This window comes from Nocardioides aquiterrae, from assembly GCF_039526625.1.
GTDB lineage: Bacteria > Actinomycetota > Actinomycetes > Propionibacteriales > Nocardioidaceae > Nocardioides > Nocardioides aquiterrae.
Genome location: NZ_BAAAJE010000002.1, coordinates 544,243 through 599,214, shown reverse-complemented (window position 1 = coordinate 599,214; position 54,972 = coordinate 544,243). Strand labels below are relative to the sequence as shown.

The 54,972-nt window shown below is 72.9% G+C and carries 56 protein-coding genes and 4 tRNA genes (2 of these 60 cut by a window edge); 32 read left to right on the top strand and 28 right to left on the bottom strand.

The window, feature by feature from the left end; translation table 11 throughout:
• The 5 genes in view from ABD086_RS05485 to rdgB are tightly spaced (at most 20 nt apart) and all read left to right on the top strand, a layout consistent with a single transcriptional unit that may run on beyond the window.
• A protein-coding gene (locus ABD086_RS05485; RefSeq protein ID WP_343906361.1) for an ABC transporter ATP-binding protein crosses the window boundary here: on the top strand, positions 1-803 show its 3' portion. It extends 106 nt beyond the left edge of the window; 803 of the gene's 909 nt are visible here — the last part of the coding sequence; its start codon lies off the left edge, out of view; its stop codon occupies positions 801-803.
• A complete protein-coding gene (locus ABD086_RS05480; RefSeq protein ID WP_343906359.1) occupies positions 800-1,609 on the top strand; it encodes an ABC-2 transporter permease in 810 nt (269 codons plus the stop codon). Before ABD086_RS05485 ends, ABD086_RS05480 begins: the two co-directional genes overlap by 4 nt.
• A complete protein-coding gene (locus ABD086_RS05475; RefSeq protein ID WP_343906357.1) occupies positions 1,609-2,391 on the top strand; it encodes an ABC transporter permease in 783 nt (260 codons plus the stop codon). The genes ABD086_RS05480 and ABD086_RS05475 overlap by 1 nt, the downstream gene beginning before the upstream one ends.
• A gap of 20 nt (positions 2,392-2,411) precedes the next feature.
• A complete protein-coding gene (rph, locus tag ABD086_RS05470) occupies positions 2,412-3,149 on the top strand; it encodes a ribonuclease PH (protein WP_343906355.1) in 738 nt (245 codons plus the stop codon).
• A gap of 10 nt (positions 3,150-3,159) precedes the next feature.
• Entirely contained in the window at positions 3,160-3,774 is a 615-nt protein-coding gene (rdgB, locus tag ABD086_RS05465; RefSeq protein ID WP_343906353.1) for an RdgB/HAM1 family non-canonical purine NTP pyrophosphatase, read from the top strand.
• A gap of 1 nt (position 3,775) precedes the next feature.
• Here rdgB and ABD086_RS05460 read toward each other — a convergent pair.
• Together ABD086_RS05460 and bcp are read right to left on the bottom strand one after the other, a co-directional pair.
• Positions 3,776-3,849: transfer RNA gene (locus ABD086_RS05460), tRNA-Leu, on the bottom strand.
• Between the two features lie 52 nt (positions 3,850-3,901).
• Entirely contained in the window at positions 3,902-4,405 is a 504-nt protein-coding gene (gene bcp / locus ABD086_RS05455) for a thioredoxin-dependent thiol peroxidase (RefSeq protein WP_343906351.1), read from the bottom strand.
• Between the two features lie 95 nt (positions 4,406-4,500).
• On the opposite strand from bcp, the gene ABD086_RS05450 reads away from it, so the two are divergent.
• Genes ABD086_RS05450 through ABD086_RS05420 form a run of 7 tightly spaced genes read left to right on the top strand, consistent with a single transcriptional unit; the run spans position 4,501 to position 9,903 of the window.
• A complete protein-coding gene (locus ABD086_RS05450) occupies positions 4,501-5,190 on the top strand; it encodes an energy-coupling factor ABC transporter permease (RefSeq protein ID WP_343906349.1) in 690 nt (229 codons plus the stop codon).
• Complete coding sequence (locus ABD086_RS05445; RefSeq protein ID WP_343906347.1) at positions 5,187-5,435, top strand: PDGLE domain-containing protein; 249 nt, start codon at positions 5,187-5,189, stop codon at positions 5,433-5,435. The genes ABD086_RS05450 and ABD086_RS05445 overlap by 4 nt, the downstream gene beginning before the upstream one ends.
• Positions 5,435-6,103 (top strand): cobalt ECF transporter T component CbiQ, encoded by a 669-nt coding sequence (gene cbiQ, locus ABD086_RS05440; protein WP_343906346.1) that lies wholly within the window; start codon positions 5,435-5,437, stop codon positions 6,101-6,103. The genes ABD086_RS05445 and cbiQ overlap by 1 nt, the downstream gene beginning before the upstream one ends.
• Positions 6,100-6,852 (top strand): energy-coupling factor ABC transporter ATP-binding protein, encoded by a 753-nt coding sequence (locus ABD086_RS05435; protein ID WP_343906344.1) that lies wholly within the window; start codon positions 6,100-6,102, stop codon positions 6,850-6,852. Before cbiQ ends, ABD086_RS05435 begins: the two co-directional genes overlap by 4 nt.
• Before the next feature lie 37 nt (positions 6,853-6,889).
• Entirely contained in the window at positions 6,890-7,144 is a 255-nt protein-coding gene (locus ABD086_RS05430) for a DUF3618 domain-containing protein (RefSeq protein ID WP_343906343.1), read from the top strand.
• 26 nt (positions 7,145-7,170) lie between these two features.
• Positions 7,171-7,470: a GroES family chaperonin gene (locus ABD086_RS05425; protein WP_343906454.1), complete on the top strand. Its 300-nt coding sequence runs from the start codon at positions 7,171-7,173 to the stop codon at positions 7,468-7,470.
• Between the two features lie 42 nt (positions 7,471-7,512).
• Positions 7,513-9,903: a penicillin acylase family protein gene (locus tag ABD086_RS05420; protein WP_343906342.1), complete on the top strand. Its 2,391-nt coding sequence runs from the start codon at positions 7,513-7,515 to the stop codon at positions 9,901-9,903.
• Between the two features lie 73 nt (positions 9,904-9,976).
• Here ABD086_RS05420 and ABD086_RS05415 read toward each other — a convergent pair whose 3' ends face one another.
• From ABD086_RS05415 to ABD086_RS05375, 9 genes are all read right to left on the bottom strand, one after another.
• On the bottom strand, positions 9,977-11,563 hold the full coding sequence (locus ABD086_RS05415) for a hypothetical protein (protein ID WP_343906340.1): 1,587 nt from the start codon (positions 11,561-11,563) through the stop codon (positions 9,977-9,979).
• 149 nt (positions 11,564-11,712) lie between these two features.
• A complete protein-coding gene (locus ABD086_RS05410) occupies positions 11,713-12,564 on the bottom strand; it encodes a hypothetical protein (protein ID WP_343906338.1) in 852 nt (283 codons plus the stop codon).
• Positions 12,565-12,599: 35 nt separating this feature from the next.
• Entirely contained in the window at positions 12,600-13,019 is a 420-nt protein-coding gene (locus ABD086_RS05405) for a PPOX class F420-dependent oxidoreductase (RefSeq protein WP_343906337.1), read from the bottom strand.
• Between the two features lie 18 nt (positions 13,020-13,037).
• Entirely contained in the window at positions 13,038-14,432 is a 1,395-nt protein-coding gene (locus ABD086_RS05400; RefSeq protein ID WP_343906335.1) for an FAD-dependent oxidoreductase, read from the bottom strand.
• Positions 14,433-14,435: 3 nt separating this feature from the next.
• On the bottom strand, positions 14,436-15,476 hold the full coding sequence (locus ABD086_RS05395) for a YihY/virulence factor BrkB family protein (RefSeq protein WP_343906334.1): 1,041 nt from the start codon (positions 15,474-15,476) through the stop codon (positions 14,436-14,438).
• A 192-nt stretch (positions 15,477-15,668) separates the two neighbouring features.
• Positions 15,669-16,244 carry a helix-turn-helix transcriptional regulator gene (locus tag ABD086_RS05390; RefSeq protein WP_343906333.1) on the bottom strand — a complete coding sequence of 192 codons (576 nt, stop codon included), beginning with the start codon at positions 16,242-16,244 and terminating at the stop codon, positions 15,669-15,671.
• A 72-nt stretch (positions 16,245-16,316) separates the two neighbouring features.
• Complete coding sequence (locus ABD086_RS05385) at positions 16,317-21,542, bottom strand: DUF7507 domain-containing protein (protein WP_343906332.1); 5,226 nt, start codon at positions 21,540-21,542, stop codon at positions 16,317-16,319.
• Positions 21,543-21,700: 158 nt separating this feature from the next.
• A tRNA-Lys gene (locus tag ABD086_RS05380) sits at positions 21,701-21,776 on the bottom strand.
• A 63-nt stretch (positions 21,777-21,839) separates the two neighbouring features.
• Entirely contained in the window at positions 21,840-22,703 is an 864-nt protein-coding gene (locus ABD086_RS05375) for an FAD-dependent oxidoreductase (RefSeq protein WP_343906331.1), read from the bottom strand.
• 99 nt (positions 22,704-22,802) lie between these two features.
• Here ABD086_RS05375 and ABD086_RS05370 point away from each other — a divergent pair, with 99 nt between their 5' ends.
• A complete protein-coding gene (locus ABD086_RS05370) occupies positions 22,803-24,803 on the top strand; it encodes an ATP-binding protein (RefSeq protein ID WP_343906329.1) in 2,001 nt (666 codons plus the stop codon).
• A gap of 52 nt (positions 24,804-24,855) precedes the next feature.
• Positions 24,856-26,655: a penicillin acylase family protein gene (locus ABD086_RS05365; RefSeq protein WP_343906328.1), complete on the top strand. Its 1,800-nt coding sequence runs from the start codon at positions 24,856-24,858 to the stop codon at positions 26,653-26,655.
• Here the strand turns inward: ABD086_RS05365 and ABD086_RS05360 are convergent.
• Positions 26,592-27,479 (bottom strand): GNAT family N-acetyltransferase, encoded by an 888-nt coding sequence (locus tag ABD086_RS05360; protein WP_343906326.1) that lies wholly within the window; start codon positions 27,477-27,479, stop codon positions 26,592-26,594. The genes ABD086_RS05365 and ABD086_RS05360 overlap by 64 nt on opposite strands.
• 66 nt (positions 27,480-27,545) lie before the next feature.
• Between ABD086_RS05360 and ABD086_RS05355 the strand changes: the two genes are divergently transcribed.
• The 3 genes from ABD086_RS05355 (at position 27,546) to ABD086_RS05345 (ending at position 29,748) form a co-directional block, all read left to right on the top strand.
• Positions 27,546-27,977 (top strand): hypothetical protein, encoded by a 432-nt coding sequence (locus ABD086_RS05355; RefSeq protein ID WP_343906325.1) that lies wholly within the window; start codon positions 27,546-27,548, stop codon positions 27,975-27,977.
• A gap of 260 nt (positions 27,978-28,237) precedes the next feature.
• Positions 28,238-29,104, top strand: a complete 867-nt coding sequence (locus ABD086_RS05350; RefSeq protein WP_425571539.1) for a DsbA family protein — start codon at positions 28,238-28,240, stop codon at positions 29,102-29,104.
• On the top strand, positions 29,101-29,748 hold the full coding sequence (locus ABD086_RS05345; RefSeq protein ID WP_343906323.1) for a vitamin K epoxide reductase family protein: 648 nt from the start codon (positions 29,101-29,103) through the stop codon (positions 29,746-29,748). The genes ABD086_RS05350 and ABD086_RS05345 overlap by 4 nt, the downstream gene beginning before the upstream one ends.
• A 62-nt stretch (positions 29,749-29,810) precedes the next feature.
• On the opposite strand, the gene ABD086_RS05340 is transcribed toward ABD086_RS05345, so the two are convergent.
• Positions 29,811-29,886 (bottom strand) — tRNA-His (locus ABD086_RS05340).
• Between the two features lie 43 nt (positions 29,887-29,929).
• A complete protein-coding gene (gene orn, locus ABD086_RS05335; protein ID WP_343906322.1) occupies positions 29,930-30,589 on the bottom strand; it encodes an oligoribonuclease in 660 nt (219 codons plus the stop codon).
• Positions 30,590-30,665: 76 nt separating this feature from the next.
• Here orn and ABD086_RS05330 point away from each other — a divergent pair, with 76 nt between their 5' ends.
• The 5 genes from ABD086_RS05330 to ABD086_RS05310 all read left to right on the top strand — a co-directional run bounded on the left by ABD086_RS05330 (position 30,666) and on the right by ABD086_RS05310 (position 33,995).
• The gene (locus ABD086_RS05330) at positions 30,666-31,139 is read left to right on the top strand and encodes a MauE/DoxX family redox-associated membrane protein (RefSeq protein WP_343906321.1); all 474 of its coding nucleotides are present in this window, start codon (positions 30,666-30,668) and stop codon (positions 31,137-31,139) included.
• Entirely contained in the window at positions 31,139-31,879 is a 741-nt protein-coding gene (locus ABD086_RS05325) for a DsbA family protein (RefSeq protein WP_343906320.1), read from the top strand. The genes ABD086_RS05330 and ABD086_RS05325 overlap by 1 nt, the downstream gene beginning before the upstream one ends.
• Before the next feature lie 28 nt (positions 31,880-31,907).
• The gene (locus tag ABD086_RS05320; RefSeq protein WP_343906319.1) at positions 31,908-32,936 is read left to right on the top strand and encodes an adenosine deaminase; all 1,029 of its coding nucleotides are present in this window, start codon (positions 31,908-31,910) and stop codon (positions 32,934-32,936) included.
• Between the two features lie 124 nt (positions 32,937-33,060).
• Positions 33,061-33,717, top strand: a complete 657-nt coding sequence (locus ABD086_RS05315) for a response regulator transcription factor (RefSeq protein ID WP_343906318.1) — start codon at positions 33,061-33,063, stop codon at positions 33,715-33,717.
• A 38-nt stretch (positions 33,718-33,755) separates the two neighbouring features.
• Positions 33,756-33,995 carry a hypothetical protein gene (locus ABD086_RS05310; RefSeq protein ID WP_343906317.1) on the top strand — a complete coding sequence of 80 codons (240 nt, stop codon included), beginning with the start codon at positions 33,756-33,758 and terminating at the stop codon, positions 33,993-33,995.
• Positions 33,996-34,004: 9 nt separating this feature from the next.
• Here ABD086_RS05310 and ABD086_RS05305 read toward each other — a convergent pair.
• The 3 genes from ABD086_RS05305 to ABD086_RS05295 form a co-directional block, all read right to left on the bottom strand.
• Positions 34,005-34,078: transfer RNA gene (locus ABD086_RS05305), tRNA-Arg, on the bottom strand.
• A 90-nt stretch (positions 34,079-34,168) separates the two neighbouring features.
• Positions 34,169-35,815, bottom strand: coding sequence for a hypothetical protein (locus ABD086_RS05300; protein WP_343906316.1), 1,647 nt, complete (start codon positions 35,813-35,815; stop codon positions 34,169-34,171).
• Positions 35,816-35,819: 4 nt separating this feature from the next.
• Positions 35,820-36,362, bottom strand: coding sequence for a hypothetical protein (locus tag ABD086_RS05295; RefSeq protein ID WP_343906315.1), 543 nt, complete (start codon positions 36,360-36,362; stop codon positions 35,820-35,822).
• A 270-nt stretch (positions 36,363-36,632) separates the two neighbouring features.
• Between ABD086_RS05295 and ABD086_RS05290 the strand changes: the two genes are divergently transcribed.
• Both ABD086_RS05290 and ABD086_RS05285 read left to right on the top strand, forming a co-directional pair.
• The gene (locus ABD086_RS05290) at positions 36,633-36,872 is read left to right on the top strand and encodes a hypothetical protein (RefSeq protein ID WP_343906313.1); all 240 of its coding nucleotides are present in this window, start codon (positions 36,633-36,635) and stop codon (positions 36,870-36,872) included.
• A 176-nt stretch (positions 36,873-37,048) separates the two neighbouring features.
• Positions 37,049-37,609, top strand: coding sequence for an NYN domain-containing protein (locus tag ABD086_RS05285; RefSeq protein WP_343906311.1), 561 nt, complete (start codon positions 37,049-37,051; stop codon positions 37,607-37,609).
• Between the two features lie 18 nt (positions 37,610-37,627).
• On the opposite strand, the gene ABD086_RS05280 is transcribed toward ABD086_RS05285, so the two are convergent.
• Positions 37,628-38,692, bottom strand: a complete 1,065-nt coding sequence (locus tag ABD086_RS05280) for a metallophosphoesterase family protein (protein WP_343906309.1) — start codon at positions 38,690-38,692, stop codon at positions 37,628-37,630.
• Between the two features lie 262 nt (positions 38,693-38,954).
• Entirely contained in the window at positions 38,955-40,328 is a 1,374-nt protein-coding gene (locus ABD086_RS05275) for an aminopeptidase P family protein (RefSeq protein ID WP_343906307.1), read from the bottom strand.
• 58 nt (positions 40,329-40,386) lie between these two features.
• On the opposite strand from ABD086_RS05275, the gene ABD086_RS05270 reads away from it, so the two are divergent.
• The 4 genes from ABD086_RS05270 (at position 40,387) to ABD086_RS05255 (ending at position 45,454) form a co-directional block, all read left to right on the top strand.
• Positions 40,387-41,508: a PrsW family intramembrane metalloprotease gene (locus ABD086_RS05270; protein ID WP_343906306.1), complete on the top strand. Its 1,122-nt coding sequence runs from the start codon at positions 40,387-40,389 to the stop codon at positions 41,506-41,508.
• Positions 41,505-43,238: a dynamin family protein gene (locus ABD086_RS05265; RefSeq protein WP_343906304.1), complete on the top strand. Its 1,734-nt coding sequence runs from the start codon at positions 41,505-41,507 to the stop codon at positions 43,236-43,238. Before ABD086_RS05270 ends, ABD086_RS05265 begins: the two co-directional genes overlap by 4 nt.
• Positions 43,239-43,270: 32 nt before the next feature.
• A complete protein-coding gene (locus ABD086_RS05260) occupies positions 43,271-44,926 on the top strand; it encodes a GTPase (protein ID WP_343906303.1) in 1,656 nt (551 codons plus the stop codon).
• A gap of 123 nt (positions 44,927-45,049) precedes the next feature.
• On the top strand, positions 45,050-45,454 hold the full coding sequence (locus ABD086_RS05255) for a single-stranded DNA-binding protein (protein WP_343906301.1): 405 nt from the start codon (positions 45,050-45,052) through the stop codon (positions 45,452-45,454).
• A gap of 3 nt (positions 45,455-45,457) precedes the next feature.
• Here the strand turns inward: ABD086_RS05255 and ABD086_RS05250 are convergent, their stop codons facing one another.
• Positions 45,458-46,213, bottom strand: a complete 756-nt coding sequence (locus ABD086_RS05250) for a hypothetical protein (RefSeq protein WP_343906300.1) — start codon at positions 46,211-46,213, stop codon at positions 45,458-45,460.
• Positions 46,210-46,731: a SigE family RNA polymerase sigma factor gene (locus ABD086_RS05245; protein WP_343906298.1), complete on the bottom strand. Its 522-nt coding sequence runs from the start codon at positions 46,729-46,731 to the stop codon at positions 46,210-46,212. The genes ABD086_RS05250 and ABD086_RS05245 overlap by 4 nt, the downstream gene beginning before the upstream one ends.
• Positions 46,732-46,839: 108 nt before the next feature.
• Here ABD086_RS05245 and ettA point away from each other — a divergent pair, with 108 nt between their 5' ends.
• Entirely contained in the window at positions 46,840-48,522 is a 1,683-nt protein-coding gene (ettA, locus tag ABD086_RS05240) for an energy-dependent translational throttle protein EttA (protein ID WP_343906296.1), read from the top strand.
• A 118-nt stretch (positions 48,523-48,640) separates the two neighbouring features.
• On the opposite strand, the gene ABD086_RS05235 is transcribed toward ettA, so the two are convergent.
• The 3 genes from ABD086_RS05235 to ABD086_RS05225 form a co-directional block, all read right to left on the bottom strand.
• Entirely contained in the window at positions 48,641-49,180 is a 540-nt protein-coding gene (locus ABD086_RS05235) for a MarR family winged helix-turn-helix transcriptional regulator (protein WP_343906294.1), read from the bottom strand.
• Positions 49,181-49,205: 25 nt separating this feature from the next.
• Positions 49,206-50,420, bottom strand: a complete 1,215-nt coding sequence (locus tag ABD086_RS05230; RefSeq protein WP_343906292.1) for an acetyl-CoA C-acetyltransferase — start codon at positions 50,418-50,420, stop codon at positions 49,206-49,208.
• Positions 50,421-50,496: 76 nt separating this feature from the next.
• The gene (locus tag ABD086_RS05225; protein ID WP_343906290.1) at positions 50,497-51,072 is read right to left on the bottom strand and encodes a TetR/AcrR family transcriptional regulator; all 576 of its coding nucleotides are present in this window, start codon (positions 51,070-51,072) and stop codon (positions 50,497-50,499) included.
• A gap of 119 nt (positions 51,073-51,191) precedes the next feature.
• Here ABD086_RS05225 and ABD086_RS05220 point away from each other — a divergent pair, with 119 nt between their 5' ends.
• Both ABD086_RS05220 and ABD086_RS05215 read left to right on the top strand, forming a co-directional pair.
• Positions 51,192-51,368 (top strand): hypothetical protein, encoded by a 177-nt coding sequence (locus ABD086_RS05220; RefSeq protein WP_343906288.1) that lies wholly within the window; start codon positions 51,192-51,194, stop codon positions 51,366-51,368.
• Between the two features lie 35 nt (positions 51,369-51,403).
• Positions 51,404-52,255 (top strand): acyl-CoA thioesterase, encoded by an 852-nt coding sequence (locus ABD086_RS05215; protein ID WP_343906286.1) that lies wholly within the window; start codon positions 51,404-51,406, stop codon positions 52,253-52,255.
• A 145-nt stretch (positions 52,256-52,400) separates the two neighbouring features.
• On the opposite strand, the gene ABD086_RS05210 is transcribed toward ABD086_RS05215, so the two are convergent.
• The 3 genes from ABD086_RS05210 to ABD086_RS05200 form a co-directional block, all read right to left on the bottom strand.
• Complete coding sequence (locus ABD086_RS05210) at positions 52,401-52,958, bottom strand: RNA polymerase sigma factor (protein ID WP_343906284.1); 558 nt, start codon at positions 52,956-52,958, stop codon at positions 52,401-52,403.
• On the bottom strand, positions 52,955-53,710 hold the full coding sequence (locus ABD086_RS05205; protein ID WP_343906282.1) for a hypothetical protein: 756 nt from the start codon (positions 53,708-53,710) through the stop codon (positions 52,955-52,957). Before ABD086_RS05205 ends, ABD086_RS05210 begins: the two co-directional genes overlap by 4 nt.
• 254 nt (positions 53,711-53,964) lie before the next feature.
• On the bottom strand, positions 53,965-54,339 hold the full coding sequence (locus ABD086_RS05200) for a globin (protein WP_343906280.1): 375 nt from the start codon (positions 54,337-54,339) through the stop codon (positions 53,965-53,967).
• A 97-nt stretch (positions 54,340-54,436) separates the two neighbouring features.
• Between ABD086_RS05200 and ABD086_RS05195 the strand changes: the two genes are divergently transcribed.
• The gene (locus ABD086_RS05195) at positions 54,437-54,862 is read left to right on the top strand and encodes an OsmC family peroxiredoxin (RefSeq protein WP_343906278.1); all 426 of its coding nucleotides are present in this window, start codon (positions 54,437-54,439) and stop codon (positions 54,860-54,862) included.
• A 95-nt stretch (positions 54,863-54,957) separates the two neighbouring features.
• Here ABD086_RS05195 and ABD086_RS05190 read toward each other — a convergent pair whose 3' ends face one another.
• Positions 54,958-54,972: the 3' end of a mechanosensitive ion channel family protein gene (locus ABD086_RS05190; protein WP_343906277.1), read on the bottom strand. The gene runs 1,008 nt beyond the window's last position; the window shows 15 of its 1,023 coding nt (coding positions 1,009-1,023); its start codon lies beyond the right edge, outside the window; the stop codon is at positions 54,958-54,960.

The window sequence follows — 54,972 nt, the reverse complement described above, 5'->3', positions numbered from 1 at the left end:
ACGGGGCCGGCAAGACCACCACCATGCGCGTCATGGTCGGCCTCACCCCGGCCACCGCGGGACGGGTCACCATCGGGGGCCACCTCTACCGGGACATCCCCAACCCCGGCCGCCACGTCGGCGTCCTCCTCGACGCCTCCGCGCAGCACGCCGGCCGCACCGGCCGGGAGATCCTCGAGCTCGGCGCCCGCACCATGGGCCTGCCGGGGTCGCGGGTCGACGAGATGATCGAGCTGGTCTCGCTGACGCCGCAGGAGGCGAAGCGCCGGCTGCGCAACTACTCCCTCGGCATGAAGCAGCGGCTCGGCATCGCGCACGCGCTGCTCGGGGACCCGTCGGTGCTGATCCTCGACGAGCCGGCGAACGGGCTCGACCCCGCGGGCATCCGCTGGATGCGCGGTCTGCTGCGGGGGTACGCCGAGCGCGGCGGCACCGTGCTGCTCAGCAGCCACCTGCTGCACGAGGTGGAGCAGATCGCCGACGAGATGATCCTGATCGGCAACGGGCGGATCGTCGCCCAGGGCGACAAGAAGACGCTGCTGGCCGGGGCGGCCAAGGGTGCGGGCGCGACGACGTTCGTGACCGCGCTGGACAACCATGCGCTCGCCGAGGCGCTGCGGGCGAAGGGCGTCACCGTCGCCAGCGCCGGCGAGGGGCTGCGCGTCGAGGCCGAGCCGGTCGAGGTCGGCCGCACCGCGCTCGAGGCCCAGGCGGTGCTCACCGACCTGCGCGGCGCCGAGGGCGGCCTCGAGGAGCTGTTCCTCGAGCTCACCGCCGAGACGCAGCGGGAGCACGTGGCATGAGCGCCTCCACGCCCGCCCTGGGCCACGCCATCGACATCTCGTCGACCACGCCGACGCCGTTCCTCCGCCTGGTCCGGGTCGAGATGCGCAAGGCCTGGGACACCCGGGCCGGCCTCTGGCTGCTGCTCTCGACCGCGCTGCTCTGCGCGGCCGTCATGGTGATCCAGCTCGCCGTCGGCATCACCCAGGCCGACGTGTTCCTCACCTACAACAGCTTCCTGACGTCCACGAACTTCTCGATCGGCGTCCTGCTGCCGGTCATCGGCATCATGCTGCTCACCAGCGAGTGGAGCCAGCGCACCGCGATGGTCTCCTTCTCCCTCGAGCCGCGCCGGCCCCGGGTGGTCCTCGCCAAGCTGGTCGTCGGCCTGGTCCTCGCGGTCGCCGCGGTCGCGATCGCGCTGATCCTGGCGACGCTGTGCAACGCCGTGTACGGCGTGCTGTCCGACGACCCGACCGTGTGGAACGCCAGCGTCGCGCACACCTCGGGGTTCGTGCTGCTCCAGGTGATCGGGATGCTCACCGGCTTCGCGTTCGCGGCGCTGCTGCTCAACACCCCGGCCGCGATCGTGATCTACATGGTCTACTCGTTCGTCCTGCCGGGGCTGTTCGAGATCGGTGCGCAGCTGATGGACTGGTTCGACTCGATCCGCCCGTGGATCGACTTCAACAACGCCCAGAACCCGCTCGTGGACGCGACCATGACCGGCAAGGACTGGGCGTACTTCGCGACCTCCGGGTTGATCTGGCTGGTGGTCCCGCTGGCGATCGGGTTCTGGCGGGTCCTCCGGGCGGAGGTGAAGTGATGACGGCGGTGCTCGACCTCTCGCGCACGCCGCGCACGCCGTTCCACCGGCTGGTGCTGGTCGAGCTGCGCAAGTCGTACGACACCCGGGCCGGCTTCTGGCTGCTCGCGGTGATCGGCCTGCTCGTGCTGGCCGCCGAGGTCGTCGTGCTCGCCGTGGTCACCACCCAGGACGAGTCCGCGTCGTTCGGCGACTTCATCAACACGGCGGCACTCCTGACGTCGTTCCTGCTGCCCGTGCTCGGCATCATGGTGCTCACCGCCGAGTGGAGCCAGCGGACCGCCATGGTCACGTTCGCGCTCGAGCCGCGCCGCCCGCTGGTGATCGCGGCGAAGGCGCTCGTCGGGGTGGTCCTCACCCTCCTGACGGTGGCCGTGTCGATCGCGATCGGGCTGGTGTGCACGCTGCTCTACGGCCTGATCGAGGGGCACGCGGACTGGACCTTCGGGTGGTCCGAGTTCTTCGCGTTCCTCATCACCCAGAACCTCGCGATGCTCGGCGGCTTCGCGCTGGCCGCGCTGTTCCTGAACACGCCCGCCGCGATCGTGGTGTTCTTCGTCTACAAGTGGGTGCTGCCCGGCCTGTTCGAGATCGGCGCCGCGCTGATCGGGTGGTTCTCCGACATCCGGATGTGGCTGGACTTCCAGACGGCGCAGACGGTGATCTGGGACATGTCCGGCTCGGCGGAGGAGTGGGCGCAGCTGGTGGTCTCGGGGCTGATCTGGCTCGGCCTGCCGCTGGCGCTCGGCGTCGCGAGGGTCCTCCGGGCCGAGGTGAAGTGACCCCGCACTAGGGTCGGAGCATGACCACTCCCCGTGAGGACGGCCGCGCCGACGACGAGCTCCGCCCGATCAAGATCACCCGCGGCTGGCTCGACCACGCCGCCGGCTCGGTGCTCATCGAGTTCGGCCGCACGCGGGTGCTCTGCGCCGCGTCGGCGTCCGAGGGCGTCCCGCGGTGGCGCAAGGGGTCGGGCCTGGGCTGGGTGACCGCGGAGTACGCCATGCTCCCGGCCGCCACCAACACGCGCTCCGACCGCGAGTCGGTGAAGGGCCGGATCGGCGGCCGCACCCACGAGATCAGCCGGCTGATCGGCCGCTCGCTGCGCGCGGTCATCGACTACCAGGCGCTCGGCGAGAACACCATCCAGCTGGACTGCGACGTGCTCCAGGCCGACGGCGGCACCCGCACCGCGGCGATCACCGGCGCGTACGTCGCCCTCGCGGACGCCGTCGCGCACCTCCGCTCGACCGGCGCGCTGCCCGCCAAGGATGCGGCAAGCCCGCTCACCGGCTCCGTGGCCGCGGTCAGCGTCGGCATCATCGACGGCGTACCCCGCCTGGACCTGCCGTACGTCGAGGACGTCCGCGCGGAGACCGACATGAACATCGTGATGACCGGCGACGGCAAGTTCGTCGAGGTGCAGGGCACCGCCGAGGGCGCGGCCTTCGACCGCGCCGAGCTCGACGCGCTGCTCGCGCTCGGCGAGAAGGGCTGCGCCGACCTGACCCGTCTGCAGCAGGAGGCGCTCGGCCGATGAGGGGGCAGCGGTGAAGGTCTTCCTCGCTTCGCGGAACGCCAAGAAGATCGAGGAGATGGAGCGGATCCTCCGCGAGCACCTCCCCGACATCGAGGTCCTCGGGCTCGACGACGTGGCGCACTACGAGGAGCCGGTCGAGGACCAGCCGACCTTCGAGGGCAACGCGCTGCTCAAGGCCCGCGCCGGCCTCGCCGCCACCGGGCTGCCGTCGCTCGCCGACGACAGCGGGCTGTGCGTCGACGCCCTCAACGGCATGCCGGGCGTGCTCTCCGCACGGTGGTCGGGCCAGCCGAAGGACGACGCCCGCAACAACCGCCTGCTGCTCGACCAGCTCGCCGACGTGCCCGACGAGCGGCGTACCGCGCACTTCCAGTGCGCGGTCGCGTTCGTCCACCCCACCTGCGAGCAGCTGACCAGCGGCGTCATGCCCGGCCGGGTGGTCCGCGAGGTCCGCGGCACCGGCGGGTTCGGCTACGACGTGCTCTTCGAGGCCGACGACCGGCCCGGCCTCACCACCGCCGAGCTGTCGCGGGAGGACAAGGACGCGATCTCGCACCGCGGCTGGGCGCTGCGCCGGATGGCGCCGATCGTCACGCGGATCCTGGGTGGTCCCGGCCCCGCCTGAGTGCGCCCGGAGAGACTCGAACTCTCACTGGCCAGGACCTAAACCTGGGGCCTCTACCGATTGGGCTACGGGCGCGCTGCTGCAGTCTTCCACGCGTGCGGGGTTCGGCGGTCAGCAGCCGAACCCCTCAGGCGCCGTTGCCCGGCTGCTCGTCGGCCAGGTTGAGCTTCAGGTCCTTGCGCAGCTTGGCGACGTGGCCGGTGGCCTTGACGTTGTACTGCGCGAGGAACACCTTGCCGTCCTCGTCGACGACGACGGTGGAGCGGATGACGCCCTCGACGACCTTGCCGTAGAGCTTCTTCTCGCCGTACGCGCCGTACTCCCGCAGCACGGTCTTGTCCGGGTCCGAGAGCAGGGTGATGGTCAGCCCGTCGCGCTCGCGGAACTTCGCCAGCTTCTCCGGCTTGTCGGGGGAGACGCCGACGACCTCGTAGCCCTCCGCCTGCAGCGAGGACAGCGAGTCGCTGAAGTCGCAGGCCTGCTTGGTGCAGCCGGGGGTCATCGCCGCCGGGTAGAAGTACACGATGACCTTGCGGCCCAGGAAGTCGCTGAGTGCGACGTCCTTCCCGCTGTCGTCGGGCAGCGTGAACTCCGGTGCGGTGTCACCGGGGGAGAGGCGGTCGGTGCTCACGGACGGACTCCTTGTCGCAAATGATGTGCAATAACGTACGCTGGGCACTGATAGGCCGGTAGAGCCAACCTAGCCGCTCGACGCAGGAGGCACGGATGCACGTCCCCGACGGGTTCCTCGACGCCCCGACCTCGGCGGCGACGGGGGCGGTCGCGATCGCGTGCGTCGGCACCGCGCTGGTCCGGGCCCGCAGGGAGCTCGACGACCGGACCGCGCCGATGGCCGGCCTGGTGGCGGCGTTCGTCTTCGCCGTCCAGATGCTCAACTTCCCGGTCGCGTCCGGCACCAGCGGCCACCTGCTGGGGGGCGCGCTCGCCGCGGTCCTGGTGGGGCCGTGGACCGGCGTGCTCTGCACGAGCGTCGTGTTCATCGTGCAGTGCCTGCTGTTCGCCGACGGCGGCATCACCGCGCTCGGCACCAACATCCTCCTGATGGGCGTCACCACCGTGGCCGTCGGCTGGCTGGTCTTCCGCCTGCTCCAGGTGCTGCTGCCCAAGCGGCTCGGGGTCGTCCCGGTCGCGGCCGGCATCGGCGCGTTCCTCTCCGTCCCGGTCGCCGCGGCGCTGTTCGTGCTGCTGTACGCGGTCGGCGGCACCGCGGACATCCCGCTCGACAACCTCACGACCGCGATGGTCGGCGTGCACACGCTGATCGGCATCGGCGAGGGCGTGATCACCTTCCTCGCGGTCGGCGCGATCATCGCCGTCCGGCCCGACCTCGTGTACGGCGCCCGCCGGGTGCTCGCCCGCCGCGAGCTGGAGATCAAGCCGGCGGTCGTCGGATGAGGACGCGCTGGGTGGTCCTGATCGGCGTCGGGGCCGCGCTGGTGCTCGCCGGAGTCCTGAGCGTCTTCGCGTCGTCGTCCCCCGACGGGCTGACCAAGGTCTCGCAGGACCACGGCTTCGCCCACACCGAGCGCCCCCACGACGGCCTGCTCGGCGGGTACGGCCGGGCCACCGGCGCGGTCGGCGTGGTCGTCGTCCTCGCGCTGGCCGGTGGCGTCACCTACGCCGTACGGCGGCGCCGCTGATGGGCGCCGGGCACGGCCACAAGCTGCACTTCCACGGCCACTCCGCGGTGCACCGGGCGCCGGCGCACCTGAAGATCCTCGCGCTGCTGGCGTTCGTGATCACGGTCGTGGCGACGCCGCGGGACTGGTACGCCGCCTACGCGGTCCACCTCGCCGTCCTCGTCGTGGTCATCGGCGTCAGCCGGGTGCCGCCCACCTACGTCCTCAAGCGGACGGTCGTGGAGGTCCCGTTCGTCCTGTTCGCGGTGCTCCTGCCGTTCGTGGCGCAGGGGCCGCGGACCGAGGTCCTCGGCGTGACCGTCAGCCAGCACGGCCTCGAGGCCGGGATCGCGCTGCTGGTCAAGGGCACGCTCGGCGTGCTCGCCAGCCTCACCCTCGCCGCCACCACCGAGCCGCAGGAGCTGCTGGCCGGGCTGGAGCGGCTGCGGCTGCCGAACCAGCTCGTGCAGATCATGTCCTTCATGGTCCGCTACCTCGACGTCGTCACCGGCGAGATGCAGCGGATGCGCGTGGCCCGCGAGGCCCGCGGCTTCAACGCCCGCGACCCGCGGCACTGGCCGGTGCTGGCCCGCTCCGCCGGCGCGCTGTTCATCCGCTCCTACGAGCGTGGTGAGCGGGTCCACCTGGCGATGCTGTCGCGCGGCTACACCGGCAGGATGCCCCGATGACCCCGGTGCTCGACGTCCGCGGCCTGGCCTACGCCTACCCCGACGGCCACCAGGCGCTCTTCGGCGTCGACCTGCACGTCCACCGGGGCGAGCGGGTCGCGCTGCTCGGCCCCAACGGCGCTGGCAAGACCACCCTGGTCCTGCACCTCAACGGGATCCTGGCCGCGGGCGCCGGATCGGTGGCGGTCAGCGGGCTGCCGGTCGAGAAGGCCAACCTCCAGGAGATCCGCCGCCGGGTCGGCGTGGTGTTCCAGGACCCCGACGACCAGCTGTTCATGGGCACGGTCCGCGCCGACGTCGCCTTCGGGCCCGCCAACCTCGGCCTGCGGGGCGCCGAGCTCGACGCCCGGGTGCTGGACGCGCTGGAGAAGGTCGGCATGGCCGAGTACGTCGACCGCCCGCCCCACCACCTCTCCTTCGGCCAGCGCCGCCGGGTCGCGGTCGCCACCGTGCTCGCCATGGAGCCGGAGATCCTGGTCCTCGACGAGCCGTCGTCGAACCTCGACCCCGCCTCCCGCCGCGAGCTGGCCGACATCCTGCGCGCGCTGGACGTCACCGTGCTGATGGTGACCCACGACCTGCCGTACGCCCTCGAGCTCTGCCCGCGCTCGGTCGTGCTCAGCGGCGGCAGCGTGGTCGCCGACGGCTCGACGTACGACGTGCTCACCGACGAGGTGCTGATGAAGGAGCACCGGCTGGAGCTGCCGTTCGGGTTCGACCCGAGGACGGCGCTGCCGCCGGCGCGTTGATAGCCTCCATCCGACGTCGACGCATCGAGGAGCAACCGTGGGCCAGGACCAGCAGCTGTCCGCTCTGGAGCGTGAGATCGAGGAGACCAGGGAGAACCTGGCCCACACGATCGACCAGCTCCTGTACCGGGTGCACCCGAAGACGATCGTCGGCCGCGAGGTCAGCAGCATCAAGGCCCACTACGTCGACGTGCAGACCGGCCAGCCGCGCACGGACAACATCCTCAAGACCGTCGGCATCGTGGTGGGCGTGGTCGGGTTCTTCGTGGTCGTCCGCAAGGTCGTCAGCTGACCGTGGGTGACAAGACACCGATCAAGATGCTCCACGACCGGGTCCTGGTCGAGGTCGACCGGGAGTCCGGCGAACGCCGTTCCTCCGGCGGGATCGTGATCCCGGCGACCGCCGCGATGGGCGCCCGCCGGCTCGCGTGGTCGCGCGTCGTCGCGGTCGGGCCGCACGCGCGCGCCGTCCAGGCCGGCGACCGGGTGCTGTTCGAGCCCGAGGACAAGGCGGAGGTCGAGGTGGCGGGCGAGATCTACGTCGTCATGCGCGAGCGCGACGTCCACGCCGTGGCCGCCGAGCGCGTCGGTGACGCCGCCACCGGCCTCTACCTCTGACCCGGCCTGTAACCCGCGAGTAGCTTCGCCCGTTGAGCGGGCATGCTCCGACGCCTGACCGCCGCGCTCGCCGCCGCAGCCCTCGTCCCGCTCACCGCCGTCGCACTGCCGGTCACGGAGGTCGCGGACGCCGCGGCGCCGCACCACGACCGCTACCGGGCGACGATCGCGATCACCGAGCACGGCATCCCGCACATCACCGCCACGGGCTTCGGGTCGCTCGGCTTCGGCAGCGGGTACGCCGCCACCGAGGACGCGGTCTGCACCCTCGCCGACACGCTGATCACCGCCCGCGGCCAGCGGTCGCTGTGGTTCGGGCCCGACCGCCGCTACAACGACCAGGTCACGCTGGACGCCAAGAACCTCCAGGTCGACGCGTTCGTGACCGACCTGCACCAGCGCCGCGTCGTGGAGAAGCTGCTGCGCGACCCGGTGCGCGGCCCCGGGGCGCAGGCGAAGGCGATGGTGCGCGGCTACGTCGCCGGTGCCAACGAGTGGATCCGGACCAACAAGGTGACCGACCCGGCCTGCGCCGGAGCACCGTACCTGAAGCCGAACGTCAAGCCGATCGACCTCTGGTACGGCGTCTACCTCGCCAACCTGCTCGCGTCCGCGGGCGTCTTCGTCAAGGAGATCGTCGACGCCGCGCCGCCGAGCCCGGACGACCCGGGCCTGCCGGCGCAGCCGGTGCGGGCGTCCCAGGTCGACCGCGACGCGCTGCTGACGGCGCTCGGCCGCGACCCCGAGGCGCCGTTCGGCTCGAACGCCACGGCGGTCGGCGGCGCCGCCACCACCACCGGCCGGGGCATGGTCCTCGGCAACCCGCACTTCCCCTGGCGTGGCCGCTACCACTTCACCCAGCAGCACCTGACGATCCCGGGGAGGTACGACGTCGCGGGCGCCTCGCTGATCGGCTCACCGGTGGTCAACATCGGCTGGAACAAGGACGTGGCGTGGAGCCACACGGTGTCGACGGCGTACCGCTTCACGCCGTACGAGTACAAGACGCCCGCGCCCGGCACGACGTACCTCACCGACGCCGGCCCGCAGGAGCTGATCCACGACACCGTGAAGGTGCGCCTGAAGAACGGCAAGACCGCCTCCGAGGACCTCTACCGCACGCCGGAGGGGTACGTCCTGGACTCGCCCGCGACCCTGATGCCGTGGGGCCCGGAGAGCGTCTGGGCGATCCGGGACGCCAACGCCGAGCACCTGCGCACCATCGACACGTTCCTCCAGATGGGCAAGGCCACCGACGTCCGTGACCTGCTGCGCCGCCAGGACGCCGCGGCCGGCATGCCGTGGGTGAACACCACGGCCGCGGACCGGGACGGCAACGTGCTGTACGCGGACCACTCCGTGGTGCCCAACGTCCCCGACGACCTGGTCCAGCAGTGCCTCACGCCGACCGGGGTCGTGCTCCAGGAGCTCGCCGGGCTACCCGGCCTGGACGGCACCCGCGCCGGCTCCGCCTGCGCCTGGCGCACCGACCAGGACGCCGAGCGGCCGGGCATCTTCGGGCCGGCGAACCTGCCGATGGAGGTCCGCCGCGACTGGGTGATGAACGCCAACGACTCGTACTGGCTGCCGAACCCGAAGCAGCCGCTCGAGGGGTACGCCGGGATCATCGGCTGCGAGCGCTGCGTCCGCACCATGCGCACCCGGATGGTGTCGCACTACGTGCTGGACCGGCTGGCGAAGGGGAAGAAGGAGTCGCCGCGCAGCCTGCGCGGGCACGAGCACGCGAACCGGGTGATGGCCGCCGAGGTGATGCGGCAGGGCGGCGCGCTCGACCAGGTCTGCCAGGCGACGGGTGAGACCGAGGCCTGCCAGGTGCTGCACGACTGGGACGGCCGCTCGAACACCGACTCGGTCGGCACCCACATCTTCGAGGAGTTCGTCACCCGGCTGCCCACGGTGCCGGCGGGCGCGGTCGACCCGGTGTGGCGGACCCAGTTCGACCCGAACGACCCGCTCGACACCCCGCGGGACCTCGACGCCGGCAACCCGCAGGTGATCCAGGCGATGTCGGACGCGATCTCGTCGCTGCGCGACCGCGGCATCCCGTTCGACGCCACGTGGGGCTCGCTCCAGGTCGCCGGCGACCGCGGTGCCCCGCCGATCCCGCTCGGCGGCGGCACGGGCGACGCGGCCGGCAACGCCAACGCGCTCGCCTCGCGGTGGGTGCGCGACAACAAGGACCACTACCGGCCGATCACCTACGGCTCGTCGCACATCCAGGCGATCTCGTTCCTGGACCACGGGCGGGTGGACGCGCGCACGATCCTGACCTACAGCCAGTCCGAGAACCCGCGGTCGCCGTACTCGGCCGACCAGACGCGGATGTTCTCGAAGAAGCGGTGGGTGCGGTTCGCGTGGACGGACGCGCAGATCGCGCACGACCTGGTCCGGCGGTTCACGGTCACGGGGTGATCCGGGACGGACATGGTGCTGCGGCCGGCGTGTCCCCCCGGTCGCGCCGGCCGCAGCCGTTCAGGTGCGCCCGTCAGCGGACCCGCACGGTGAGCGTGCCCGTCCGGTGGCCGGTCGAGATGCCGGAGCCGGCGACCGCGAGACGGAACTGGTAGGTGCCCTTCTTCGTCAGCTTCGGGAACGTCACGCGGGCGGTCCCGGCGGCGTCCGTGGACACCGTCCGCACCGGGGTCCACCCGGAGGCGTCGCGCGTCTCGAGCACCAGGTCCTGATAGCCGGCGCCGGCGACGGCGACGGTGTCGGCCGCGACGGCCATGCCCCGGCCGACGGTCGTGGTGCCGGTGCGGAAGCCCTGGACCGCGGTCGCGGCCTTGGCCACGCCGTCCTCGACGACGCAGGAGACGTCGCCCTGCCAGTGGTAGTTGGTGCCCCCGACCTGGGTCCACACGACGTGGAACGACGTGACGCCCGCCGGCCACTGCGGGTGGCTGAGGTAGTCGAAGACGTGGGTGCCCGACCAGGTGCCGGTGTTGTGGTGGGAGTTCAGCGTGAACTGGCCGACGTTGCTCTCGAACCTGATGTTCGCGTCGTTGGCCTGGGCGTCCGGGATGTTGGCCGGGTAGGCGACGGTCAGCGCGGTGCAGGTCGGGTCGGCGTACGTCCAGTCCCAGGTGAAGGGCGTGTCCTCGTCGACCTCCGGCGCCGGGGCGCAGGAGACGTCGCCGTTCCAGTGGTAGTTGGTGCCCCCGACCTGGACCCACACCACGTGGTACGTCGTGAGCCCGGCCGGCCACTGCGGGTGCGTCGTGAAGTCGAAGACGTGGGTGCCCGACCAGGTGCCGGTGTCGTGGTGGAAGTTGAGCGTGAGGGGACCCTGGGCGGTCTGGAACCGGACGTTGGCGTCGTTGGCCTGGCCGGCCGGGATGTTCGCCGGGTAGTCGACGGTCAGCGCGTCGCACGTGGGGTTCGCGTACTGCCAGTCCCAGCTGAACGGCGGGGTCGGGTCGTCGGTGCCGGGCTCGTCGGTGCCCGGGTCCTCGGTCTCCGGCTCCTCGGTGACCGGGTCCTCGGTGACCGGGTCCTCGGTGACCGGGTCCTCGGTGACCGGGTCCTCGGTGACCGGGTCCTCGGTGACCGGGTCCTCGGTGACCGGGTCCTCGGTGACCGGCGGCGTGGTGACGTCCGCGCGGTCGCACGTGACCCAGAAGGTCTTGGACTTGCTCTCCGAGCCCCGGGTGCCCCTCGCGGTCGTGGTGACCTGGACGTGGTAGCCCTTCCCGGCCTCCGGGTCCGCGCCGGTGAACTTCAGCGTGTAGGTCCGCGCGGTGTTCATGACGCGGCCGGAAGCGGCGGACCCCAGCTCGACGCTGCCGGGGCCGGCGACCTTGGTGATCACCGCGTTCTTGGTGGGCGCCTGGCTCTCGAACTTCACCGTGGCGGTCGACCGCTGGAAGCCGTACCACTGCAGGTCGAACGTGCAGCCGACCTTCGGTTCGTTGCTCTCGTCGGCGGCGCCGCCGACCTGGGAGACCTTGAGCGAGCCCTTGTTGCCGCCCCCGGTGCTGCCGCCACCGGTCGCGTGCGCGGGCTGCGCGCCGAGCACGAGGAAGGCCGGCAGCACGCTGGCGACGGCGGCGGCGACGACGAGCCGAGCTCGCATGGTGGTCTCCTGGGGTTCGGATCCGGTGGGCGCGAACCACTGTTTCAGTCGGAATCCGTCCCCAGAAGGGCTGTGAACCAACCGTGCACGCCGTGTGGAGGAACCTTGAGGCTGCGTTGAGAAAACCGGCCGCGCCGGTCCGAAATGGGTCAGGGGAGCCCGGTGAAGGGCTCCGTGCCGCGCACCAGGCGCAGGCCCGAGAGGCCCGCGTGCGCCCGTGCGAACGCCAGCTCCTTCGCCAGGTCGCCGATGTAGTTCGACGCCGGGAGCGGGGCGAGACCGATCGTGGACAGCACGCCGACGGCCGTGCCGTCGTCGGCCAGGAACCCGGACCCGGAGTCGCCCGGGATGCCCGGGGTGGCCGAGTAGAGCGGGTGCGACCAGCCCCCGTCGGCGGGGTCGTCGCCGAGGCCCACGCCGGTGTGCGGGGACAGCGGCTCGACGCCGCCCCGCAGGCTGGAGTTGCCGTAGGTGTACAGCCGGTCGCCGGCGGCGGTGCCGTCGGTGTCGATGCCGGTCGGGCCGCCCCAGAACGGCACCGAGGGGTTCACCGACGCGACGTCGCGGGCGGCGACCCGCACCAGGGCCAGGTCGTTGTAGGCGCAGGTGATCGCGTCCGTCGTGCCGAGCTCCTGCATGGCCAGCCAGGAGGAGTACACCAGCCTGCCGGTGCCGACCCGGGTGCCCTCGTCGGCCGGGTTGCCGCCCTCACGGAAGCTCACCTTCGTGCCCAGGGGGAGCGACTTCGTGGCGCAGCCGTCGGTGTCGGTGGCGGCGCCCTTCCCGGCGCAGTGGGCCGCGTAGCCGACGTACACGTGCCGGGCCCGGTCGGTGTAGACGAAGTTCGCGGTGCACTGCGCACCCTTCGTGTACATCATCGTGCCGGGGTGGATCGCCGCTCGGTCGGCCGGCGCCCACCGGTCGCCGGCGTGGGCGCCGGGACCGCCCAGGGTCAGGGCGGCGGCGAGGATCACACTGGCGGCGAGAGCGGGGGCACGCATACAGGTCGAACGAGCCCCGCCGCCCCCGGGTTACGTCAGCGCAGGGCGCCGTACGCCCGCGTCGGCCGCAGCCGGACGACGACGCGGCGGTCGCGCACCATCGCCGCCCGGTACTCGTCCCAGTCGTCGTGCTCGCCGGACAGCTGCCGGTACAGCGCGACCAGCTCCTCGACCGTGGCGTCGTGCGGATCGGCGGCGACCTCGGACAGCTCGGCGTCCGCCTCGAGCACGGCGTACGACCAGAAGCTGTCGCCGTTGACGTGGAGCGCCGCCCAGGGGGTGCGCCGGAGGTTGGCGTACTTCGCCCGGTCCGCGGTGGTCGAGATGCGGATGACGCCGTCCTCGCCGACGCCGTGCAGCACGTTGGACAGCTGCGGTCGCCCGTCCCGCCGGAGCGTGGTGAGCACCGACTGGTGGGTGGCTCGCGCGGCCTCGAGGGCCCGGTTCGTCTCCATGCCCGGGTCAGCGCCCGGTCACGCGGTCTTGTTCCTGAGCGGGCAGGTGGCAGGCCCCTCGAGCACGGCGCCGTCGGGTGCGAACCGCGACCCGTGCAGCGGGCAGTCCCAGCTCTCCTCGGCGTCGTTCCAGCGCAGCACGCCGCCGAGGTGGGTGCAGACCGGCGCCTCGTCGCTCCCCGCCAGCTTCCGGGCCCAGCCGGTGGTCATCTCGACCGCGACCTCGGCGTTGAGCTTCAGGCTGCCCGGGAGGCCGCGCAGCTCGTGGGTGCTCCACGGCTGGTACGCCGCCGCCCACGGCTGGTGCCCGTGGAGGATCCGCCCGGCGAGGGCGAGGGAGGCCGCGACGCCGTTCGTGAGCCCCCACTTGGAGTAGCCGCCGGCGACCAGGATGCCGCCGACACCGGGCAGGATCGGCCCGGCGTACGGGAGGGCGTGGTGGGGCAGGTAGTCCTGCGCCGACCACGCGTGGGTCTCCTCGGCGCCGGGGAAGTACTCGGCGGTCCAGGCGCGCAGCTTGTCCAGGTGCTGCCGCTCCGAGGTGTTCGCGCCGACCTTGTGGCCGTCGCCGCCGACGAGCAGCACGTCGCCGGGGGCGTCGCGCAGCGAGCGGGACGGCTGGTCGGCGGACAGGTACATCCCGTCGACGGCCCGGCCCGGCGTGCGGTAGGCGAGGCTGTAGGAGCGCGCCGGCTCGGCGCGGGCGAAGAACGCGCCGCGGTCGAGCATCGGCATGTTCGTCGCGATCACCACGGTCTGCGCGCCGGCGTCGCCGGCCTCGGTGACCACCCGGCTCGGGCCGTGGCCGTGGACCCGCAGGACGCGGGCGCCCTCGGCGATGACCACGCCGTGCGTGCGGGCGTCGGCCGCGAGCGCGCCGACCAGCTCGACCGGGTCGAGCTGGACCTGGTCGTCCATGCGGACCGCGCCGGTCGTCGGGAACGGCAGGTCGAGGTCCTCGTCGAGGGTCGCCTTCTCCAGGCCGGCCTTGTGCATCGCCTCGAGCTCGGCGAGGACGGAGCGGTGGCCCTGGGGCGTGGTGGCGTAGGTGTACGACGGGCGCCGCTGGTGGTCGACGCCGTGCTCGTCGCAGAAGCGCACCAGCCACGCGAGCCCCTCGGCGTTCGCGTCGGCGTACTCGCGCAGCACCGACGCCGGGTGGCGCCGGTCGATCTTGGAGTAGTGCGTGCCCTGCACGAGGCTGACCTTCGCGGTGCTGCCGCCGGTCGTGCCGGCGCCGACGTACCGCGCCTCGATGACCAGCACCGACTTGCCGGCACGGGCGAGCAGCCCGGCGGTCGTCAGGCCGGTGAGCCCGGCGCCGACCACCACGACGTCCCAGTCGCCGGCGATCGCGGGCGGGACGGGCTCCTCGCGGGGGTGTCGGTCGTGCCAGAGCGAGGTGAGGGCCATGGGTCAGTCCTTCCGGGTCCGGTGGCGGCGGGCGCGGAGGCGGATCGCCCGGCCCCGGCGCTCGTCGTCCTCCTGCTTGGAGCGGGCCTTGTCGATGCCGGTGTCGTCGCGGGGCGGCAGCCGCAGCACCCGCTCGGCGGGCTCCCCGCTCTGCAGCTCGCGACCGCGCTCGAGCTCGGCGTCGATCTCGGCGCCGAAGAGCAGCGCGAGGTTCGTCAGCCACAGCCAGAGCAGGAAGGCGATCACCCCGCCGAGCGCGCCGTAGGTCTTGTCGTAGGAGGAGAAGTTCGCGACGTAGAAGCCGAACGCCGCGGAGAGGACGCCCCACGCGACGATGGCGACCAGCGCCCCGATGCTGATCCACCGGAACTTCGGCTGGCGCACGTTCGGCGTGGCCCAGTAGAGGAGGGCGACGATCAGCATCACCACGAGGAACATCACCGGCCACTTGGCGATGTCCCAGACGAGCCGGATCGAGCCGCCGAGGCCGAGCTGGGCGCCGATCGCGTCGGTGACCGGGCCGGTCACGACCAGCGCGAGCAGCACCGCCGCGGTGAGCACGACGAGGACCAGCGTCAGGAGCAGCATGGCCGGGCGCAGCTTCCAGACCGGCCGGCCCTCCTCGACCTCGTAGACGCGGTTCATCGCCCGGCCGAACGCGCCGACGTACCCGCTCGCGGACCACAGCGCGCCCACCAGGCCCAGCACGAACGCGACGCCCGCGGTCTGCGACCGGCTGATCTCGAGGAGCGGGTCGCGGACGCTGTCGACCACCGAGCCGCCGCCGAGCTGGCTGACGATGTCCAGGACCGTCTTCGTGCTGTTGGTGCCCTCGCCGACCAGCCCCAGCAGGGACGTCAGCGCGATCGCGGCGGGGAACACCGCGAGCACCGAGTAGTAGGTGAGCGCCGCCGCCAGGTCCGTGCACTGGTCGCGCTGGAACTCGCGGAGGGTCCGCCGCAGCACGTAGCGCCAGGAGCTGCCCGTGAGGTCGGTCGGCGACTCGACCTCGGAGGCGTCGGGGTCGGCGTGTCGGGTAGCCATGGCCGCTCGGTGCCCGACCGCGGCCCGGGGTATGCCGGGCGTCCGGTGGTCGAGCCTGTCGAGACTCCGATGCCGGGTGACTGCCGGCTCGCTGGCGGCCGCTTTCGGGTCGTGTGCCTGAGACCGCGCTATAGCGCGGTCTCAGGCACACGACCCCGTGACCGGGTCACCTCTGGACGTGGGCCGGGCGCCTCAGTCCGGCGGGGCGAACCCGTGCTGCAGGCACCACGCGACGGCTCGGCTGCGCGAGGTGGCGCCGATCTTCGCGTACGCCGAGCGGATGTAGGTCTTGACCGAGTTGATCGACAGATAGAGGCGCTCGGCGATCTCCAGGTTGCTCGCACCCTGGGCGATCAGGGCGAGCACCTCGACCTCGCGGGGGGTCAGCCCCACGTGGCTGCCGAGTGGGTCCGTGCTCCCGGGCAGGTCCTCGCCGGCGGCGGCCGCCTCGACGGCCTCGATCAGCTCGTGGGAGCCCACGCTCATCGAGATCCACCCGTGGGCGCCCGCGGCGAGCGCCCGGGCGCGCAGGTCGGGGCGCAGGTCGCGACTCACCGCGACGACGACCGACTCGGTGCGGTCGAGCAGGTCGGCGAGGTCCGAGCCGTTGGTGTGGTGCACGCCGAACACGTCGTACAGGACGACCTCGGCCTTCTCCACGTCGGTCACGACGGACCGGGCGGGGTGCTCCGCGAGCATCGCGGCCAGGCCCTTACCGAGAACCTCCTGCGTGTACACGATCCCCACGCGGGTCGGTCTGCCGGACATGAACACAATCCTTGTGGGGTACGAGCGCCACGTCCTCTCTGGCGTTACGCCCAAAAGGGTGATTTTGGGCGGTCAGCGGACCCGCACCGCGTACGGCGACGTGACCGCCCCGGTCACGGCCGCGGACTCCTCGACGCGGAGCCGGAACTGGTAGGTGCCCTTCGCGGCCAGCCTCGGGAAGATCACCCGCGCGGCGCCGCGCGAGGTGACCGGCACCGTGCGGACCCAGCGCCAGCCGTCGGCCGTGAGCTGCTCGAGCTCCAGCGCCTCGTAGCCGGACTGGTCGACCTCGACGGCGTCGCTCGACGGCGTCTGGCCCGGCTTCAGGGTGGTGGTTCCGGTCCGCCAGCCGCTGATCGTGGTGACGGCCTGCGCGCCACTGGCCGCCGGCGTCCCCGGGTCGCCCGGCGTCCCCGGATCGCCCGGCGTCCCCGGGTCGCCCGGCGTCCCCGGGTCGCCCGGGTCGCCCGGGTCGGTGACGTTGCAGCGCACCGCGCCCTGCCAGTGGTAGTTCGTGCCGGCCACCTGGGTCCACTCGACGGTGTACGACGTGACGTCGGCGGGCCACCGCGGGTGGGTGAGGTAGGGGAACGACGTGGTGCCGGACCAGAAGCCCTCGTTGTTGTGGAAGTTCAGCGTGAACTCGCCGACGTTGCTCTGGAACCTGACGTTGACGTCGTTCGCCTGGTCCTTCGGCAGGTCCACCGGGTAGCTGACCGTCAGCGCCGAGCAGGTCGGCGGCGGGTAGCGCCAGTCCCAGTTGAACGGGCCGCCCGGGTCGGTCGGCTGCTCCGGCTCCAGGCTCGGCGTGGGCATGCTCGCGGTCGACGCTGCCGTGACGGTGCTGCCGCCCGCCTGCGCGGCCGCGGTCGCGGTGTTGTCCACCGAGCCGCGGGCCACGTCGTCGGCGGTCACCTCGTGGGTGCGGGGACCGGTCAGCTGCGGGCAGGTCGAGCTCGCCCCCGGAGCCAGGCCGGACACGCACGGCGCGCCGTCCAGCCCGAGCATCGGGTCGCTGATCGTGACGTCCGTCAGCGGCACGTTGCCGTTGTTGGTCACGGTGAACCCGTAGGTGAGGGTCTCGCCGGGGGAGCCCAGCACGTCGGCGTCGTCCGAGTCGCGCACGGACTTGGCCAGCGTGATCGCCGGCGTCGGCACGTCGGTGGGCAGCGAGGCCTTGCCGGTGCCGGTGACGGCGCCGAGGGCGGACGTCGCGCTCGTGGTCGCGGTGTTGTCGACCGACCCCTTCGCGACCTCGCCGGAGGTCACGACGTGGGTCCGGCCGTCGAGGCAGGTGGCGCTGGCCCCGACCGCGAGGTCCGCGACGCACGCGGCGCCCGTGATGCCGAGCATCGGGTCGCTGATCGTCACGTCACGCAGCGGTAGGTTGCCGTTGTTGGTGACGCGGAACGAGTACCGGAGCGTCTCGCCGGGGCCGGCCGTCGAGCCGGCGTCGTCGGAGTCCCGCACCGACTTCTGCAGCGCGATCGCGGGCAGCGGGGCCTCGGTCGGGAACGTGGCCGAGTCCTGCCCGCGGACGGCGGCGCCGGTGCTGGACCTGCCCGCGGCGACCGCCGTGTTGTCCACCGAGCCGTGCCCCAGGTCCGCCGCGGTCACGGTGTGCGTCCGGCCGGAGAGGCAGGTGGTGCTGGCGCCGACGGCGAGCGTGGCCGCGCAGGAGGCGCCGTCCAGGCCGAGCATCGGGTCGCTGACGGTCACGTCGCGCAGCGGCTGGTTGCCGGTGTTGGTGACGCGGAACGTGTAGGTCAGGGCCTCGCCGAGCGAGCCGAGGTCGTCTGGGTCGCCGGAGTCCGTGACGGACTTCTCCAGCGCCAGCCCCGGTGCGGCCGGCGTGCCGATCACGGCGCGGTCGTCGTCGCTGACGGCCGGACCGGCGGTGGGCGTGCCGGTCGCGGTGGCGGTGTTGGCGACCGATCCCGCGTCGATGTCGGCGGGGGTGACGGTGTGGGTGCGACCACCCAGGCAGGTGGTGGTCGCCCCGGCCGCCAGGTCGGTCGCGCAGGGCTCGGCGGTGAGGCCGAGCATCGGGTCGGTGATCGTCACGCCGTGCAGGGCGACGTTGCCGGTGTTGGTGACCGTGAACGTGTACCGGAGGTCCTCGCCGAGCGAGCCGACGGTGTCCGCGTCGTCGGAGTCCGCGACGGCCTTGCCCAGGATGATCCCGGTCCGGGGCGACTCGGTCGCGATCACCGCGCGGTCGTCGTCGCCGACCACCCGGTCGTCGGGTGCCGTCGCGGTCGCCGTCGCGGTGTTGGTGACCGAGCCGGCCTCGATGTCGGCGCTGGTCACCGTGTGCGTCCGCGGGGACGGCGTGCAGGTCGCGCTGGCCCCGACCGCGAGGGAGGTGGCGCAGGAGGCCCCGCTGACGCCGAGCGACGGGTCGTCGAGCAACACGTCGCGCAGCGGGACGTTGCCGGTGTTCGTGACCGTGAAGCCGTAGGTCAGCGTCTCGCCGAGCGAGCCCACGGCGTCGGCGTCCGGGCCGTCCGTGACGGACTTCGCCAGCGACAGGGCCGGTACGGCGGGCGTGGCGATCGTCGCGGTGTCCTGGCCGGACGCCTTGCCGCCCTTGTTCGTGCTGCCGCTCGCCCTGGCCGTGTTGCTGACCGACCCCGCCGCGATGTCGGCGGCCGTGACCGTGTGCTTGCGGTCGGGGAGCAGGGGACAGGTGGTGGTGGCCTTCGCGACCAGCTTGGCGGCGCAGTCGGCGTTCGTCAGGCCGAGCAGGGCGTCGGTGATCGCGATGTCCTGGAGCGTCACGTTGCCGGTGTTGGTGACCTTGAAGGCGTAGCTGAGCTTCTCGCCCAGCGACCCGATGCCGTCGCCGTCCCCGGAGTCCTTGACGGTCTTGACCAGGGTCAGCGCACGGGTCGCCGCCTCGGTGGTGATCCGCGCGGTCTCGGAGGCGGACACCGTGGCGCCGCCCGGCGCCGTGCCGGTCGTCGTCGCCGTGTTGACGACCACGCCGTCCTCGATGTCATCCGACGTGGTCGTGTACGTCGCCTGCGGGCAGGTCGCCGTCGCGCCGGCCGCCAGGGTCGCGACGCACGGAGCCCGGTCGAGGCCGACCTTGGTGTCGCTGACGGTGACGCCGCTCAGCGGCACGTTGCCGGTGTTGGTGACGGTGAACGTGTAGGTGAGCGTCTCGTCGGGGTTCGCGATCGACCCGGCGTCGGGGGAGTCGGCGACCTTCTTGGTCATCGCGATGGCCGGGGCGGCGGGCGTCGCGATCGTCGCGGTGTCCGGGTCCTGCACCGTCCGGCCGCCGGCGGTGCCGGCGTTCGCGGTCGCCGTGTTGGCGACCGACCCGTTGGCGATGTCGGACGCGGTCACGACGTACGTCGGCTGCTGCGGGCACGTCGCGGTGGCGCCGGGGTCGAGGGCGGGGGCGCAGGGGGCGCCGCTGATCCCGAGCTTCGGGTCGCTGATCGTCACCCCGGTGACCGGCACGTTGCCGGTGTTGGTGACCGAGAACCCGTACGTGAGCGTCTCGCCGAGCGAGCCGATCTGGTCGGCGTCGGGCGAGTCGGTGACGGTCTTGGTGAGGACGACGGCGGGTGCCGCGGCCTCGGTCGGGAGGGTCGCGGTGCCCGCCCCGTCGACGGCGGCGCCGTTCGGTGCGGTGCCGCGCGCGACCGCGGTGTTGTCGACCGAGCCGCGACCGATGTCCGCCGAGGTCACGGTGTAGGTCTTGCCGCCCAGGCAGGTGGCGCTCGCCCCGACGGCGAGGGTGCCCGTGCACGCCGCCCGGTCCAGGCCCAGCATGGCGTCGGTGACGGTGACGCCGGTCAGCGGCACGTTGCCGGTGTTGGTGACCCGGAAGCCGTAGGTGAGGGTCTCGCCGCGCGACCCGATCGTGTCGGCGTCGGCGGAGTCCGCCACGGTCTTGGTCAGCGCGAGGCCGGGAACGGCGGGGGTGGAGATCGTCTCGGTGTCGGACGCGACGACGGCCGAGCCGGAGGACGGCGTACCGGTGGCGGACGCGGTGTTCGAGACCGAGCCGCGCGCGATGTCGGCGGCGCCCACCGTCCAGGTCTGGGCAGCGAGCTGCGGGCAGGTCGTGCTGGCTCCGGCAGCGAGCGTGGCCACGCACGCCGCGTTGGTGAGGCCCAGCATGGAGTCGGTGACCTTGACGTTGGACAGGGGGAGCACGCCGGTGTTGGTGACCTTGAAGCCGTACGTCAGCCGTTCGCCGAGCGAGCCGATCGTGTCGGCGTCGCTGGAGTCGGTGACGGTCTTGTCGAGCGCGATGCCCGACCGGATCACGTTCGTCGGCTGGTAGACCGAGTTGCTCGAGGTGTCGGGGTCCTTGGTGTCGAGGGAGACGGCGAAGGCGCGGTTGCAGATGTCGGAGTCCGGGCAGACCAGGCCGGCGCCGCCGTCCTGGGCGCCGGAGCCGGCGTACGCGTCGGCGGTGGCGCTGCTCGGCGTCGACACGGCCAGGGAGATCGTCCGGCTCGCCCCGGGCGCCAGGGTGCCCACGTTGCACGCGACGAGGGGCGTGCCGTAGAGCGACTCCTTCGAGCAGGTGGCACCGCTCGCGGACGCGAAGTCGGTCGTGGGGTCGACGTAGTCCTTCACCCAGACGTTCGTGGCCGTCACGGTCTGCGACGCGTTGCGCACGGTGAGGATGTAGGTGAGGGCCTGCCCCGGGCGGATCGGGTCGGCGGGGTCGTCCTTGGTGACCTGCAGGTCGGCGCCGTAGCCGCCGAGGCCCTCGGCCGACACCGACCTCGTCGCGCTCCACGCGCCGCGGACCGTGGCGGTCCCGGCGTGCCAGCGGACCTTCACCGGCCGGACGGAGTCGGAGTAGACGTCCGCGGTGAACGGCCCGAGCTTGCCGCCGACCAGCATCGTGGTGCCCGCGCAGTAGTCGCCGAGGACGACCGAGCCCTGGTACGTCGCGGCGTCGGCGATGTCGTCCGAGGGCACCCACGCGTCGGCGGTGCGCGGGTACTCCTGGTGCCCGATCGGCACCGTGACGGAGGACTGGCTCGGCGTCCGGCCGTTTTTGCACGCGATCGAGAGGACGCCGCTGGCGTCGTCGACGATCGTCGACGACGGGTCGTCGGGGTCGAAGCTGTAGCCGGCGAGCACCGTCGTGCCCGGCGTCGCCTCGAACGGCGTCCCCACCTGCTGCGGGATCGTGACCGTGGGCGTGCCGGTGTCGTAGGTGGCGCTGGCGGGGGCGCCCGTGACCGTGACCAGGCCGGCGGCGCCGACGGCCACCGCCGTCACCAGCAGGAGGGCGCGACGTACGGCGGGAGGACGGCTCATCGGTCTCGGCTTCTCGATGGAACGGACGTGGCGGGTCTGTCGAAACAACTGTCCCCGTACCCATCGGTCACGCCAGCCCCTGGCGTTACGCCCGGAAGGGTGAATCTCGTTCCTCGGACAGCACGAGGGCCGGCCCTCTCGGACCGGCCCTCGCTGGGTGGTACGCCATCAGGGACTCGAACCCCGAACCCGCTGATTAAGAGTCAGCTGCTCTGCCAATTGAGCTAATGGCGCGCGCTGGGAAGCGACGTGAACTCTACCAGCGAGCGACCGCAGCGAAAAATCGCGGCGGCGCCCTCAGCCCCGGGCCAGGACGGCCTGGGCCGCATTGTGTCCGCCGAGCGCCGTCACGCCGCCGCCGCGGCGCGCCCCGGAGCCGCAGACCAGCACCGAGGCGACGTCGGTGTGGACGCCCCACCGCTGGGCGGGGGTGTCGAGCCGGGCCCGGTTCGGGGCCCAGGGCCAGTCCAGCTCGCCGTGGTACCAGTGGCCGCCGGGCATCGCGAACTCGCGTTCGACCTCGGCCGGGTCGACGCCGGTGTCGCCCTCCCAGTGCGGCTTGGTCGCGGGGTCCTCGGGCTCGCCGAGCAGGATGGCGAGCACCCACGGCGCGACGTTCGCCAGCACGTGCCGGGCGCCGACGGTCCGCGACGTCGCGCCGTCGTGCCAGGTCACCTCGGCGTCGGCATCGTCGGCGCGGATGCCGCTGACGCCGGCGGCGGTGCGGATCTCGGCGCCCGCTGCGCGGGCAGCCGCGTCGAGGGCGTCGGCCACGGCGTCGCCGCCGCCGGTGACGGCCGGCAGGCTGGCCCGGAGGCGCACGTGCAGGTCGAGCGGCGACGTCGTCAGCTCGTCCCACGCGGGCACCTGCGCGCGGACCTCGCGCTCGAGGGGGAGCGGCCGCACCAGGGTGGGAAGGACGGCGCGCGCGAGCTCGTCGGTCACCGGGCGGGGCTGGAGCCGCAGGTCCAGGCCCAGGTCGGCGGCGACCACCTCGGGCAGCGCCGCGTCCGGGGACCAGCGGGCCGCGCCGCCGGTCCGCTCCAGGCGCTCGAGGACCAGCACGGACCGGCCGGCGCGGGCGAGGTAGGCGGCCGCGGCCAGGCCGTTGTGACCACCGCCGACGACCACCACGTCATAGCTGCTGGATGCGGAAGTCACCGAGCCAACGTAGGGCACGTCGGCAGGTCGGACCCCCACCGGTGCGCCGGTGACGCCAAGATGGACCCGGGAGCTACGGTCAACAGGAGGGGTATGCCCGTGAGGGGGTCTCGGCTGGCGTGGGTCGCCGGTCTGCTCGCGCTCGTCGCGCTCATCGGCGCGCAGGCGACGCAGGCGGGGCCCGCCGGCGGCCACGCGATCGGCATCTGGCCGATCGGCGGGGCCACCGCGTGCCTGATGGTGTCGCCGCGGCCGCGCACGGCGATCCTCGTCGCGCTGATCGCCCTCATCGGGGTCGCGAGCATCTGGGCGGGTGGGCGCGAGCCCGCCGTGGCCCTCGGCCTGGGCGTCGGCCTGGGTGCGGAGGCCTGGGTGGTCTGGCGGGTGATGGCCGCCGGCCGGCGCGAGCGCCCGCCGCTGCGCACCTCTCCCGACCTCGCCCGGTTCCTCGCCGCGACCGCCTGCGGCGTCCTGGTCATCGCGGTGGCCGCTGCGGCCACGAGCGCGGCCACCGGCTTCGGCGACCCCGGCGTCCTCGCACTGGCGATCGCGTCCTCCAGCCTGCTGTCCCAGCTGACCGTCGTCCCGTTCTTCTGCCGGCTGCGCAACCACGACCCGCTGGCGGGGCCGGTCGAGCGGGCGGTGCAGTGGGCGCTGGTCGTGGTCGTGACGCCCTTGGTCTTCGTGCCCCAGGACTTCCCCTCGATCGTGTTCCTCGTCCTCCCCCTGCTGGTGTGGGGAGCACTGCGCAACAGCCCGTACGAGTCCCTCGCGCAGCTGGTGGTCGTGCTGGCCGTGGCGATCGTGATGACCACCTACGGCCACGGCCCGTTCGCGAACGCGGGCCGGCGGTTCGACATCGCGGTCGACACGCAGGGCATCCTGCTCGGGCTGTACGGCGCGGTCTGCGCGCTCGTCGTGCTGCCGCTGATCCTGGCCGTCGGCGAGCAGATCGAGAACGCCCGCCAGGCCGCGGCCGAGCGCGACCTGGTGCAGAACATCGTGAACGGCGCCGCCGGTGTGGCGATCATCGGCACCGACGCCCAGGGTGCGGTGACGCTGTTCAACCCCGGCGCCGAGCGGCTGCTCGGCTACACCGCCGAGGAGATGCTCGGCACCACGACCCGCCGGCTGCACTCCACCAAGGCGATCGCCGAGAAGGCCCGCCAGCTCGGGGTCGAGAACGACTTCGACGTGGTCGCCCGGGCCTTGCTGGGCGCGGGCGCGCGCGACATGAGGTTCGTCCGCAAGGACGGTGTCGAGCGGGTCCACTCCATGTCGCTGGACCCGATCCACGACGACCGCGGGGTGGTGACCGGCTACGTCAGCACGTCCGAGGACATCACCGACCGGAGCGAGGCCGAGCAGCGACTGGTCGAGGCGGTCGAGCGGCTGCGCGAGGTCGACCAGGTCAAGGACGCGTTCGTCTCCAGCGTCAGCCACGAGCTGCGCACGCCCATCACCAGCATCCTGGGCTACACCGAGATGCTGGAGGACGGTGTGTACGGCGACCTCGCGCCCGAGCAGCTCGACGCGGTGCGCCGGCTGTCCGCGAACAGCATCCGGCTGCTGTCGCTCATCGACGACCTCCTGACGCTCTCCCGGGTCCAGGAGGACGGGCTCGCCGTCGCCGACCGGATCGTCGACCTGCGCCGGATCGTCACCGCCGGCGCGGCCGTCGTGGCACCGACCCTCGAGCAGCGCCGGCTCGAGCTGACCGTCGACCTCCCCCAGGAGCCGGTCCCGTTCCTCGGCGACCGCGACATGCTGGAGCGCGTGGTCATCAACCTGGTCGGCAACGCGGTGAAGTTCACCCCCGAGGGAGGCCGCGTCGAGGTCGCCCTGCTCGCCGAGCGGGACGCCGCCGTGCTCGAGATCGCGGACACCGGCATCGGGATCCCGCCCGAGGAGCAGGAGCAGCTGTTCAGCCGCTTCTTCCGGTCCTCGCTCGCCCAGCAGCAGGCCATCCCGGGCAGCGGGCTCGGCCTGTCGATCGCGCACGCCATCGTCGACAAGCACGGCGGCACGATGTCGGTCGAGTCCGAGCCGGGCCGGGGCACCACGTTCCGGGTGCGACTGCCGCTGCTCACCGCCGCCTGATGGCCACGATCCGCCGCGACGCGTACGGCGTGCCGCACGGCGCGGAGCCGACGTGCTCGACCTGGCCCGCGGCCAGGGCGAGGCGACCGCGCAGGACCGCCCAGGACAGCTCACCGCGCTGCGCCGCGCCGTCGACGGCCCGCTCGCACGCCGGGTCGGCACCGCCGACCTGGCGCGCCGGGCGCACGCCCGGCTGCAGCCCGAGACCGCGGCGTTCGTCGCCGCGTACGTCGAGGGAGTGAACGCCGTCCTGGACGAGCCGTGGGAGCCGTGGGCGCCGCTCGCGGTGTTCCGCGTGCACCACCTGCTGTTCGGGAACCTGACCGCCAAGCTCTGGACCGCGCGCGCCCGCCAGGTCCTCGGCGAGCAGGCCCGGCTGCTCGCCCGGGAGGGCCCGCTGTCCGGCGGCAGCAACGCGTGGGCCGTGGGCGGCGAGCGCACCGCGACCGGGCTCCCGCTGGTCGGCGGCGACCCGCACCGGGCGCTGGAGCCGCCGAGCGTCTACCTCCAGGTGCGGCTCAGCTGCCCCGAGCTCGACGTCGCGGGCTTCGCGTTCGCCGGCGTGCCCGGGGTGCAGCACTTCGCGCACGCGGGCGACGTCGCCTGGGCGATCACCAATGGCATGGGTGACTACGAGGACGTGTACGCCGAGCGGCTGCGCCGTACGGCCGACGGCGTCGAGGCGCTCGGCCCGGAGGGCTGGGAGCCGGTCGAGGAGGGCGACGGCTGGCTGCGCACCCGTCGCGGCCCGCTGCTCGCCCGTCCGGACGAGGAGACCGCACTGAGCCTGCGCACGCCGAGCGGCGACCTCGCCGACCTGGGCTTCGACACCTTCCTGCCCCTGCTGCGGTCCCGGAGCGCCGCCGACGTGATGGCCGCGCTCGACGGCTGGGTCGACCCGGTCAACAACGTGATCGCGGCCGACCGCGGGGGAGGCGTACTGTTCCGAGTCGCCGGGCGGGTGCCGGTGCGCCAGGAGGCCAACCGGCTCGGCGTCGTCGACGCGTCCGACCCGGCCGCGCAGTGGCGCGGGTGGCTCGAGATGCCCGTCGAGACGGTGCCGCCGGACGGCCAGGTGGTCACCGCCAACGACCGCCGTGGCCCGGACAGCGCGGCGGTCGGCACCGACTTCGCGCCGCCCCACCGCGCCGCGCGGATCGGCGCGCTGCTCGACGGCCGCACCGGGCTGGCGGCGGCGGACTTCGCGGCCATCCACGGCGACACGCTGCTGCTCTCGGCGCCGGTCTTCCAGGCGTTCCTGCGCGAGCTGCCGGCGGGGCCGGTCCGCGACGAGATCCTCGCCTGGGACGGGCACATGGACGCCGGCTCGCCCGGCGCGGCGGCGTTCGCCGCCTGGCGGTCCGCGCTGACCCGCCGCATCGCCGCCGAAGCGGTGCTGGCGCCGCTGGCCGAGCCGCTCGTCGACGACCCCGAGCTCACGCCGTGGCTGACCGTCACCGGCCGCGTCGGGCTCGCGCTGGAGGCGCTGGTCGCCGCGCGGACGCCGTTCGGCATCGACCTCGCCGCGCTCGCGGCCGCCGCGCTCGCCGACGCCGCGGGCCACCCGGCGACGTGGGGCGAGACGCACGTCGTCGCTCCTGCCGGGCGGCCGGTGCCGCCGGTGGCGCTGTCCGGCGACACCGACTGCGTGCGGTGCACCTCGTCGCAGCCGGGGGTCACCGACGCGTGCGCGCGGGCCTCGGTCGCGCGGTACGTGTGGGACCTCGCCGGCGGCGGGGGCTGGGTGGTGCCGTTCGGCGCCGCCGAGGACGGCGGGCACCGGGTCGATCAGCTGCCGCTCTGGGCCGCCGTCGAGCTGATCCCCGTCTTCTCGAACCACGCCTCGGCGTAGGGGTTGTCGTTGTAGCGCTCGATCGGTGTGTAGCCGGCCCGCTCGTACATCGCGATCGCCTCGACCAGCGTGCGGTTGGTGTCGAGGACGACCCGCGTGTGCCCGAGGCGTACGGCGAGCGCCTCCAGCTCGCGGAGCATCCGCGACCCGAGCCCGGCCCCGCGCCAGGCGTCGTCCACCCACATCCGCTTGATCTCCCCGGTGTCGGCGGAGAGCGCCCGGACCCCGCCGTACGCGACCGGGCGCCCGGCGCTGGTCGCGAGCAGGAACGTGCCCTCGTGGTCCGGCTCGCCGGGGTCGAAGCCGCGCGGGAACCGCCGGGCGAGCTCGGCGAAGTACCGGTCGGCGGCCTCGCGGGCGACCCGGTCCGTCGGGTCGACCTCGCGCAGGTGGATGGTCGCGGCCCGGACCAGGAGGTCGGCGGTCGCGAGCGCCTCGGTCAGCCGGGCGCGCTGCCGCTCGGTCAACGGCGCGACCAGCCGGCGCGCGAGCTCCTCGGAGCGCTCGTCGAGCTCGCGCCAGGACCGCTCGCCGTCCGCCGTCAGCGTCGCGACCCGGCGGCGCCGGTCGGCCGGGTCGGGGTGCACGACGACCAGGCCGTCGTCGGTCAGCCGGCGCAGCAGCCGGGTGACGTAGCCGGAGTCGAGCTCGAGCCGGTCGCGCAGCTCGCGGACCGTCGCACCGTCCGGCCCGATCTCGAACAGCAGCCGGGAGACGTTGAGCGGGCGGCCGGTGCCGAGGAAGGACTCGTCGAGTGCTCCGATCCGCTGCGTGTAGGTCCGGTTGAAGCGGCGCAGGGTCGAGGTGGCGGCGTCGTCCGGCATTCTCTGACCATAGTCAGAGATCGGGTGGGTGTCGACCGATCGCCGCGGACCTGTGACAGTGGGGACATGCGCCTGACGATCGCCGTACCGTTGATCGCCGTCGCCGCCCTGCTCGCGGGGTGCGGGGACGACACCGGCGACGCGACCGCCGGCGACCCGACCAGCCCCTCGGCCACCTCGGGATCGCCGTCGCCGTCGGAGGAGCCGGTCAGCGTGCGGAAGACCTGCGCCGAGCTCTACCGCCCGCCGGACCAGCTGATGCCGCGCGCCATCGAGCTCGTCCACGGCTCGCCGTCGGCCGAGGACACCGCCCGGGCGGCGGACCTGGTGGCCGGCCTGACGGCCGCCGAGGGGCACGCGCTGGGGCCGCTCGCCGTCGACATCGCCGTCGCCCGCGAGGGCGTGGAGGCGACGATCGCGGGCTCGCGGCCGGCGGTGGCCGACTTCGACAAGGCGGTCAACCGGCTGGCCCGCCACTGCGAGCTCTACAACGACTGACGGGTCCACCGCAGCGTTCGCCGCCCTGCGTGACGGTCAGCGGAAGTCGACCGCGCCGCACTCCTCGCACGCGAACTCGTCGGTGCTGAACCCCTCCTCGAGGTGCACCGCCTGGAGGTGCCACACGTGGTCGTGCGTGGCGAGGGCGGAAGACATGGCGCGGCTGTACCCACCCTGGGGGCGGTGCAATCACCGATGCGGACGTTCGTCCCGGGCACCCGGCGGACGATGGTCACCAGTGCGGGTGGCCAACGTCCCGAATGTCCCGCCAGCCCTCCACCCGGCGGTCCGGAGTGCCTACGGTCGAAGCGCAGGCATCTCGCCTGGCACGACCTCGAGGTGGGGCGATGAGCAAGCAGGCACGGGAGCGGACGCGTGAGCTGCGCGAGGCGCAGCGCGCCGCCGCGGCGCGGCACCAGCGGAACCGCCGGATGGTCACCGGCCTCGGCATCGTCGTGATCCTCGGCCTGCTCGCCGCGATCGTGGTCGCGGTGGTGCGCGCCGGCGGCGCGGGCGACCCGCCGACGCCGCCGGCCNCGCGGCCCGCCGGCGGCGCGCTGGTGCCGCCGGGCCACGTCGACGGGTCCGGTGGGTTCGCCGTCGGCGACGCCGGCGCGCCGGTGACGGTGGAGATCTTCTACGACTACATGTGCCCCGCCTGCGGTGCGTTCGAGCAGGCGAACGGCGAGGAGCTGGACCGGCTCGTCGCCGACGGGACCGTGCGCGTCGTGCTGCGGCCGATCGCGTTCCTCGACGAGCAGTCGCAGGGCACCCGCTACTCCACCCGAGCCGCCAACGCGTTCGCCACCGTCGTGGACGGCCACCCCGACGCCGCGTGGGACTTCCACGCCGCGCTCTACGAGCACCAGCCCACGGAGGGCAGCGACGGGCTGAGCGACGGCGAGATCGGCGACCTCGCCCGCGCGGCCGGCGTACCCGGCGACGTGGTCGACGCCTTCGGCGACGGCACCTTCGAGCCGTGGGTGGCCTCGATGACGAGCGCGGCGTTCGACGCGGGGCTGCAGGGCACGCCCACGATCACCATCGACGGCCGGCCGTTCCAGGGCGACCCGTACTCGACCGGACCGCTCACCGACGCCATCGAAGCCGCCGCGAGCGGGACGTGACCCAGGTCCTCGACCCGGCCGAGCCGTTCACCCACGGCTCGCGGCTGCACCGGCTCCGGCACAGCCGGGCTACCGTCTGGGTGACGATGCTGGCCGCCTCGGTGGCCAGCCTGGTCGCGTCGCTGGTGCTCTCGATCGACGCGGTGCGCCTCGCTGAGAACCCGAACGCCGACCTCGGCTGCAACATCAACGCGGTGATCAGCTGCGGCACCGTCGCGACGTCGTGGCAGTCGTCGCTGCTCGGCTTCCCGAACGCGTTCCTCGGGCTGATGACCGAGCCCGTGGTGATCACCGTGGCCGTGGCCGCGCTCGGGGGCGTGGTCTTCCCGCGCTGGTTCATGGTCGCGGCGCAGGTCGTCTACACGATCGGGCTGGCGTTCGCGTACTGGCTCTTCTACGAGGCGATGTTCGACATCGGCGCGCTGTGCCCCTGGTGCCTGCTGATCACGGTGGCGACCACGCTGGTCTTCTTCGAGATGACCTACGTCAACATCCGCGACGACAACCTGCACCTGCCGCGCCGGCTGCAGCACGCCCTGCTCGGGGCGCTCCGGTCGAACCTGGACCTGGTGCTGGTCGTCGCCTGGATCCTGGTCCTGGTGCTGGCCGTCGTGCTCAAGTACGGCGACGCGCTGTTCGCCTAGTGGCACGCCCCGGAGACGGCGAAGGCCCCCGGCCTCGCGCCGGCGAGGACAGGGGCCTTCTCTGGGGTGAGTGACGGGACTTGAACCCGCGGCCACCTGGACCACAACCAGGTGCTCTACCAGCTGAGCTACACCCACCATGCGGCCCGCCGCTGGCGAGCCGACGGAAAGTGTAGAGGACTCAGTCCTGGTTCGCGGAATCGGTTGCGGTCTCGGCCGGCTCCTCGTCGCCGGTGAGCCCGGTCAGCGCCCCACCGTGCCGCAGCGCGATCTCCCGGGCGACGTCGCTCTCGGGCCCGGGCGGGGGCACGAACACGGCCTCGCGGTAGTAGCGGAGCTCCTCGATGCTCTCCTGGATGTCGGCCAGCGCGCGGTGGTTGCCGCGCTTGGCCGGCGCCTGGAAGTAAGCGCGGGGGAACCAGCGGCGTGACAGCTCCTTGATCGAGGAGACGTCGACGATGCGGTAGTGCAGGAACGTCTCCAGCGTGGGCATGTCTCTGGCGAGGAAGGCGCGGTCGGTGGCCACGGTGTTGCCCGCCAGCGGGGGACGGCTGCCGTCGGGGCAGTACTCCTTGATGTACGACAGGACCCGCTCCTCCGCCTCCTCGAGCGTGATGCCGAAGTCGAGCTCGCGGAGCAGCCCGGAGCTCTCGTGCATGTCGCGCACGAAGTCGTTCATCTGGTCGAGCGCCTCGGCGGGCGGCTTGATGATCAGGTCGACGCCGGTCCCGAGCACGTTGAGGTCGAAGTCGGTGACGAGGGCCGCCACCTCGATCAGCGCGTCGGCGCCGAGGTCGAGGCCGGTCATCTCGCAGTCGATCCAGACCAGTCTGTCGTTCACGTGGGCCACCCTAGACCGCCGCCCGGACGGCCCCCGTCTCAGTCGGGGTTCAGGATGCGCCCCTAGGGTCGGCCGCGTGAAGGAGTGGGTCGGCCTCGCCGCGCGCCTCGTGGTGGGGTGCGTCTGGATCTACGCCGGTGCCTCGAAGCTGCTCGACCCCGCGCAGAGCGTGGCCGCGGTCCGCGCCTACCAGCTGCTCCCCGGCAACCTCGCCCAGCCGGTCGGCCAGCTGCTGCCGGTCCTCGAGGTCGTGGTCGGCGCGATGCTGCTGCTGGGCCTGTTGACGCGGGGTGCCGCCGTGGTCTCCGGCATCTTGTTCGTCGGGTTCGTCGTCGGCATCGCGTCGGTCTGGGCCCGGGGGCTCACCATCGACTGCGGCTGCTTCGGTGGCGGCGGCTACGACCCCGACGCGGCGTCGAAGTACCCGTGGGAGATCGCCCGCGACGCCCTCCTGCTCCTCGCCTCCGTGTACCTCGTGTGGCTCCCGTCCACGAGACTGTCGCTGGACACGCTGCTGCTCCGGCGTACGCCCGAGATCGAAGGATCCTGATGTCGAAGAAAGATCGTGATGTCGCCCGGGCGGACCGGGTCGCCAAGGCCGCGGCGCTGCGCAAGCAGCAGGAGGCCGCCGAACGGCGCCGCCGCACCCTGATGATCGGCGGCGTGGTCGTCGCGCTGCTGGTGATCGTCGTCGGCGGCTGGTTCCTCTCCCGCGCGCTGGACACCACCGGGGACGTGAACGCCCCGGCGGCCGGCAGCGAGTACGGCGTCACGATCGGGCCGAAGGACGCCCCCCACGACGTGGTGATCTACGAGGACTTCCTCTGCCCGTTCTGCGGCGAGTTCGAGGCCGAGACCCACGAGAAGCTCGCCACGCTGGCGCAGGACGGCAAGGTGCGCGTGGAGTACCGGCCGTTCAACCTGCTCAGCAGCCTCGGTGACTACTCGGAGCGGTCCGCGGGCGCCTTCTCGATCGTGCTCGACACGTCCGGGCCGGAGGTCGCGAAGAAGTTCCACGACCTGCTGTACGAGAACCAGCCCGACGAGAAGGGCCCCTACCCGAGCGACGACGACCTGGTGAAGTGGGCGGTCGAGGCCGGGGCGAAGGAGTCCGACGTCAAGGGCCCGATCGAGAACCACGCCGGCAAGGACTGGGTCACGGCCGCGACACAGGCCGCGCTGGACGCGGGGGTGCGCAGCACACCGACGATCCTGCTCGACGGCAAGGTCTTCACCGGCGGCCGCACGCCGGCCGAGCTCGGCGACAACCTGATCGCGAAGGTGGACTGAGGGCGACGCTCTGCCAGACTCACGCGACGTGAGCCTGTCCGACTTCATCGCCGGCCTCCCGAAGGCCGAGCTGCACGTCCACCACGTCGGCTCCGCGTCGCCGCGGATCGTCTCCGAGCTGGCCGAGCGCCACCCGGGCACGGTCCCGAGCGACCCGGACGCGCTGCGCCGGTTCTTCGAGTTCCGCGACTTCGCGCACTTCGTCGACGTGTACCTGGCGGTGGTCGGGCTGATCCGGACCCCGGAGGACATCCGCTACCTGACCTACGAGGTCGGCCGGGAGATGGCGACCGGGCAGTCGCTGCGGTACGCCGAGCTGACCTGCACGCCGTACACGTCGGTGCGGCCGGACCGCGACGACCTGGGTATGCCGATCGAGGCGTACACCGACGCGATCGAGGACGCGCGGGTGGCGGTCGAGCGCGACTTCGGCCTGGTGCTCCGCTGGATCTACGACATCCCGGGGGAGTCCGGCGTGCCGTCCGCGGACGCGACGCTCGACTACGCGCTGAACCACGGCCCGGACGCGCTGGTCGGCTTCGGGCTCGGCGGACCGGAGATCGGGGTGCCGCGCGCCCAGTTCCGGCCGCACTTCGACGCCGCCCGCGCCGCCGGCCTGCACAGCGTCCCCCACGCCGGGGAGACCACCGGGCCGGACACCGTCTGGGACTCGCTGCGGCTGCTCGGTGCGGAGCGGATCGGGCACGGCACCTCCTCCGCGCAGGACCCGGAGCTGCTCGCCCACCTCGCCGAGGCCGGCGTACCGCTCGAGGTGTGCCCGTCCTCGAACGTCGCGACCCGCGCCGTACCGACGCTGGAGGAGCACCCGATCCGGGCCTTCCGCGACGCCGGGGTCACCGTGACCGTCAACTCCGACGACCCGCCGATGTTCAACACCACGCTCAACCGCGAGTACGAGATCGCGGCCGAGCTGCTCGCGCTCGACGAGGCCGGCGTGGCCGACCTGGCGCGGAACGCCGTGCGGGCGTCCTTCGCGGAGGACGGCGTGCAGGCGCGGCTGCTGGCGGAGATCGACGCCTACGCCGCGGGGCAGTGACCCCGGGAAAGTAATTGGCCCCGCGAGCTCATACCACGCGGGGCCTGGGTCCTTTGTATCCCGGTGCCGACCAGATTCCCGGCATTGGCACGCGTGTCGGGCTCATCACACATAGGGTTTGCCCATGCCCAGTCCGATCCGTGTGGCGGTCGTGAACGACTACGAGATCGTCGTCGCCGGTGTCGCCGCCATGCTCGCCCCCCACCACGATCGGATCAGCATCGTGGAGCTGTCGTCGGGTCTGCCGGTGCTCAGTGACGTGGACGTGATCCTCTACGACACGTTCGGGCAGATCCAGGGCGACGGGGTCGACCTGGAGGACCTGGTCGACGGCAGCGACGCGCGGGTCGTGATCTTCAGCTGGAACCTGCAGCCGGAGCTGGTCCGCGCGGCGATCGAGCGGGGCGCCGCGGGCTACCTGTCCAAGGGGCTGCCGGCGGACGAGATCGTCGCGGGGCTGGAGGCGGTGCACAACGGCGAGACGGTGACGCCCCGGGAGTCGGCCCCGTCCGCCGACCGGGACACCACGGGGGAGTGGCCGGGCCGCGAGCACGGCCTCACCGCGCGCGAGTCCGAGGTCCTCGCCCTGATCACGCAGGGCCTGAGCAACCAGGAGATCGCGGATCGCACGTACCTGTCGATCAACTCGGTCAAGACCTACATCCGCACCGGCTACCGCAAGATCGGCGTCGGCCGTCGTTCGCAGGCGGTCGCCTGGGGCATGCGGCACGGCTTCGCGCCGGACCGGATGCGCACCATCGACACCTCGCCGACCGCCTAGGAAGGCATGGCGCCCGTCGGCGCGGGTACACGACGGGCATGTCGGAGGAACAGCACACCAGGGAGCACACGAAGCAGCCGGTCGAGGAGACCCGGCCGGCGGAGGCCCAGGGCGTCCCGCACACCGAGGACCTCGAGCAGACCGACACCGACGTCCAGGACGTCGACATGGATCCCGAGGACCACGTCAACCGGCCCGACCAGCCGGACTTCGACCCGGCCGAGCGGCGGCCGTTCGACGACCCGGACACCACGCTGCCCACCGAACACGACGCGTAGCGCGACTAGCGCCCCCGGCAGGATTCGAACCTGCGACCAGCGGATTAGAAGGCCGCTGCTCTATCCAGCTGAGCTACGGAGGCGTGGATCGGACGTAGTCGGGACCAACCTCGGGACAACCCCGGCGAGGCTCGACGGCGCTTCCGATCCGCCGTCAGTATGCCGCAGCAGCGTCAGTACCGGTCCTGGTGGGCGGCCCAGATCGGGTAGGGGTCGGTGAAGTCCAGCCCGAACTGGGCCTGGTAGGCGGCCACGACGGGCAGGGCACGCATCGTTGCCCGCATCATCTGACCGGTCGTGGCGTGCTGGCACGATCCGGCGCCGGGGTGCTTGCCGCAATCCACTGGCTCGTCCGGGAACGGCGGATAGGTCAACCACGCGCACACGCGCTCTCCGACCGTCATCGACCGGACGTCGTGGGCGACCGCACCCATCGGCTCCAGCACTTCGACGAGAGCGGGCGCCAGCCCGGGGGCCTGCGGCGGCGCCACCCCGAACCGCGGGTCGGCGTAGGTGACGACGACCAGGTGGCCGGCAGCGGTGGGGAACCCCGGCGGCCACAATCGCATCTTCTCCCGGTCGCAGTCCCATCCGAACCTCTGGGCGTGGCCGAGCCCGGCGAGCACCTCGAGCCGCCGCAGCCGCGTGTTGCCGTCGCGAAGCACGAACTTGTGGGCGAGCTCCCCGCTGCTGGCCCGAAACGGCCGGCCGGTCCGCTCGTCGACCTCGGGACGACCGTGCTCGTCGGCCCACTCCACCGTGGTCGGGGTGACGGTGTAGGACCAGGGCAGGTACGCGTCGTGACGCAGCATGCGCGGCGTCACCGACGCGGCCTTCTGGAAGTCCCAATCGACCTGGAGGCCGTAGACGAAGTCCAGCGAGGAGTCGGCCGCGTCGTGGTCCGGACGCTGCTGTCCGAGCTCGTGCCCCGTCCACGGGGCGCTGGCCACGGTCGCGGCGGCGGCTGCCTCACGCACCTGCGCCGGGGACACGGCCGGCAGCAGCGGGTTCGCCGACCGCTTGTACCTCGCCTTCCCCACGACGACGGCACGCAGCACGTCTGCCAGCGTTCGGTCCCACACGTCCTGGTCCTCCGCCCACCCCCCGTTCCGGCCCCGGTTCGGGCTGGCGCCCGCCTCCGCTGGTATCGACGGAGTGAGAGCGTCGGCGAGATCCGCGAACGTGGTGGTCTGCCACAGGTGTCCGGTCACCGACGGCTCGGTCGCCGTTGCCGCGGCCACCGGGTGCGGGTACAGCAGGCGGTACGCGACGTGCTCGCGGTCTGGGCGCGCGACCGGACGAGCCGGCCCGCCACACCCCGGAGCGCAGCCGGGAGTGTCGAACTCGAAGAGGGCGTACGTGTCGGTCTGCGGGACGCCCGGCAGGTCGTCCGCCTCACTGCGCCACAGCTCCAGGTGCGGTCGCAACCCCAACGCTGCCCACCGCCGCGCGGCCGACTCCCGCATCGTCGGGACGTTGAACTCGGCGCTGATCTTGGCCTCCGCGACCGCAGCGATCTCCGGACGCTGACCTCCGCGGTCGACGCAGACGATCATGTCGGGCTTGCTGGCGCCGGTCAGCAGCTGCGCGTAGACGGGTGCGCCGGCCGCGAACGCCTCCCAGACCCAGGCGAGCTCGGCCGTGACGGGCACGAATGCGGCCAGCAGCCGGCGAAGGCTCTCGCGCTCGCGAGGTGCGTTGAACGCGGCGACTACGCACGCGGTGAGCGGATCCTCTCGAGGCTGGACCTCGAGGTAGCCCCGCAGCGTCGGCAACGACGTGTCCGGGCACGGGCACTCGAAGCCTGCGTTCCGTCTCATCGGCTCAGATCAGCACGGTGAGGAGGAACGCTGCCGCTGCGACGCCGGCAGCGACGTGGACAGTGGTCCGGGTGATGGGGTCCAGCGACCGGTACGCACCGACCGCCCGGTCCTTGAGGGGGTGGGCGTTGTCGGGTACCTGGATGCTCGGCTTGGAGCCGGGATGGCGCCGCCGGTTCACGACGTAGGTGACGATGCCGGCGATGCCTCCGCACACGATGGCGGCGAAGGTCGCGCGGAGTCCGAGCGCGACCGTGTGCGATGCGAACCCCAGGACCGCGCCGACGACCGCCGCGGCCACGGCCATGACGACCGCTCCCAGGAGCAGGACCGTCGCTGCGACGGTGAGCAGCGACATCGGCAGGAACCCGCCACCGGAGCCCGATCCCAGTGAGCCGTTCCCACTCTGCCGGGCCATCAGCTGCCGGTGGTGGCGGTCGGCCTGTCGCATCCGCTCCTTGTGCTGGACCTGGGCGGCCGTGCGCGCCTTCGCGTCGCGGCACCGGGCGCAGTAGTCGTGATGGAAGGCGTGCTGCGCGCAGGGCATGAGGTCTCCGTGTCGGGTCCGTGTCGAGGGTGCGAACTTCGCCCATCGGCCGACGGTCGGGATAGTTGAGCCTTTGCGCCGGAAGCAGTGCCGACGCTCCGGCACCAGAGGCTCAGCGCACCACCGGCAGGGCTCCCGGGTTCCGGGCGGGGTTTCCGGGCGGGTTTCCGGGACCTTGGGACCGCCGGGTCCGGGACTCCCGGACCTGCCGGCGGGCGCCGGCGCGAGGGACCGTGATCGGGAAGGTCCTCGCGAGCCCGGAGGTTCGTCATGAAGCGCCAGTCCTGGATCCTGCTCGCCGTTGCGGCCGCGGTCGCCGTGGTCGCGGCGTTCGTCGCCGGCCTGGCGGTGGGGAACGACCGCGACTCGGGACGGATCGGCCCGGCGATGATGGTCGGGCGCTCGGACGGCGCGCCGTACGGATGGGGGCCGATGGCGAGGTACGACGACTGCCCCGGCTGGTCCGACTCCGATCGCGGACCGGGGATGATGAGGGGCTGGGGCCGCTGAGACAGCCGCGCGGTGTTCGGGTCGTGTGCCTGAGACCGCGCTCTGGGTCGGGCTCAGGCACACGACCGTGATCGCGCTCCACCGCCGTTGTCGGTGGCGGGTGCTCGAGCACGGCACCGTCACCTTCCACCGACGGACGTAGGCCGATCGCACCGGTTCCGCCGTACGCTCGTCCCATGGACGCGTCACCGCGCACCACGTACGTCCTCGTCGACGGGGAGAACATCGACGCCACCCTGGGGACCTCGATCCTGGGGCGTCGACCGCGCCCGGAGGAGCGTCCGCGGTGGGAGCGCCTGCTGCAGTTCGCCCGGGAGCGCTGGGACCAGCCCGCGACCGGGCTCTTCTTCCTGGCCGCCAACAACGAGCTGCCGATGGCGTTCGTGCAGGCCCTGCTCGCGATCGGCTACCGCCCGGTCGCCCTGTCCGGGGGGCCGGGCGAGAAGGTGGTCGACATCGCGATCCAGCGGACGCTCGCCGAGATCCAGCACCGCGCGGCCGACGTGCTGCTCGTCAGCAACGACGGGGACTTCGTCGAGCCCGTCCGCGACCTCCTGGACGGCCGGCGAGTCGGGGTCATCGGGTTCGTCGAGTTCCGGAACCAGGGCTTCATCGAGCTCGCCGACCAGGGGCTGTCGGTGTTCGACCTCGAGTACGACGTGCGAGCCTTCAACGAGCAGCTTCCGCGGGTGCGCATCATCCCGATCGACGAGTTCGACCCCGCGCAGTTCCTGTGACGCCAGGGGGAGCCTGCGCTAGGAGGCCGGTGTCCACTCCTGGAGCAGGCCGGTCTGGTTGACCGCCCGACCGTCCGCGGTGAGCGTCATCGAGCCGATCGACAGGCTCGGGCCGCCCTCCCAGTGGGTGCCGGCGCGGGTGCGCAGGCCGGTCGTCTGCCAGAGCTTGTCGCCGGCCTCCTTGCCCGGTACCTGGCGCACGTCGAGCTCCATGCGGTCGTCGTACACCCGGGCCAGCATGTAGGTCGCCTGGCCCCGGTAGAGCAGGCCGCCCGTCGAGACCTGGGTGAGCCCGTCGGAGCGGCGCATGGTGGTCGCGTGCACCTCGCCGTTGATGTAGAGGTCCACGCCGTACCGCGCCATCGTCCGCCAGAGCGGCGACCTCTCGCCGCGCTCGATGTGGCCGCCCGACGACGAGACCTCGCGCACGGGCCAGAGCACCGGGTTGTGGCCCTGCACGATCACCCACGGCACGTGGTCGGCCCGGGCCTTCCGCAACGTGTTGCGGAGCCAGGCGAGCTGGCCGCCGGTGACCTCGAGGTGGACGTCGCCGTCGCGCCGGTGGAACTCGTCGAGGCTGACCAGCAGCACGTCGGGCGAGAGCTTCACGGCGTACGACGTGTGGGCGAACGAGGTGCGGAACGGCCGGTCGGCGTAGCGGGGCGCGCCGGACGGCGTCCGCGTCAGGTACTTCGCGAACATCCGCTTGAACAGCGGGAGGTGGTGGCGCTTGAACGTCGTCCAGTGGTTGTCGTCGTTCCAGTCGTTGTCGCCGATGTCGTGGTCGCCCACCGCGGCGTGCAGGGTCAGGCCGCGCTCGGCGAACCGCTGGACGTAGGCGGCGTAGTAGAAGTTCGCGGCCCGGCGGACGGCGGCCGCGCGCTCGGCGTCGGTGCGGACCGGTCCGAACAGCCCGGTGTGCTCGTCGTCGCGGCCCCAGCGGCCCTCGACCAGGTCGCCGGCGACCAGCACCGAGCCCGGCTTCGTCGCGGCGACGTCGTCGAGGAACGCGTCGATGTACTGCTCGAGCTGCGGGGTCCAGGAGTTCGGGTCGCCGGGCTTCCAGGTCGGCAGCTTCCGCACGTCGCCGACGTCCTGGTTGAGGAAGTCGGGGGCGGCGACGAACCTGTAGTTCGGTGTCTGGTCCGCGCCCGGCGGCGGGTTCCACGCGTGCAGGACGTCCGGGGGAGCGTCCTCGCGGGCCGTCGTGGCCAGGGGGTTCCGCGTCAGGCAGCCCGCCGTGGCCAGGCCGACCGCCAGCAGGACCGCGAACGCCTGCCATCGCGGCAGGCGTCGTGGTGGTCGCGGTCGAGAGGCGATCGGAAGTCCTTCGTCGGTCGGTGGGTCAGCGGCGGTGCTGGTCCATCCACGCCTCGACGTCGGCCGAGGTGCGCGGGAGGGACCCGGAGAGGTTCCGGTACCCGTCCGCGGTCACGAGGATGTCGTCCTCGATCCGGATGCCGATCCCGCGGAGCTCCTCCGGCACCAGGAGGTCGTCCTCCTGGAAGTAGAGACCGGGCTCGACGGTGAGCACCATGCCCTCCGCGAGGGTGCCGTCGGCGTACGTGTCCGGCGCGGCCCGCCCGCAGTCGTGGACGTCCATGCCGAGCATGTGGCTGGTGCCGTGCAGCGTCCAGCGCGCGTAGACCCGGCTCTCGGGGTCGAGCGCCTCCTCGGCGGAGACCGGGAGCAGCTTCATGTCCGCGAGCGCGTGCGCGAGCACCTCCATCGCGGCGTTGTGGGCGGCCTTGAACGGCACGCCCGGGCGGACCGCCTCGATGCCGGCCTGCTGCGCGGCGTACACGACGTCGTAGAGCTCGCGCTGCAGGCTCGTGAACCGGCCGTCGACCGGCAGCGTGCGGGTGACGTCGGCGGTGTAGAGCGACCGGTTCTCGACACCCATGTCCAGCAGCACGAGCGTGCCGGGCGTGATCGGGCCGGTGTTCTCGATCCAGTGCAGCGTGGTGGCGTGCGAGCCGCCGCCGACGATCGAGTCGTAGCCGATGTCGTTGCCCATCGCGCGGGCGCGGCGGAAGAAGGTGCCCTCGATCCAGCGCTCGCCGTACTCGAGCACGCGGTCCCACTCACGGACCGAGTCCTCGAAGCCCAGCGTGGTGACGTCGCACGCCTCTTGGAGCTGCTCGACCTCCCACGCGTCCTTGACCAGCCGCAGCTCGTCGGCCACCCGGGCGAGGTCGTCGTCGGTGGTGATGTCGCGGGTCTTGCGGTCGTCGTCGAACGACGGGAGGTCCTCGATGTGCCGCACCTCGATCCCGAGGGAGTCGGAGATCTCCTTCAGCGACGGGCGCCGACCCACCCACAGCTCGCCGTACTGCCGGTCGCGGAAGAACTCGTCGGTCTCGCGCGAGGAGCGCGGCCGGGCGTAGAGCACCGACTCGCCGCCGTCGACGACGAGGACGGCGTCGCTGGTCTGGTTGCCGGAGAAGTAGGTGTGGGCGGTGTCCGGCCGGAACCGGTAGTCGGTGTCGTTCGCCCGGACCTTGAAGGTGCCGGCGGGCAGCACCAGCCGCTCGCCCGGGAAGGCGTCGGCGAGCTTGGCCCGCCGCTCCGCGGCGCGCGCCGCGACCGGCTGCGCGGGGAGGTCGAGCTCGCGGTCGCCCCAGCCCTCGCGCATGAACGCGGCGTACGCCGCGGGGACAGCGGGGTCGTGCGACTCGGTCTTGGGCTCGACGGTCTCCGGGGTGATCTGCTCGCTCACGGAGCCACTCTACGCCGGGGCCGGAGGCCCCCGGACGCCCACCGATAGGCTGCCGGGCATGCGAGGAGCCCGCCGTGACAGCGTCGCCTTCACGGTCGTGGTGACCGTGCTGGTGGCCCTCGGCGCCCTCCTGATGCTGGCGATCCTGGCGCTGTCCGGTGCTCCGGGCACGCTCCTGCTGGCGACCGTGCTCGCCGCCGTCCCGGTGGGCCCGCTGGTGGGCTGCTACCTGTGGCTGGACCGCTACGAGCCGGAGCCGCGCTCGCTGCTCGCGGCCGGGCTGCTGTGGGGCTGCTTCGTGGCGACCGGGTTCGCGCTGCTCGTGCAGGGCGTCGGCGGGTTCGTCCTCACGTTCACCGACCGGCAGAGCCTCGAGCTGGTCGCGCCGATCACCGAGGAGGCGAGCAAGGGCCTGTTCCTCTTCCTGCTGCTGTGGTGGCGGCGGGGGGAGCTGGACGGCGTGCTCGACGGCATCGTGTACGCCGGCATGGTCGGCATCGGGTTCGCCTTCACCGAGAACATCCTCTACCTCGCCGCCGCCTACAACGGCACCGACGGCGCGGGCCCGGGCGGCACCGAGGCGCTGACCGCGACGTTCGTGGTCCGCTGCCTGATCAGCCCGTTCGCGCACCCGCTGTTCACGACCTTCACCGGCATCGGGGTCGGCCTGGCCGTGAACGCGCGCAGCGGCGCCGCCCGTTTCCTCTGGCCGGTCCTCGGTTACGGGTGCGCCGTGGCGGCGCACGCGACCTGGAACACCTCGACCGTCTACGGCTTCGACAACTTCGCGCTGCTGTACGTCGTGCTCATGGCGCCGGCGTTCTTCGCGGTGCTCGGGCTGGCGATCTGGTCGCGCAGGTCGGAGCGCCGGATGCTCGCCGCCGCGCTCGCCGACGCCGCGCAGCGCGGGCTGATCCCGGCCACCGACATCGGGTGGGTGGTCGACCTGCGCGCCCGGCGGGCCGCGCGCGCGTACGCCCGGCGCTCCGGCGGCCGGCCGGCCGAGCGCGCCATGCGGGAGTACCAGCAGGCGGCCATCGAGCTCGGCTTCCTGCACTACCGTCTGCTGCGGGGGACACCTCCGCCCGACTACGCGGCCCGCGGCCAGCAGTTCCTCCAGCGGATCGACCGGCTGCGGCCGACGATCGCCTTCCCCGGACAGGTGGTACCCACTCGATGAGCGTGTCTCGCGACGAGAACACCCGGATGCTCACGGCCCTCGTGCAGCTCCGCGGTGCGCTCCAGGCCGCCCGGCTGCCGCTCGACGTGCCCGGCGCCGCGGACCTGCGCGCCGCGCGCCTGCAGATGATCGACCAGCTCGAGGACTACGCGATCCCACGCCAGATGAGCGTCGACGCGCCGCTCCTCGTCGTCGTCGGCGGATCGACCGGCGCCGGCAAGTCGACGCTCGTGAACTCCCTCGTCGGGCGGCGGGTCACCGCCTCCGGCGTCCTCCGCCCGACGACGCGGTCGCCCGTCCTGGTGCACCATCCCGACGACGCGCACTGGTTCGGCCAGGAGCGGCTGCTGCCCGACCTGGTCCGCGTCACCGACGGCACCGACGACCCGCACCGGCTGCAGCTGGTCGCGTCGGACACCGTCCCCGAGGGGATCGCGATCCTGGACGCGCCGGACGTCGACTCGGTCGAGGAGCACAACCGGGTGCTGGCCGCGCAGCTGCTCGCGGCGGCCGACCTGTGGCTGTTCGTGACCTCGGCCGCGCGCTACTCCGACCAGGTGCCGTGGGAGCACCTCAAGCAGGCCGCCGGGCGCGCCACCGCAGTGGCCATCGTGCTGGACCGCACCCCGGCCGACGCGGTGCAGACCGTCGCCGCGCACCTCGCGCGGATGCTCGCCAGCCGTGGCCTCAAGGACTCCCCGCTGTTCACCGTCAACGAGGTGCCGATCTCCGAGGACGGGCTGCTGCCGCCGGCCGAGGTCGCCGACATCCGCGGCTGGCTCACCTCGCTGGCGTCCGACGCCGATGCCCGGCAGGCGGTCGTCCGGCAGACGCTGGACGGCACGGTGCGGACGCTCACCCGCAGGTCCCACACGGTCGCGGACGCGGTCGAGCAGCAGCTGCAGGCCGCCGGTGAGCTGCGCGCGGACGTCGACGCGGCGTACGAGGACGCGTCCGAGCGGCTGGTGACCGAGTCGGCGGACGGCACGCTGCTGCGCGGCGAGGTGCTCGCCCGCTGGCAGGACCTGGTCGGCACCGGCGAGCTGCTCCGGTCGCTCGACCAGCGGGTCGGCCGGCTCCGCGACCGGGTCGTGAACGCGGTCAAGGGCACGCCGCAGGCCGCCGACCTGGTGGCGCGCGCGATCGAGGCCGGCGCCGAGTCGCTGGTCCTCGACCACGCCGAGTCCGCCGCGGAGGCGGCGTACACCGCCTGGGCGGCGTCCGACGCCGGCCGCCCGCTGCTCGCGCCGAACCTCGAGCGCGCCTCCGCCGAGGTGCGCCGGCGGGCCGAGGCCGAGGTGCGCGGCTGGCAGCAGGAGGTCGTCGACCTGGTGCGGTCGGAGGCGTCGGAGAAGCGAGCCGGCGCGACGTTCCTCGCGTACGGCGCGCACGGGCTCGGGACCGCGTTGACGGTGCTCGTGCTGAGCCGGAACGCCGAACCGGACAGCCCCGTGGCCGCCGCCGCCCACCCCGGGCGCACGCTGCTCGAGGCGGTGCTCGACCCGGAGACGGTGACGCACCTCGTCGACCGCGCCGCCACCTCGCTCGACCGCCGGCTCGCCGGGCTGCTGGTCGACGACCGGCGCCGGTTCCACGCCGTGCTGGCCGGGCTCGACGTGCCCACGGACGGCGCCGAGAGCCTGCGCGCGGCCGCCCGCCGCGTCGACGACCGGCGGTTCGAGCAGGCGCGTGCCGGAGCCGACGCCACGGTCCCGGACGTCACGCCCTAGGCTGAGTACACCCACAGCCGCCGAGGGAGAACATGACGTCCACGCTCGAGGGAGCCAGGAAGCTGGTCACCCGCGGTACCGACATCGGCGCCCGCATCGAGGGCCTCGACGCCGCGACCCAGGCCGCGCGGGGCCGCCTCGACGACGCGCTCGTGGACGACGCGCAGGCGGTCGTCGACCGCGCCGCCGGCCGGCTCCGGCTGTCCGCGACCCACACGGTCGTCGCGATCGCCGGCGCCACCGGGTCGGGCAAGTCCTCGACGTTCAACGCGCTCACCGAGCTCGAGCTCTCCGCGGTCGGCGTGCGCCGGCCCACCACCTCCTGGGCGTCGGCCTGCGTCTGGGGGACCGACGGCGCGGAGGAGCTGCTGGAGTGGCTCGGCATCCCGCCGCGCCACCAGACGACCCGCGAGTCGATGCTCGACTCGGGCCGGCGCAGCGCGCGGTCCGAGCTGGACGGCGTGGTGCTGCTCGACCTGCCCGACCACGACTCGACCGAGGTCGCCCACCACCTCGAGGTGGACCGGCTGGTCGCGCTCGCCGACCTCCTGGTGTGGGTGCTCGACCCGCAGAAGTACGCCGACGCGGCGATCCACGACCGCTACCTGGCGCCGTCCGCGGCCCACCAGGACGTGATGCTGGTCGTGCTGAACCACATCGACACCGTGCCCGAGGAGCGGCGCCAGTCGATGCTCGACGACATCCGCCGCCTGCTCGACGCCGACGGTCTCGACCGGGTCCCGGTCCTCGCCGTCAGCGCGCGGCACGGCACCGGCATCGACGAGCTGCGCGCCGAGATCGCGCGGCGCGCCGCCGAGAAGCAGTCGACCAGTGCCCGCATCGACGCCGACGTGCGGGCGATCGCCGGCCGGCTCGCGGAGGACTGCGGCACCGCGCCGACCCGCGCGCTCTCGCCGGACCGGGCCGCCGCACTGGACGACGCGTTCGCGGAGGCGGCCGGCGTGCCGGTCGTCGTGGACGCGGTGGAGCGCGCGACGCGCGCCAAGGTGAGCCACGCGACCGGCTGGCCGATCGCCGGCTGGCTCGGCGGCATCAAGGCCGACCCCGCCCGGCGCCTCGACCTGGACCTCGGCCCCGACGCCCGCCAGCTGAGCGGTCGCGGCCGCTCCGGCGTACCGCAGGCGTCCCAGGTGCAGCGCGCCCGCGTCGACACCGAGGTCCGGGCGCTCGCCGACGAGGTGTCGGCCGGCCTGAACCAGCCCTGGGTGGACGCCGTGCACCGTGCCTCGGTCTCCCGGCTCGACGAGCTCGGCGACCGGCTGGACGCCGCGCTGGCCGCCACCGAGGTCGGCGCGAGCCGGACGCCGGCCTGGGCCTGGCTGGTCCGGGTCGTGCAGTGGCTGCTGCTCGCGGCCGCGGTCGCCGGGCTGGTGTGGACCGGCGCGCTGCTCGGCACCGGCAAGCTCTCCGACCCCGACACCCCGCAGGTCGCCGGGGTGGCGATCGCGCTGGTGCTGCTCGTGGGCGGCCTGGCGCTCGGCGTCGTGCTCGGGCTCGTCAGCCGGCTCGGCGTCGCCTCGGTCGGGAGGAAGCGGGCCGAGCTGGCCGACCGGCAGCTGCGCTCCGCGGTCTCCGAGGTGTCCCACGAGCTCGTCGTGGTGCCGGTCGACGCCGAGCTGACCGCGTACACCGCGGTGCGCTCGGGTCTCGACCGCGCCCTGGCCTGAGCCGGTTTCCTTCCACAGCCGGGCCGGCGACGCGGTTCTCCCCAGCCCGGCTCGCGCCGCGGCGTTCTTGTCGGCGGTCGCGCCGAGCCTCGGGCCACACCCGGATCGAGGCAAGGAGAACCCATGAACGACAGCACCATCACCGTCCGCGGCTGGCTCGGGGCCGACGTGGACCTGCGCAAGGCCGGCGACGTGCCGGTCGCGAGCTTCCGGCTCGCCTGCACGCCGCGGAAGTTCAACCCGCGCACGGAGTCGTGGTCCGACGGCACCACCCAGTGGTACACCGTGACCTGCTGGCGCGGCCTGGCCGAGAACGTCGCGAGCTCGCTGCGCCGTGGTGATCCGGTCGTCGTGCAGGGCCGGCTCGAGCTGCGCACCTACGTCAACAGCAACAACGTCGAGGTCGAGGCGCTCGAGATCGACGCCGCGGCGATCGGCCACGACCTGGCCCGCGGCACCAGCCGGTTCACGCGGACGCCGAAGCAGCAGCCGGCGGTCGCGCCGGCCGAGGAGACACCGGCGGCGTGAGCGTCACTCGTCCGGCCAGCGCTGCTGCCAGAGACGGGCCTCGGCGACGTCGCGCACCTCCGCGAGCGTCATCGGCGCGTGGTCGCGCATGGTCGGGACGTTCCCGCCCCAGGTGGCGGCCGTGCTGTTGGACGAGGTCGCCCGCACGACGGCACCGTCCGGCGTGAGGTAGGTCGACTCCAGCACGATCTCGTCGCCGTCGGTCGTCCGCGAGTCGCGCCCGACGACAGCGCCGGACGCGCCGTGCACCTCCGTGCAGGAGTCGGGCGCGGTCAGGTTGCCCGGGCAGGTGATCCACGGGTCCGCGGCGTCGCCGCCGGCATCGGCGGGGGCGCGCAGCTCGACGTTCACCAGGCCGGCGTAGCCGTGGTCGTCCTTCAGGCCGAGCTCGGCCCAGGCGCGGGACGCGCCCGTGAACGTCCACGGGGTCGTGTACCGGCTGGGGGTCAGGAAGGTGAGCCGGTGCGCCACCTCCTCGCCGGGCATCGTCCACCAGTGCGGGGCGGGCTCGTAGACGTCGGGGGGCGGGAGCACGGCGCCGCCCTGCGCGAGCTGGTCCCCGGTCGAAGCGCCGACCGTGCCGAGCAGGGGCACGGCGACCGCGACGGCCACGGCCGCGGCCACACCTCCGAGCACGACGCCCGCGCGGCGACGGCGGCGCGCGGCGCGACCGCGCCGTACCGCGCCGGCGTGGAGGCGGTCCGTCGGGACGTCGAGGTCGGCGAGGGCCCGGTCCATGAGGGCGTGGAGGTCGTTCATCGGTTGCTCCCGTTGGTGTGCGGCTCGCTCAGCAGCCCGCGGAGCGCTCGGAGCGCGCGCAGGCTGCGGTTCTTGACGGCCGCCTCGCTGAGGCCGAGCTCGGACGCGGTCTCGCCGACGCTGCGGTCCTCCCAGTACCGGAGCACGACCACGGCGCGGTCGAGCGGCGGCAGCTCGGCCAGGGCGGCGAGCAGCGCCAGCCGCTCCGTCGTCCCCGGGGCCGGGTCGGCGTCCCGTGTGGCCCGCTCCGGGACGTCGGCCACGGGCAGCTCGCCGGAGCTGCGCCGCCGCCGGTCGGAGAGGAAGGACTTGATGAGCACGCCGTGGATGTACGCCACCGGGTCGTCCGCCGAGCTCACCCGTGCCCAGGCGGCGTAGGCCTTGGCCAGCGCCGTCTGCACCAGGTCCTCCGCGGCGTGCGGGGTCGTGGTGAGCAGGTAGGCGCTGCGGTACAGCTGCGGCGAGCGCGCGGCCACGAACTCCGCGAACTCCTCGTCCCGTCGCCGCGATCGGCTCACAGGCCCTCCGTCCGGTCCGTCCCGCCTCCTGCGTGGAGGCCGTCACCCTTCAGACGCCGTGGCCCCCGATGAGGTCTCATCACCGGGGCGTCACTAGGCTCGGGGACCATGGCGGAGTATGTGTTCACCCTGCGCAACGTGCGCAAGGCCCACGGCGACAAGGTTGTCCTCGACAACGTGACGCTGTCGTTCCTGCACGGCGCGAAGATCGGCGTCGTCGGCCCGAACGGCGCGGGCAAGTCCTCGTTGCTGAAGATCATGGCGGGGCTCGACCAGCCCAACAACGGCGACGCGATCCTGGACCCGGGGGCCACGGTCGGCATGCTCCAGCAGGAGCCGCCGCTGACCGAGGGCAAGACGGTGCTGGAGAACGTCGAGGAGGCCGTCGGCGAGATCAAGGGGAAGCTCGACCGCTACAACAAGATCTCCGAGGAGCTCGCCGACCCCGACGCCGACTACGACTCGCTCCTCGCGGAGATGGGCGACCTGCAGACCGACCTCGACCACGCGAACGCGTGGGACCTCGACAGCCGCCTCGACCAGGCCATGGACGCGCTGCGCTGCCCGCCGCCGGACGCGCTCGTCGACAACCTCTCCGGTGGCGAGCGCCGCCGGGTGGCGCTGTGCAAGCTGCTGCTCCAGCAGCCGGACCTGCTGCTGCTCGACGAGCCCACCAACCACCTCGACGCCGAGTCGGTGCAGTGGCTGGAGGGCCACCTCAAGAGCTACCCGGGCGCCGTCCTCGCGGTGACCCACGACCGGTACTTCCTCGACAACGTCGCCGAGTGGATCGCCGAGGTCGACCGGGGCCAGATCCACGGCTACGAGGGCAACTACTCCACCTACCTGGAGACCAAGAAGGACCGCCTCAAGATCGAGGGTCAGAAGGACGCCAAGCGCGCGAAGATGCTCGAGAAGGAGCTGGAGTGGGTCCGCTCCAACCCGAAGGCACGGCAGGCGAAGAGCAAGTCCCGCCTGGCCCGCTACGAGGAGCTCGCGGCCGAGGCGGACCGCGCCCGTAAGATCGACACGTCCGAGATCAACATCCCGGCGGGCCCGCGCCTCGGTGACGTGGTGCTCGAGGCCAAGGGCGTCGCCAAGGGCTTCGAGGGCCGGACCCTGATGCACGACCTGTCGTTCTCGCTGCCGCGCGCCGGCATCGTCGGCGTCATCGGCCCGAACGGCGTCGGCAAGACCACGCTGTTCCGGATGATCACCGGCAACGAGGCCCCGGACGCCGGCGACCTCAACGTCGGCCAGACCGTGAAGATCTCGTACGTCGACCAGAGCCGCGGCGGCATCGACCCGAACAAGAACGTCTGGGAGGTCGTCTCGGACGGCCTGGACTTCATCAAGGTCGCGAACTTCGAGATGAACTCCCGCGCGTACGTCGCGTCGTTCGGGTTCAAGGGTCCGGACCAGCAGAAGAAGGCCGGTGTCCTGTCCGGTGGCGAGCGCAACCGGCTCAACCTGGCGCTCACCCTGAAGATGGGCGGCAACCTGCTGCTGCTCGACGAGCCGACCAACGACCTGGACGTGGAGACGCTGTCGTCCCTCGAGGACGCGCTGCTCGACTTCCCGGGCTGCGCGGTGGTCACCTCGCACGACCGCTGGTTCCTCGACCGCATCGCCACCCACATCCTGGCGTGGGAGGGCGACGACGAGGACGACGCCAAGTGGTTCTGGTTCGAGGGCAACTTCGCGGCCTACGAGGAGAACAAGGTCGAGCGGCTCGGCGTCGAGGCGGCCCGCCCGCACCGCGTCACGCACCGGCGGCTGACGCGCGACTGACGCGGCGCCGCCGTTGGTCGAGCTTGTCGAGACCCCGGAAGTGACGCAGGGCGGTGACCACAGTCACCGCCCTCGTTCGTCCCACCGGGTCTCGACCGCCAGGTCGCGACTTCGTTCCTCAGTCGCGCTGGCTCGCTCGACCACCATCAGCTGATCCGCTGACGCGTCTCAGCTCCACCTCGGGATGGCCGGCGACCAGGTGGTCGGCGACGGCGTCCATGACGCGGCCGACCGCTTCGAAGTCCTCTCGGCTGACCAGGTCGACCAGGTGCCGGCGCACGCCGGTCACGTGCAACGGGGCGATCCGCTCCAGCAGATCCCAGCCCTGGTCGGTCATCGACGCGACGACCCCGCGGCCGTCCTCGGGTGAGGAGGTCCGGATGACCAGGCCCTGCCGCTCCATCCGGGTGATCGTGTGCGTCACCCGGCTCCGGCTGTGCGCGAGCGCGTCGGCGAGCTGCGCCATCCGCATCTGCCGGCCGTCGCTCTCCGAGAGCCTCACCAGGATCTCGTACTCGGTCAGCGACAGGTTGCACGCGCGGTGCAGGTCGTCGTCGAGCTGGTCGAGGAGCAGGGTCATGCCCACCAGCAGCGCACGCCAGGAGCGCTGCTGGTCCTCGTCCAGCCAGATGGTCTCGTTTCCCCCGAGGTCGGTCACCCCGGCAGTGTAGGTCCCGCCGGCGTCAGAGCCGCTCGAGGATCAGCGCCATGCCCTGGCCGCCGCCCACGCACATGGTGATCAGGCCGGTGGTCTTGTCGTGCCAGTCCAGCGAGTTCAGCATCGTGTTCTGCAGGCGCGCCCCGGTCATGCCGAACGGGTGGCCGACCGCGATCGCGCCGCCGTTGACGTTCAGGCGGTCGAGGTCGATGCCGAGGTCCTGGTACGACGGCACCACCTGCGCGGCGAACGCCTCGTTGATCTCGACCAGGTCGATGTCGCCGATGCTCATCTTCGCGTTGGCCAGCGCGCGCTTGGTCGCCTCGACCGGGCCGAGGCCCATGATCTCGGGGGAGAGGCCGCTGACGCCCGTCGAGACGATCCGGGCCAGCGGCTTCAGCCCGAGCTCGGCCGCCCGGGTGTCGGACATGATGATGACCGCGGCCGCGCCGTCGTTGAGCGCGCAGCAGTTGCCCGCGGTGACCACGCCGTCGGGACGGAAGACCGGCTTGAGGTCCTTGATGCCGTCGTAGGTCACGCCGGCGCGGGGGCCGTCGTCCTGGCTGACCACGGTGCCGCTGGGGGTGGTGACCGGAGTGATCTCCCGCTCCCAGAACCCGTCGTTGATCGCCTTCTCCGCCAGGTTCTGCGACCGGACGCCGAACTCGTCGAGCTCCTGGCGGCTCAGGCCGCGCAGCTTCGCGACGTTCTCCGCCGTCTGGCCCATCGCGATGTAGACGTCGGGGAGCAGGCCGTCCTCGCGCGGGTCGTGCCAGTCGACGCCGCCCTCGGCGGTCTTCTCGGTGCGGGCCTTGGCCTCGTCGAACGCGTGGTTCTGGGTGTCGGGCCAGTGGTCCGAGGTGCCCTTGGCGAAGCGCGAGACGGTCTCGACGCCCGAGGAGATGAACACGTCGCCCTCGCCGGCCTTGATCGCGTGGAACGCCATCCGGGTGGTCTGCACCGACGAGGAGCAGTAGCGCGTGATGGTCGCGCCGGGGACGTCGTCGAGGCCGTTGAGCACGTTCACGACCCGGGCCATGTTGTTGCCGGACTCGCCGCCCGGCAGGCCGCACCCGAGGTAGTGGTCGTCGATCGTGGTGGGGTCGAGCGCCGGGATCTTGTCCAGGGCCGTCTTGACGATGAACGCGGTGAGGTCGTCCGGGCGGAACTCGGTCAGCGAGCCCTTGTTGGCGCGGCCGATGGGCGTACGAGCCGCGGAAACGATGACTGCCTCGGGCATGGGAACTCCGTTCGCTGGGGACTGCCTCCGACCGTCAACCCTAGACCGTGTTCTAGTCCGTGGGCCGAGGCGTTCGTCACGCTCCGGAGCCGCCCGCGAGCCCGGCGCCGAGCAGGTCCAGCGACCGCGCGAGGAACGCGCCCCGCTCGGCCGCGGGCTTGAGCAGCGCGGCGAGCAGCACCCCGTCGTACGACGCCACCAGCGCCTCTGCCCGGGCGGCGCTGTGCTCCTTGCCGGTGGCGGTCATGATCCGCTCGACGAGCTCGACCAGCCGGCGCCGCTGGTCCGCGAGGAGGCCCGCGAGCTCCGGGTCGCGGCTGGCGGCCATGGTGAGCTCGAGCCGCGCCACGAGGAGCTCGCGCCGGTCGAGCCAGCGCTGGAAGAGGGCGATCGCCGCGCCGACGCCGTCCGGCTCGTCTGCGGTGGCGAGCTCGTCGGCGAGCCGGTCGACGTCACCGAGCAGGCGGTCCGCGACGTCCTCGGCCAGCGCCGCCTGCAGCGCCCGCCGGGTGCGCAGGTACGCCGAGCAGCTGCCCTCGGGCAGCCCGGCCCGGCGGTCGACGGCGCGGTGGGTCAGCCCCTTGAGACCCTCGTCCGCGAGCACGTGCAGCGCGGCGTCGAGCAGCTGGCGACGGCGCGGGCTCGCGGGCATCGGCACCTCTCGGGTGGGCGGCTGTGAGGGGTGACACTACCCGGCGGCGTTGTCTTCGCCGGCGCCCGGCGCTACCTTCTACACAAGGAGAAATCTACAGATGTAGAAAGTGGGTAGCCATGGACCTCTACACCGGTCTCACGGCCTTCGCGGTCGCCTTCGTCGTCCTCGCGGCCGTCGCGTCGGTCGTCGCGCTCGGCGTCGTGGGCGAGCTCCTCGTCCGGAACCGCCGCGTCCGTCTGGCGCGCCACCAGACGATCCGCGCGTACTACCGCGGTCTCGCGCTCAGCCACTGACGGCCCGGACTCGGGCGTCTGGCACGATCGGGCGGGTGCGGCACACCTACCGGTGCCCGATGCGCTGGGCCGACCTGGACCTGCTCGGGCACGTCAACAACGTCGTCTACGTGGACTACCTCCAGGAGGCCCGCGTCGACATGCTCCGCACCCACGGCCCCGCCGCGCGCACCGGTGAGCTGGCCGAGGGCGTGGTGGTGGCCCGCCACGAGGTCAGCTACCTCGCCCCGCTGCAGTTCGGCTTCGAGCCGGTCAGCATCGACTCGTGGGTCACCGAGATCCGGGCGGCGACCTTCACGGTGGCCTACGAGATCTTCCACGAGCGCGACGGCGCCCGGCACGTGTACGCGCGCGCCAAGACCGTCCTGACGCCGTACGTCTTCGCCGACGAGCGGCCGCGCCGGCTGACCGACGTCGAGCGCGAGACCCTGGCCGTCTTCCTCGAGCCGGACGCCCCGGCGCCGCGGCTGCCGATGCCGCGGGCGCGTCCGGAGACCGTCGCCCACTACCCGGTCCAGGTGCGGTTCTCCGACGTCGACGTCTACGGGCACGTCAACAACGTCAAGTACTTCGAGTACCTGCAGGAGTCCCGGATCGCGATGACCGCGCGGATCTGGGACGGGCTGGACCCGGTGTCGATGGTGGTGGCGCAGACGGACGTGGACTACCGGCGACCGATCCTGTTCCGACCGGAGACGTACGACGTCTGGTCGTGGGTCTCCCGGGTCGGCAGTCGCTCGGCGAGCATCGACTCGCTCATCGCCGACGGTGACACCGTGTTCGCCCGGGCCCGCGTCGCCATCGTGTTCTTCGACCCGCACACGCAGCGGTCGACCACGCCTCCGGAGCCCTACCTGGCCGGGCTGCGCTCGCTCCTGGCCCCCTGACCGCCGCCGGCTGACGGCAGCAGCGTGACCAGCGGCCCCGACCGCATACGGGGGACGGTCGCGGCCGGGACCGCCGGCTGATCCCGGGTCGCACGACCATCAGCCCCCGGGTCCGTCCTCCACCTGTCGCGGCACCCCGGCGGCGTTACACGTCCGCCGAAATTCTTTCCGCGGGCATCCGGGCCGCCAGCCGGCGCAGGCCGCGGTGGTGCGCGACGCGCACCGCGACCGACGAGATGCCGAGCGCGGTCGCCGTGGCCTCCACGTCCAGGCCGACCACCTCGCGGCAGCCGATCACGTCCCGCTCCCGGGGCGGCAGGCTCGCCAGGAGCCGGACCACCCAGTCCTTGACGGCGGTCTCCGCCTCCGGGCCGGGGATCGTCGGGTGCTGGTCCAGGTGCTGCAGGTCGGCGGGGTCGGTACGACGCCGTCCGCTGCGCCGGTGCACGTTGCTCCCGAGCTTGCGCGCGATGCCGAACAGCCACCCCGCGAACTCGCCCGAGTCGCCGTGGAAGGCGTGGATCTTCTCCGCGGCCACCAGCCAGGTCTCGGCCGCGAGGTCCTCGGCGCTCACGGCCGCGTCCCCGAGCGGCCGGGTGCCCAGCCAGACCACCAGCCGGCCGGCGTGGTCCCGGTAGAGCGCGCGCCAAGCCTCGGCGTCGCCCCGCTTGGCGCGCGCCACCAGCTCGTCGTCGTCGCTCACCTGGAGTGTCGGTCCTGCCCTGCCTGGGCCGCCGGGTGGCCCCCCGCGTGCTTGCCGGGGCCGTGGGCGGGGTGCGGCGGATGCTTCGGGTGCCCGTTGGCGTGGCCGTTCGCATGCCCGTTCGCGTGCCCGTTGGCCTTGCCGGTGGCCTTGCCGTTGCCGTTGCCGTTGCCGTTGCCGTTGGCGTTGCCGTTGCCGTTGGCGTGGCCGTTGGGGTGGGCGTGGCCGTTCGGCCCGGGGTGGTTCGCCTGGCCGTTGCCCTGGCCGTTGCCCTGGCCGTTGCCCTGGCCGTTCCCCTGCCCGTCCCCCTGGGCGGGGGCCTGGCCCTGGTCCGCGCCCGCCGACGCACCCGACGCACCCGGGGCGCCGGACCGGCCACCCACCGCGGAGCGGTGACCCGGGCCTGCCGTGGGACCGGTCGCGCCGGCGGCCCCGGTCGGGTCCGGGCCGGGCGGGCCGGTCACCGGCGTGGGGTCGGGCGTCGTATGCGCCGTGGCGTCGGTCGGCGCGGGAGCCGGCGAGGGGTCGGTGAGCCCGTCCGGCCGCAGGCCGGTCAACCAGGCGACGCCGACCAGGACCGCCGCCACCGCCACCGGAGCGAGGGCGACCCGCCACCCGGCACCCCCGCGGGTCGGCCCCGCACCGACGGCGCCGGCGGCGGCGCGGGCGCTGAGCTCGGCGAGGAACACCTCGTCGGGCTCGAGCGTCGGCACGACCGCGCGCAGCTCGTCGCGGATCGGGCGGTCGGTCATGGGTGTCTCCTACCCCTCGGAGGTGATCCCGACGCGTGTCGGGTTGGCGCCGGGACCACCGGCTCCGGGGTCAGCCCTCGGTGGCGGGGCCGGTGGCGTGCTCGTCGGGTGGTCGCCGGCGTGCTCGTCGGGACCGGGAGCGCCGTGCGGCCCGCGGTGGTGGGCCTGCGCATGGAGGCGGCCTCCTGGTGTCGGGGTGGCGGGGGATCCGCCCGGACACCCCTCACCTGTCGCGAGGCTCCCGAGGCGTTACCTCACTCGAAGGTGTTCACCATGAACTGCGCCGCGTGCGTGACGTAGTCCCAGAACTGCGCGTCCTGCTCCGGCGTCAGCTGCACCTCGTCGAGGCCGGCCCGGAAGTGCCGGAGCCAGTGCTCCTTGGCCTCGGGGGTGACGGCGAACGGCGCGTGCCGCATCCGCAGCCGCGGATGGCCGCGGTTCTCCGAGTACGTCGTCGGGCCGCCCCAGTACTGCACGAGGAACAGCAGGAACCGCTCCTCGGCGGGGCCGAGGTCCTCCTCGGGGTACAGCGGCCGGAGCACCGGGTCCTCGGCGACGCCCTCGTAGAACGTCGCGACGATCCGGCGGAAGGTCTCGAAGCCGCCGATCTCCTCGTAGAACGTCGTCACCGTCCCATTGTGACCAGCGCCCGGTCGCGGCCCGACACCGGCGTGCAAGACTCGCAGGCGTCCCCGTCTTCACATCGATCCGAGGAGTGAACCGCTGATGGCAACGACCCGCTACGCCAGCACCCACTGGGAGGGCACCCTGTTCGAGGGTGCCGGCAAGGTCACGTTGGAGTCGTCCGGCGTCGGGACGTTCGACGTCTCGTGGCCCTCGCGCGCCGAGGAGGCCAACGGCAAGACCAGCCCCGAGGAGCTGATCGCGGCCGCGCACTCCTCCTGCTTCTCGATGGCGCTGTCCAACGGACTGGCCAAGGCGGGCACGCCGGCCACCTCGCTGGACACCCAGGCCGCGGTCGAGTTCACCCCGGGCACCGGCATCACCGGCATCAAGCTCACGGTGAAGGGGGTCGTCGAGGGCATGAGCAACGACGACTTCGTCGAGGCCGCGCAGGCCGCCAAGGACGGCTGCCCGGTCAGCCAGGCGCTCGCCGGCACCACGATCACGCTCGAGGCGTCGCTCGCCTGAGCGGGGGCGCGGCAGCGAACCCGATGATGGTGGTCGAGCAAGCCGCGCGACCGAGGAACGAGGTCGCGACCGGCGTGTCGAGACCCGCCCCCACCTCAGCCCTGGACGGG

Excerpts from the sequence above, each read along its gene's own strand:
- ABD086_RS05390 (WP_343906333.1), bottom strand. The coding sequence starts at position 16,244 with ATGTCCGGCAGACCGACCCGCGTGGGGATCGTGTACACGCAGGAGGTT.
- ABD086_RS05285 (WP_343906311.1), top strand. The coding sequence starts at position 37,049 with ATGGACGCGTCACCGCGCACCACGTACGTCCTCGTCGACGGGGAGAAC.
- ABD086_RS05475 (WP_343906357.1), top strand. The coding sequence starts at position 1,609 with ATGACGGCGGTGCTCGACCTCTCGCGCACGCCGCGCACGCCGTTCCAC.
- ABD086_RS05290 (WP_343906313.1), top strand. The coding sequence starts at position 36,633 with ATGAAGCGCCAGTCCTGGATCCTGCTCGCCGTTGCGGCCGCGGTCGCC.
- rph (WP_343906355.1), top strand. The coding sequence starts at position 2,412 with ATGACCACTCCCCGTGAGGACGGCCGCGCCGACGACGAGCTCCGCCCG.
- ABD086_RS05195 (WP_343906278.1), top strand. The coding sequence starts at position 54,437 with ATGGCAACGACCCGCTACGCCAGCACCCACTGGGAGGGCACCCTGTTC.
- cbiQ (WP_343906346.1), top strand. The coding sequence starts at position 5,435 with ATGGGCGCCGGGCACGGCCACAAGCTGCACTTCCACGGCCACTCCGCG.
- ettA (WP_343906296.1), top strand. The coding sequence starts at position 46,840 with ATGGCGGAGTATGTGTTCACCCTGCGCAACGTGCGCAAGGCCCACGGC.
- ABD086_RS05420 (WP_343906342.1), top strand. The coding sequence starts at position 7,513 with ATGCTCCGACGCCTGACCGCCGCGCTCGCCGCCGCAGCCCTCGTCCCG.
- ABD086_RS05260 (WP_343906303.1), top strand. The coding sequence starts at position 43,271 with ATGACGTCCACGCTCGAGGGAGCCAGGAAGCTGGTCACCCGCGGTACC.
- ABD086_RS05250 (WP_343906300.1), bottom strand. The coding sequence starts at position 46,213 with ATGAACGACCTCCACGCCCTCATGGACCGGGCCCTCGCCGACCTCGAC.
- ABD086_RS05315 (WP_343906318.1), top strand. The coding sequence starts at position 33,061 with ATGCCCAGTCCGATCCGTGTGGCGGTCGTGAACGACTACGAGATCGTC.
- ABD086_RS05400 (WP_343906335.1), bottom strand. The coding sequence starts at position 14,432 with ATGGCCCTCACCTCGCTCTGGCACGACCGACACCCCCGCGAGGAGCCC.
- ABD086_RS05265 (WP_343906304.1), top strand. The coding sequence starts at position 41,505 with ATGAGCGTGTCTCGCGACGAGAACACCCGGATGCTCACGGCCCTCGTG.
- ABD086_RS05255 (WP_343906301.1), top strand. The coding sequence starts at position 45,050 with ATGAACGACAGCACCATCACCGTCCGCGGCTGGCTCGGGGCCGACGTG.
- ABD086_RS05415 (WP_343906340.1), bottom strand. The coding sequence starts at position 11,563 with ATGCGAGCTCGGCTCGTCGTCGCCGCCGCCGTCGCCAGCGTGCTGCCG.
- ABD086_RS05385 (WP_343906332.1), bottom strand. The coding sequence starts at position 21,542 with ATGAGCCGTCCTCCCGCCGTACGTCGCGCCCTCCTGCTGGTGACGGCG.
- ABD086_RS05300 (WP_343906316.1), bottom strand. The coding sequence starts at position 35,815 with ATGAGACGGAACGCAGGCTTCGAGTGCCCGTGCCCGGACACGTCGTTG.
- ABD086_RS05395 (WP_343906334.1), bottom strand. The coding sequence starts at position 15,476 with ATGGCTACCCGACACGCCGACCCCGACGCCTCCGAGGTCGAGTCGCCG.
- ABD086_RS05225 (WP_343906290.1), bottom strand. The coding sequence starts at position 51,072 with ATGCCCGCGAGCCCGCGCCGTCGCCAGCTGCTCGACGCCGCGCTGCAC.
- ABD086_RS05220 (WP_343906288.1), top strand. The coding sequence starts at position 51,192 with ATGGACCTCTACACCGGTCTCACGGCCTTCGCGGTCGCCTTCGTCGTC.
- ABD086_RS05325 (WP_343906320.1), top strand. The coding sequence starts at position 31,139 with ATGTCGAAGAAAGATCGTGATGTCGCCCGGGCGGACCGGGTCGCCAAG.
- ABD086_RS05435 (WP_343906344.1), top strand. The coding sequence starts at position 6,100 with ATGACCCCGGTGCTCGACGTCCGCGGCCTGGCCTACGCCTACCCCGAC.
- ABD086_RS05270 (WP_343906306.1), top strand. The coding sequence starts at position 40,387 with ATGCGAGGAGCCCGCCGTGACAGCGTCGCCTTCACGGTCGTGGTGACC.
- ABD086_RS05445 (WP_343906347.1), top strand. The coding sequence starts at position 5,187 with ATGAGGACGCGCTGGGTGGTCCTGATCGGCGTCGGGGCCGCGCTGGTG.
- ABD086_RS05450 (WP_343906349.1), top strand. The coding sequence starts at position 4,501 with ATGCACGTCCCCGACGGGTTCCTCGACGCCCCGACCTCGGCGGCGACG.
- ABD086_RS05425 (WP_343906454.1), top strand. The coding sequence starts at position 7,171 with ATGCTCCACGACCGGGTCCTGGTCGAGGTCGACCGGGAGTCCGGCGAA.
- ABD086_RS05410 (WP_343906338.1), bottom strand. The coding sequence starts at position 12,564 with ATGCGTGCCCCCGCTCTCGCCGCCAGTGTGATCCTCGCCGCCGCCCTG.
- ABD086_RS05205 (WP_343906282.1), bottom strand. The coding sequence starts at position 53,710 with ATGACCGACCGCCCGATCCGCGACGAGCTGCGCGCGGTCGTGCCGACG.
- ABD086_RS05295 (WP_343906315.1), bottom strand. The coding sequence starts at position 36,362 with ATGCCCTGCGCGCAGCACGCCTTCCATCACGACTACTGCGCCCGGTGC.
- ABD086_RS05230 (WP_343906292.1), bottom strand. The coding sequence starts at position 50,420 with ATGCCCGAGGCAGTCATCGTTTCCGCGGCTCGTACGCCCATCGGCCGC.
- ABD086_RS05405 (WP_343906337.1), bottom strand. The coding sequence starts at position 13,019 with ATGGAGACGAACCGGGCCCTCGAGGCCGCGCGAGCCACCCACCAGTCG.
- ABD086_RS05360 (WP_343906326.1), bottom strand. The coding sequence starts at position 27,479 with ATGCCGGACGACGCCGCCACCTCGACCCTGCGCCGCTTCAACCGGACC.
- ABD086_RS05310 (WP_343906317.1), top strand. The coding sequence starts at position 33,756 with ATGTCGGAGGAACAGCACACCAGGGAGCACACGAAGCAGCCGGTCGAG.
- ABD086_RS05355 (WP_343906325.1), top strand. The coding sequence starts at position 27,546 with ATGCGCCTGACGATCGCCGTACCGTTGATCGCCGTCGCCGCCCTGCTC.
- ABD086_RS05480 (WP_343906359.1), top strand. The coding sequence starts at position 800 with ATGAGCGCCTCCACGCCCGCCCTGGGCCACGCCATCGACATCTCGTCG.